This window comes from Methylobacterium sp. GXS13, assembly GCF_001455965.1.
In the GTDB taxonomy this organism is placed as follows: Bacteria; Pseudomonadota; Alphaproteobacteria; order Rhizobiales; family Beijerinckiaceae; genus Methylobacterium.
The window spans coordinates 55,847-113,517 of record NZ_LKKO01000102.1; the positions used below are offsets into that span (position 1 = coordinate 55,847).

The following is a 57,671-nucleotide window of genomic DNA, read 5'->3' on the forward strand; positions in this document are numbered from 1 at the left end:
CAGCGGGTTGCCGTTGCGGGCCTGGACCAGCACCCGGTCGCCCTTGGTGACGCCGCGCGCCGCCAGCGCCGCCGCCATGGCGTCAACCCGGGCGTCGAGGGCGCCCCAGCTCCAACTCCGGTCGCCCCAGGCGAGGCCGATCGCGTCGGGCCAGCGGCGGGCCGCCCGGCGCAGAAAATGGGTGAGATTCATCACCCGCCGGGAATAGGGCGCGACGCCGCCGCGCGGCGCCGGCCCCGCCCGGCCGCTCATGCGAGCTTCCCGCAAGCCTTCTCCAGGAGGGACCACCCCTCCTCGCCGTACCGGCCTTTCCATTCGGCGTAGAAGCCGGCCTTGCGCAGCTTCTCGCGAAAGGGCTCCGGATCGGGCTTGTTGAACACGAGGCCGCCCTTGGTCAGGTCCTCCTGGAGGCTGGCATTGAGCTTGGCGACGTCGGCCCGCTCCTTCATCCCGGCCGCGTTGATGTGGCGGGCGACCATCGTGCGCAGGTCCTCGGGGATGCGCTCCCAGGCGCGGCGGTTCGCCAGGAACCAGTAGCCGTCCCACATGTGGTTGGTGAGCGAGCAGTATTTCTGCACCTCGTAGAACTTGGTCGTGGCGATCACCGCGAGCGGGTTCTCCTGGCCCTCGACGATCTTGGTCTGGAGGGCCGAGTAGGTCTCGTTCAGGTTGATCGAGGCGGGGGCGGCCTCGAACGCCCGGAACATCGAGGTCCAGAGCGGCGAGACCGGCACGCGGATCCGGAAGCCCTTGAAGTCGTCCGGTCTGGCGATCGCCCGGGTCGAGGAGGTGGTCTGGCGGTAGCCGTTGTCCCAGATCTTCTCCATGGCCACGAGGTTGGCCTTGGCGATCTGCTGGCGGACCCAGGCCCCCAGCTCTCCGTCCATCGCCGGCCAGACCGCGTAGTAATCTGGGAAGGCGTAGCCGATGCCGTTGATCGAGGCGTTGGGCACAAGCGTCGAGAGGATCAGCGGCGACATTGTGAAGAACTCGACGCTGCCGGAGCGCAGCTGGCTCAGCGTGTCGGTATCCGAGCCCAGCTGGCTCGTGGGGAAGATCTTGAGATCGAACCGGCCACCGCTCTCGACGCGCAACGCATCCGCCATCTCGCGGGCGCGGATGTTCATCGGGTGCGTGTCGGGCAGGTTGTTCGCGTATTTATAGGTGAAGTCGGCCCGTTGCGCCCGGGCCACGTGCGGGCTGGCCACCGTCCCGGCGAGGAGCGCCGTGGAACTCGCGGACAGGAACCGGCGACGGGACAGGTGGAATGGCGACGACATGGGCGGCCCTCTTGGTATGGGCCCGCGGGCCCTGCGTTTCCTCAGGGTCCACGTTCGTGCGCGGACTCTCTGCGTATTGAGGCTTCGATAGCCGCTGGCCGAAACCAGTCAACGGGGCGGTTTCGGCTCGGCTATCGGAGTGAGCGACTTGTCAGGGCGAGCGGGGTTGTCGAGCCAAGTGGAAGCGGCCGCCGGCGCGGCTGATCCCACCCCTGCGCAAGCGGGCTTCGCGTCGAGCGGGCCAAGCAACGGTTCGAGTTCGACAGATCGGCGGGCGAGGGTTCAGACTCAACTGGTGGGCTTGGTGGCCCCAGAGGCTAACGAACGCGCACTCGCCACCGCGCGGAGGAGCATAAAGCCAGGTCCTGGAACCACGCCTACCGTGACGTTCCGCGGTCGTCTGCGAGCCAATGTCCGTCCTGGGAAGGTCCGCTTCCCGGCTGTCGACGCAGCAGAGATCTACGACTGGGTTGGGTGGATTTATGCCAGCCCGCTTCCGGGATGAACCAACGGAAGCGCGGACGATCGACATGTGCCGGGAACTGATCATCCGCTCCCGATCGGTCGGATCGAGGGTGATCGAGACGCACGTTGCGGTCAGGCACTTCGATCACCCCGTTGCATCCGACGTTCGTTGGGCGTGGCCAAACGTCATGGAGCGACTGTGTCGATGTGCGTGATGTCGGATGCCGGGATCGAGACGCGCGACAGCACAGGCGGAGGCGTCGGACCGGGCGGAAAGGCAGTCTCCCACCCCCCGCCCAGAGCCTTGGACAGGGCAACGAAGTCCGTGGAGATCGCCGCCGTCGCCTGGACGAGGCTGGTCTCGGCCTGCAGCACGGTCTGCGAGGCTTGGAGGACCGTGGTGAAGATCTCGACGCCTTGCGTGTAGCGCGCCCGAGACAGGGACAGCGCCTGTCGCGCGTCAGCCACCTGCCTAGCGAGGCGCGCCCGCCTCGCTTCGTCTCCCTTGAGCGACGCGAGCGCGTTGACGACGTCGTGCCAGCCCTGGAGGACCGCCTTCTGATAGGCGATCGCCGCCTCCTGCTGTCTGGCACGCTGAAGCACGAGGTTCGATCGCAACCGGCCGCCCTCGAACAACGGGATCGAGATCGACGGGCCCACGTTCATGTATTGCAGGGACGAACCGCGGAAGATCTTGCCCGGATCGACCGCGTTCACGGTCGGGCTCGCACTCAGCGTCACGGTCGGGAAGAACTGCGCTTCGGCGACCCCGATCTCGGCGACGGCGGAATGGAGATTCGCTTCCGCCCGCCGAATGTCGGGTCGACGCAGGACCAGGCTCGACGGCAACCCCACCGGCACGCGCGGCGGTACTGGCGGGATCGACCGACCGGTCACAAGCTCCTGCGACAGGGCGAGCGGTGGCTCGCCCAGCAGCAGCGAGATCGCGTTGATCTGCTGGATCTCCTGTTGCTGGAGCTGTGGCAACTGCGCCTTGATCGCCTCGACCTGCTGGGCCGCGTTGGCCGTGTCGAGGCCGCTGACGAGGCCCTTCTGCTGGCGGATCCGAACCACGTCGAGAATTTGCTCGTTGACCTGGATGTTCGCCAGATCGATCCGGATCTGCTCCTGGGTGCCGCGGAGCTGCACGTAGTCACGCGCCAGTTCGGCCTGACTGGAGACCAGCGCGTCGCGTCGCTGCTCCGCCGACGCGTCGGCCTGTGCCTGTGCGGATTCGACGGATCGGCGGACGCGGCCCCAGAGATCGAGTTCCCAGGACGCATCGAAGCCGAGGGTGTAGCTCTCGAACCCGTTCGTCAGCGGCGCGGTCAGGCTGCCGCTGGACGTGGCTGAGGTTCCGCTCCCGGAGGCGCCGCCGAGGGAACTCGACAGCAGCCCGATCGTGCCGTTCTTGCTGAACTGCTGCCGGTAGGCATTGCCCTGACCGTTGAGCATCGGCAGCCCGGCGGCGGCCGCGGTGCCGAGCTGTGCCCTGCTCTCGAACAGGCGCGCCGTGGCGGTCTGCACATCGAGGTTCTGCGACGCGACGCGGTCTTCGAGCTGCGCCAGGATCGGATCGCGGAAGGCGAGCCACCACGCCACCGCCGGCTCCGCCTCGCTGGTGCGCGCCAGGAGCGGGAGCGGCGTCCGAGTTTCAAGGCCGGTGTCGAGGTAGTCGCTCGACTCCGTGATCGTCGGGGCGGGGGGCATGAAATCCGGACCGACCGTGCAACCGGCCAGCCCGAGTCCGACGGTCGCGAGGGCCGCGCAGCCACGTTGCCGATGGTGTCGACGGAGAGCCATGTCAGTGTCCTCCGCCGCCGCCTTGCGCGGTCTTGGCCGAGATCAGGAAGCAGAGCGGCACGACGAGGAAGGCTATCACCGCCGTGTATTGAAAGACGTTGCCGTACGCCAGGATCTGCGCCTGCTTCATGTAGGTCTGGTAGGTGTGGGCGATGGCCTGCTGGTGCACGACGGACGCGGCGCGGCCCAGCGACCGGAGGGTGTGCTCGCTCTCCTGGATCAGCGTGTTGTAGCCCTGCCGGAGCGGCGTCATGAAACCCGACAGGTGAGCTTGGTCGGATTGCGTCCGCTCCGTTACGGCAGCCGTGGACAGCGAAATCCCCAGCGATCCGAACACGTTGCGGAACATCGAGAAGAGCGCCGCGCCGTCGCTTCGGTATTTCTGGGGCAGGGTCAGGTAGGCGATGGTCGAGATCGGCACGAACAGGAAGCCCAGCGCGGCCGTCTGCAAGGAACGCATGAGCACCAGCGTCCTGAAGTCGATGTCGGGGGAAAGCTTGCTCGAATACATGAGCGCAGTCCCCATCAGGGCGAAGCCGAACATGACGATGTAGCGGGTCTGCACGACCTTCATGAGTTGTCCGACGATCGGGATCAGGATGATCACCACGACCCCGCCCGGCGAGAGGATCAGGCCGGACTGCAGGGCCGGGTAGCCGAGCACGTTTTGGGCGAACTGTGGGATGATGACCGCGCTCGCGTACAGGGCGAACCCCATGGCACCGATGAGGACGCAGCCCATGGCGAAGTTCTTGTCCTTGAAGACCTCCAGGTCGATGATCGGCTTCCGGGCGGTCAGCAGCCAGCAGATCGCCCCGAAGGTGCCGAGGAAGCCCAGGACCCCCATGGTGCGTATGAACGGCGAACCGAACCAGCCATCGTCCTCGCCGCGGTCGATCATGATCTGCATGCAACCGATGCCGATCACGATGAGGGATAGACCGATATAGTCGATGCCGCGCTTGGTCTTGCGCTTCTCCGTCTCCGAGGGCGGGTCCTGCACCAGGACGCCATTGGCGATGACCGCCACGATCCCGACGGGCACGTTGACGAAGAAGATCCAGCGCCAGTCGAGGTGCTCCACGAGGTAGCCACCGAGCGTCGGCCCGAGGACGGGGGCCACGATGGTGGCCACAGCAGTGACCCCGAAAGCCGCCCCACGCTTGGACGGCGGGAACGTGTCGAGGATGATCGCCTGCTGGCTCGGCTGCAGTCCGCCTCCGAAGAAGCCCTGCATCAGGCGGAAGACGATGATCTGCCCGAGGCTCTGCGAGATGCCGCATAGGAACGACGACACCGTGAACATCCCGATGCAGATCAGGAAATAGCGCTTGCGCCCGATCGTGTCCGAGAGCCAGCCCGCGATGGTCAGCACGATGCCGTTTGCGACGAGGTAGGCGGTGAGCGTGTAGGTCGCCTCGTCGCTCGATGCGGCGAGCGAGCCGGCGATGTACGGTAGGGCGACGTTGACGATGGTGGTGTCCAGGATCTCCATGAACGCCGCCAACGTGACCGCGATGGCGATCAGCCAGGGGTTGTAGGCCGGCTTCCAGCCTTGGTTCTGGTCCTGGCTCATTTGAGCAGCACCGTCGGCTCGACGCTGATGCCCAAGGGTAGCGGCTCGTCCTTCCTGAGTCCGGAATCGATCACGATCTTCACTGGCACCCGCTGGACGATCTTGATGAAGTTGCCGGTGGCGTTCTCGGCCGGGAAGGCCGAGAACTTCGAGCCGGAGCCGCGCTGGATCGAGTCGACATGGCCGTGCAGGTCGAGGTCGGGATAGGCGTCCACCGTGATGGTGACCTGCTGACCGGGCCGCATGCCGTCGAGTTCGGTCTCCTTGTAGTTGGCCGTGATCCAGGCATCCGTGGTGACCAGGGACATGACCTGCTGGCCGGCCGTGAGGTAGTCGCCGACATTGACGTTGCGCTTCGTGACCCAGCCATCCTGGGGCGCGCGAACTACGCTCCACTCGACATTGAGGATGGCTTGGTCGAGCTGGCCCTTGGCCTGCTCCGCCTGTCCTTGCAACTGATCGACCTGCTGCTCGGACTGGCCGATGTTCTGCTGGACCGGCATGGCCTGGACGACGCGGGCCTCGGCCTGCTCGACCTGCGCCTTCGCCTGCTGGTAGTTCGACGCCGTGGTGTCCACGTCCTGCTGTGTGGTCGCCAGTTTGGGCAGGCTCTTCTGTCGGTCGTAGTTCGCCTGCTGCAAGGCGAGGTTGGCCCGTGCCGAGGCGAGGTTCGCCTGAGCGAGTTGGAGCGCGGCCGGAAAGTTCTTCCTGGCGATCTCGACGCCAAGTTTTTGGTTGGCGACCTGCGCCTTGTTGGCGTCGAGCTGACCTTGGGCCTGCTCCTGCCGATAGACGTACTGTCGGGGATCGATGCGGAACAGCGGGTCGCCCTTGCGGACGAACTGGTTGTCGGTCACGTCCAGGGCGACCACCTGCCCGGCGACTTGCGGCGCGACCGTGACGATATTGCCATCGGTATAGGCATCATCGGTCGTGGCCTTGCCGCGGGTAGACAGCCAGAAGTAGAGCCCGCCGCCGATCATCAGCAGAACCACGAGAGCGGCGATGCCGATCACCAGCGGTCGCCGCTTTTTGCGCTTGTTGGCGTCCTGATCCTCGCCGGCATCCCGCTTGTTAGAGCCTTGCTCCGGTGTATCGTCCCGCCGCTTCGGTTTCCTGTCTCGACCGCGCTCTCCGTTGCGCTCGTGCCGATCCGAGCCGTCGTACTCGGAGCGGTCGTCGCCCGAGGAGGTCCGACGCCTTCGGTCCTCGGCAGGATCGTCGTACTCGATGTCCCGATAGCCATCGGAACGAGGCTGCCGATCGTCCGGAGCCGAGCGCTCACTTCGGTCGGTGTCCCGACGTCCGCCGGCATCGGGCGCGCCGGACCGTGAGCGCCCCCGGTCGTCAGCTCCGGACCCGACATCGAGATAATCGCGCCGGCTGCGTGAGCGGTCATACGGGCGGGAACGGCTATCCGCGTCGTCGGTCATGGATGGAGCTTGGAACCTTATCGACGGCGTGGTCTGGCGGAACACTAGGTCGCGCGACCGGCTTGCCTTATGGATGGCCGGCACAACCGAACCCGGCGGTTCGGATAAGCGCGGGTGAACCGATCGATGTCAAGCGCCGCGGTTGTCGACCAAAAGATGCCGCGCGGGCCCATCCCACGCGGCGCGCGGCGACGTGGGGAGATCGCTCGGGCCGCCGAGCAGGTATTCCTGCAGTATGGCTTTGCCGACACGACCATGAAGATGGTCGCTCTAGCCGCAGGTGCATCCAAGGAGACGCTCTATCGCCACTTCGGCAGCAAGGAAGATCTGTTTTTAGAAATCGTGAACAACCGAAATAACGAGGTCAGACAGACACTCGATGCGGAGCTTGAGAGCGATCGACCCATTCCGATCATCTTGCGATCCGTGGGTATCTCGCTGCTGGAATGCATGTGCAGCCCCACGGTCGTAGCACTCGCTCGCATCATCGTGAACGAGACACCCCGGTATCCGGCACTCGGGGATGCCTTCTACGCGATGGCCCCCGGTCGCACGCTTCAGAAGCTCACCCGTTATCTCACGGACGCCAAAGCCCGGGGGGAGTTCGTCGGCGACGCACCGGGGTTGGCTGCAGAGATCTACACCGGGAGCGTCGTGGGCAAGTTCGTCCCGCTGATGCTGTTCACTCCGCACTCCTTCGCCATCGATCGAGCGCAGATCGAAGCACATGTCGACGAGGTGGTGCGAACATTCTCGAAGTCGTACGTCGCCCGGCGTCGAACGCGGTCATCCGGATGAAGGTCGCCTTCCTCGCCGAACGGTGCGGTAGGGAGCGATCCGACGTCCGAAGTTCCCCGCACCGAAATGGGCTGGCAGCGTCTGGCAAGACGCCTGCCCGCGTTCTGCGGCGGGATACTACGTGATCAGTAAGGTGGGCAGCGTCCGGTTTCGGAGTATGCCGCAATGGCCAAAGAGCAACCGATACGGGTCCCGAGCGAACGCTCCGAACGCGGACCGGGAGGTGAGGATGCTCCCTCCGCCTCGAGACGACCTGACCGTCTTCCGTCCGCCGGAGGCGGATCTCAGCGGCGGGCGCGTGCAGCCATCGCATGGACGGGCTCGCCGTCTCCGCCTGTGCCGCCGCGGTAGACCTCGGCCTGCGTGTCGACCACGAAGGCCAGGACCACCGCATCCTCGACCGCCTGAACCGGGATGCGACCGGCCCCCGTCGCCAGCCTGCTTCCGGCATCGCCGAAGCTCTGGCCATCGGCCATGACGCATCCTTCGAACACGAAGAAGTAGGTCCTCCGGCCGGGCTCCGTCGGCAGGATCGTGGTCTCCCCCGCCGCGATGCGGATGTCGCGGCAATGAACGGCATTGCGGACATGGAAGTGGGCCCCGCTTCCGGCCGGCCCGAACACGTCACGCCATATGTTTGCACGCGGCACCGGAAGCCAGCCGTGCTGGCTACAGAGCTCCAAATCTTTGGCAGGCGGCCGGATGAAGATTTACAGCATGCGCCGCGGCGGGTCGTCGTTGCGGACGCGCTCTTCGCGCCGAAGACCCCAGCCGGCGTTCATGACCATGAGATGATCCGCGTCGGGCGTGAGATGGCCGTCCTCGGGGGCGTCGTGGCGCATCACACCGGTCGGGACCCATAAGACGATCTCGTCGGCGACATGCTCGTGGAGCTTGATGTGCGTCCCCGGCGCGAGGAATGATTCCATGATCGTCGCGAGCGGTCCACGACCATGGTCGGTGTCTTCCGGCTCGAGGTGACCCGGTAGATAGGCCCGGGCGACGAACCCGTCGCCATCGATGGCATTCTCGGTCGTGCGCGTCGCCCTGTAAATCCTCGTCGAATCGACCTCCCGGCTCGTTGCGCCGGAGAACGTACGGGTCACCGGCCAACGTTCCCGGCCCGTCCACGTGCCATCCTGCATCCTTCCCGTTGATAGAACCCCCGAGCCCCGAAGCCCCGCTCGACCGAAGAACAGTATCCAAGGCATGCGCGGGCCCGCCTACGAGGGTCGCAAGCGTCGGATCGGTGAGGTCGAATTCCCCGGCCCGTGCGGCACGGTACTGGCCCAGCGCGCTCTCGACGACGGACGCCAGGATGCCCTACGCCCGCATCTCGGCCATCGACGACGCGTCGGCGACAAACTCGTACCGGATCGGCCGGCCGTGGATCCCTGCCAGACCTTTCCCGACCCAGCCGATCGGGATGGCCACGCGAGCCTCCCGTCGATGGGGCGGAATGTGGATGCAAGGGGACTGGCGGGATATGCCCGTCAGGCCGCCTCGGGCATCCGGTCCAGGAGCTTGTCGAGGGTGATCGGGTAATCCCGTACCCGGATGCCGGTCGCGTTGTAGACGGCGTTCGCTACCGCCGCTCCGACCCCGCAGATACCGAGTTCGCCGACGCCCTTGGCCTTCATCGGTGAGGAGATCGGATCGACCTCGTCCAGGAAGATCACCTCCTGGTGCGGGATGTCCGCGTGGACCGGCACCTCGTATCCGGCGAGGTCGTGGTTGGCGAAGAAGCCACGCTTGGTGTCGACCGCGAGTTCCTCCATCAGCGCTGCGCCGGTGCCCATGGTCATCCCGCCGATGACTTGGTTGCGAGCCGATTTGGGGTTGAGGATGCGCCCGGCGGCGCACACTGCCAGCATGCGCCGGACGCGGATCTCGGCCGTGTGCACGTCCACCCCGACCTCGACGAAATGGGCGCCGAAGGTCGAGAGTTGGTACTGCTTCGACAGATCTCCGAACTCGATGGCGTCCTCGGCCGTGAGATCCCCCTCCGCCGCGGCTTCGCCGAGTGGGACCGCGCGGTTGCCGGAACGGACCTCGCCGTCTGCGAACACGGCGTCGGCGGAATTGATGCCGAGCCGCTGCGCCACGGCCTCCCGCAGCTTCACGCAGGCTGCGTAGACACCCGATGTCGAGGAGTTCGCTCCGAATTGGCCCCCCGATCCGGAGGAGACCGGGAAGTCGGAGTCGCCGAGGCGGACGACGACATTGTCCAGGGGCAAACCCATCATCTCGGCGGCCGTCTGCGCGATGATGGTGTAGCTGCCAGTCCCGACGTCCGTCATGTCGGTCTCGACCGTGACCATTCCTCGACCGTCCAAGCGAACCCGAGCTCCGGACTTCAACGACATGTTGTCCCGGTAGGCCGAGGCCATGCCGACCCCGACGAGCCACTGCCCGTCTCGGACCCTGCCTGGGGTGGGGTTGCGCTTGGCCCAACCGAACTTCTTCGATCCCAGGTTTAGGCAACCTACGAGGTCGCGATGCGAGAAGCGCCGGTCCGGCTTGTTGGGGTCGACCTGAGTGTCGTTGCGCAAGCGGAACTCCACCGGATCCATCCCGAGCTTCTCCGCCATCTCGTCCATGGCCACCTCAAGCACCATCAGGCCGGGGGCCTCGCCGGGTGCACGCATGGCGTTGCCTTCGGGAAGATCAAGTTGGGCAAGTTTCATGGCCGTGAGGCGGTTGGCACCGGCGTAGAGCATCCTGGTCTGGTTCACCGCCGTCTCGGGACTGCCGTCGGGAAGGTTGCCCGAGGTGCTCTCGTGAGCAATCGCCGTGATCGTGCCGTCCTTCGTCGCACCAATGCGCACGCGCTGGATCGTGGCGGGCCGGTGGGTGGTGTTGTTGGCGATGAGGGGGCGGGTCAGAGCCACCTTCACCGGTCGCCCGGCCGCCTTGGCGCCGAGGGCGGCGAGCACGGCGTCGGCGCGCACGAACAGCTTGCCACCGAACCCTCCGCCGACGAAGGGCGCGTCGAGCCGGACGTTCTCCTTCGGGACACCGAGGATCTTGGCGAGGCTGCCATGGCCCCAGGCGATCATCTGGTTCGACGTCCAGAGCGTGACCTTGTCGCCGTCCCAAGCCGCGATGGTCGCGTGCGGCTCCATCATGGCGTGGCTCTCGTCGGCGGTGCTGTAGGTCTCGTCCAACGTCACCGGGGCCTCGGCGAACGCGCCTTCGAAATCGCCGACCCGCTCTTCGCCGGCACCGCCGCTTCCCTCTTGGCTGTCGGCCGGGACGGGCTTGGCGGCTGACGCCTCGGCCGCAAGATCGTATTTGCCGTCCTCGGGCAGGTAGTCGACCCGGACGAGGAAAGCCGCCGCACGAGCCTGCTCGAAGGTCTCCGCCACCACGACGGCGACGGCTTGGTGGTAGTGCTGCACCCGGTCGCCACCGAACAGATAGGCGGTGTTCATCTTGCCCCGTTCGAGCCGAGGCGTTTCGAGTGTGGTCACGACGGCGAGTACGCCAGGTGCGGCCTTCGCCTCGTCGACATGCATGGCACCGATGCGGCCCCTCGCGATGCCGGCACCGAGCACGTAGCCGTACGCTTGATTCGCCACGACGTCGTGGCGCTCGTAGGCATAGGCGGCCGTGCCGGTGGTCTTGTACTTGCCGTCGATGCGGTCGGTCGCTTTGCCCACGACCTTGAGCTGATCGATCGGGTTCTGGCCGGCTGGCTGATCGAACTTCATGGCTCAGGCCCTCGCTTGGTTGATTGCCGCCGTGAGCGCGCGCTCGGCGAGCTTCAGCTTATAGGCGTTGTCCCGCGTCGGATTGGCCTCGGCAAACACCATGTCGGTCACCGCCTTGGCGCCCTTGGGCAGATCGACTTCGGCCGCCTCCACCCGCCAGGGCCGCGGCGCGACTCCGCCGAAGGCGACGCGACCGGTTCCGTCCTTCCCAAGAATGGCGGCCACCGAGACCAGGGCGTAGGCGTAGGAGGCCCGGTCGCGGACTTTGCGGTAGATGTGCATCCCGGCCACAGGTTTGGGCAGCGTCACCGCCGTGATGAGCTCGCCGGTCTTGAGCGTCGTATCGACGTTCGGCGTGTCGCCCGGCAACCGGTGGAACTCGGCCACCGGGATCCTGCGCTCGGTCCCCTTCGCGTCGACGGTCTCGACGGTGGCGTCGAGCACCCTCATGGCCACGGCCATGTCGCCCGGATGCGTGGCGATGCAGGTCTCGCTGGCGCCGATGACGGCGAGCTGGCGCGACACGCCGTCGAGGGCCGAACAGCCGGAGCCGGGCTGCCGTTTGTTGCAGGCCTGCGCCGTGTCGTAGAAGTACGGGCAGCGGGTCCGCTGCAGCAGGTTGCCGGCGGTGGTCGCCTTGTTGCGCAGCTGTCCGGAGGCCCCCGCGAGCAGGGCCCGCGACAGCACCCCGTAATCCGTCCGTACCCTCGGATCGGCGGCGAGGTCGGTGTTGCGCACCAGCGCGCCGATGCGCGCGCAGGCCGGCGGCGTCGGCTCGACCCTGTCGAGCCCGAGCCCGTTCACGTCGACGAGGTGGGTCGGCGTCTCAATCTGCAGCTTCATCAGGTCGAGCAGATTGGTGCCGCCGGCGATGAACTTGGCGTTCGGCTTGGCGGCGACGGCGGCGGCCGCCTCTGCGGGCGTGCCCGGGCGTTCGTAGGTGAAGGACTTCATGCCTGCCTCCCGGCAACCTCGGTCATCGCCTCGACGATGTTGGAATAGGCTCCGCAGCGGCAGATGTTGCCGCTCATGCGCTCACGGATCTCGGCGTCCGTGACCTGCATCGGGGCGTTCAGATCCGCCGTGACGTGGCTCGGAATGCCGGCCTTGATCTCGGCGAGCACGGCGACGCCCGAGCAGATCTGGCCCGGGGTGCAGTAGCCGCACTGGTAGCCGTCGTGCGCGACGAAGGCGGCCTGCATGGGGTGGAGGTCGTCAGGTCCTCCCAGCCCCTCGATGGTGGTAATCTCGGACCCCTGGTGCATGACCGCGAGGGTCAGGCAGGCGTTGATGCGCCGCCCGTCGACGATCATCGTGCAGGCGCCGCATTGACCGTGATCGCAGCCCTTCTTCGAGCCGGTCAGGTGCAGGTGTTCGCGTGCAGCATCGAGCAGGCTTGTGCGGGTATCGAGTTCGAGCTCGCGCCGCTGGCCGTTCACGTTCAGGACGACCTTCGCCATCACCGGCTTGTCCGTCCCGGCCGGAGCGTCGCCGGCGGCTGCCGCCGCCGCCGCCATGGCCGCCGCGGCGGAAGCTCCGATCATCAGGTCTCTCCGATTGAATTCGTGGTCTTCGGGATTAGCCAACTCGGTCTCCGGATGCGCGGCGGGCGGATGATCGACCGGGGGCCGTCCATCGAAGGCATGCCGGACACAACACGGGCACCCTGGATTGGCTCCAAGCTACGGCTCTTGGCCGCAACGCCCGGGAGCCGATCGATCGCCGGCCCGTGGGCGTTCCTTTCGGAACGGGGCCCCCGTGCCGCCGGGGACGCAACGGTGTCGCCGTTCGGTCGATCGCGATCCGATGGAGGCGGCCGGGGCCAGCCGTTCAAAGGAACGCCTGCCCGAAGCACGGCCTCGACCTCGTCGGCGGCCCTCCGTCCACTGTCGTGGGCCCCGTGGGCGGTCGTGAAATCGCAGGGGTGCGTCGCCTCGCCCGCGAAGAAGCGCCGGTCCTCGAATGGTCGCGCCAGCGTTGCCCGCGCCAGCCTTGCCCGCGCCAGCCTTGCCCGCGCCTGGGATTGCCCCGGAAGGGCGCAGCTGTACGCGCCGCCGATGGCCGCCATCCGGCTCCAGGACGTCGCCGCGAGCGGACGCATCGCCGAGGCCGCATCGCTGCCGAACAGGGCGGCCAGCTCCGCCGAAACGTGGGTCAATCCTGCCGCCGGCCCTTACTCCTCCACGATCCGTGCGCCGTGGCTCCCGAGGAACGCCTCGATCACCGGCCATCCGTTGGGGCGGATGGAATAGGCGGCCGATTTCGTGTCGTGCAGGTTGCCGTGGGCATGGCTGTCCGGCTCGAAGGCGCTCTCGCGCAGACCCGGAGGAAGAGCTTCTCGTTGCGGCCGAGAGGCAGGACGGCGGCGGCCTCGCGCCATGGATCGGCGCCGGCGGGAAGGCGGATCGCATCGCCGGCCAGGACCGCCGTCTAGACCGTCAGGATGGCCGCGCCGGCCCGGACGGTGCCGGCGCAAGTGGTGACTGCGACGCCGTCCGAGGTGAGGTCGATCTGCTCGGCTGGAATGGCCAGTTCCAGCTCAGTTGTGGGCGCCAGGCTCGCTGCGATCAGCTTGCCGTACGCAAGCTTGAGCCTATGCTTGAAAAGCGGCAGGTCATTCCCGATGCAGTCGAGTGGGGCCAAGCTTCGCGCATCGGAAACACTGACGATCGCCGCCGGGCATCAAAGGGCTCCCATCGAGGCATCTCATCCATCGTGGGAGATCGTCATCGTGAAAGGCTGAAACGGCTCAAGTTTTCAAGGTTATACCTGAGCCGCTCCGAAGTCGTGAACATTGGTTCGACTATTGGCGCGTCACGAGAGTCTCGCGTGCCGTCACCAGGGCCTCGATGAGCCGGGTCAGGCGTCGGATCGAACCGCCCCGCCATCCCCGCCGGATCAGCGAAACCGCGTCGCCGTCGAGGGCCGGCAGAAAGGCGGGGTCGAGCCCGCGATCGGCCGCGATCTGCGCCAGGATCGGCGCGAGGAGGGCCTCGAGATGCACTGCGCTGGGCGCGGACATCTCTAGAATTCGCAAGCGGTCGAGCAGCGGACCGGGCAAACCTTTCACGCTGTTGCACGTGGCAAGCCACGACACGTGGCTCAGGTCGACCTCGACTTGGAAGGCCGGGTCTTGGTAGGTCCGGGCGGTCTCCGGCTCGAGCATCGGCAACAATGCGTTCCAGAGTCGACCATTGTCGGTCCGGGTCGCAGCCTTCTCAAGTTCGTCGACCAGCATGAGCGGGTTGGCGCAGCCGGCCCTGGCCACTGCCATGACCGCGTGCGCCGGCTCCGACGTCGCCCAGCGCCGATCGAGTCCGCCGATAGACGCCCCCGAATCCCGCGTCGCATCCACCCGCCAGAGCACCAGCCCGAGATGATGGGCCAACCGGGTCCCGAGCCGGCTCTTACCGGCGCCGGGCGGGCCGACCAAGAGCGTCGGACGCAGCGTCGCATGCGTCCGACCGACCAGATCGGCGAGCAGCCGGTCGACGGTGCCGCGGGCGTACGGGAACTCGAACAGCAACGCCGCACGCACCGCTGCGAGATCCGGAACCGGCGTCAGCGGCAACGGCTTGCCGATGATATGCTCGTAGCCGCGGGTGACGCCCTTGCCGCGATCGGTCCCGGTCTCTTGGACCGCCGGGACGACCATGACGTGCCCATCAGGCGAGAGTTCGGATTTGAGAGCGTCATCCGGCGCCTCCGCCCGACCCGGGGTCGCCTTGTCGCGGTGGCGCGCCTCGCCGCGGGCCAGCGAGGCCTCGACGGCTTTTCGCTTGCGCCGCTCTTGCGTCGCCGCGTGATCCGCCAGCGGCTGCATCATGCGCTGCCCGACCGGCACGAGCGCGCGGACCAACGGTACTCCGTCGGCGAACGGATCGTGGGCGCCGGCGGCCAGCGCCGCCGCCGCCGCGGCCGCGGTGCTGGCTTCACCCGAGAGTTCCAGCAGGGCGTCCGCGAACGCATCGCTCCAAGCCGTTTGCAGGGCGGTTGCGAGATCGGTGGCGCCGATCATTTCGGCGTCCGGGTCGGCATCGGGTTCGGAGGACCGGCCGAGCGAGAGACGCGTCTGCGCCTCCGCGAGGCCGGAGAGTTGCAGGCTGAGGCCTGAGATCGCGTCGCATTCGAGCCAGAGCGGCCGAGCCAGACGCGCGGCAGCCTCGCGATCATCGCCGCCGCAGGAGAGCAGCATCACGATATCCGCGAGCGCCCGCGCCGCCGGTTGGTCGCGCTCGACCGCCCACGCGTCGAGAAATCCGGTCAGAGCGCATCGGGGTGCGATCCACCGATGATCGTGCCACAGGTCGCCACCCGATGCGGCGATCGCCGCGCTCCAGGCTTGGACCGGCACCTCGGCCTCGGGGGCGAGGGCGGTGATCTCGACGGCGAGGCCGATGCAGGCGGCGGGAATGCGCAGGGTAGGGTCGAGGCAGGCCCGCAGGCGCCGCGGCAACATGGGCTGCAGCAGGCGCCGTGCCGCCTTGGGATCGACCTGCAGGATCGGCGGTTTTGACGAGAAAGCCATCCTTTGCCCCCTTCAGCGCTCGGAGACAGCGGTGACGCGGTCGGGGCCGCGTCGCGCGGCGGAGCGCCAAGCCCTGGCGAGCCATAGGGCCCCGAGGTCGGCCCGACGCCGCGCCCGCCGCCCGAGCACGTGTGCGAGCAGGTCGATGCACGCAGGGTCCCCCAGCGCCGCGCACAACAGGATCGCCGACATCGCCGGGTCCAGACGCTCCGGCAGGATCGTGCCTTCGGCGAGAACATTGATTGCGACGCCGATCGCTGCGGTCGGATCGGCTTTGCAGGCGGCCCCCCAGTCGGAGGAGGGCAGCGGCGGCGTATCCAGGAGAGCGGCCCGTAGACGGCGTTGCGCGTCCAGGTCGAGTACCATGGGGGCGAGGACGCGCCACCACGTCAGAGGGGGCACGGGCTCGACGGGCGTACGGGGTCTGCCGGCATCAGGGGAGGCAGTTGAGTTCATCAAGATAGACCTAGAGAGCGCACCGGCGCACAGGCGCACGGCACGGCGGTGATCGGAGGGGTGAAAGGCGCGCCGGGCCATCGGCCGGCGCCAAGGCATGCGATCAGCGCGCGGGCGGCTCGGGGCGACGGGGGAGCGCGTCGTCCTCGCCGATGCCGAGGCTCGCCAGCGCGACCGTGAGCAGGTCCGGGACGGCGCCGCGCAGGCGGCGCTGAAGCACCGCCGTCACGGCCTCGACCGCGGCCGTGACCGGCACCGCGAACAAGCCGTCGATTGCGGGACCTGAGATCGTCAGATCATCGCTGTAGCCGGCACGTCCGTAGACATCGATCAGCACAGCGCGCGCGGACGCGACCTCGAAGCCCAGACTGGCCAGAAAGGCCCGGCCCTGGACCTGAGCGCAGCGCAAAATCCACTCGACCTGATGGACTTTTCTGGCCTCGTTCTTGCCGGAACCCCGTTTGACCTCGGCGATGATGGCACGGCTCTCGTGCCGATCGACCACGACGAGGTCGAGGAACACGGTCTGGGCCACGGGTCCTGAGAGCGCGATCGACATGTCGCCGAGCTGCGCGACGGTGCTTGCGCGCACCAGTTCCTGGGTGGGATTTGTGATGGGCATCGCGACACCCCGGAGCACGATGTAGCGGCCGCTGCGCTCGAGGGCGTCCGTCATGGCCATCTCGATCAGGCCGCCATGGCGTTTGACCACGGAGGCCAGAACCGACCCGAGCTGCGACAGGCCGGGCCCGAGCAGAGGATCGGGCACGAAGGTCGCCCTGAGAGCGCCGTCGACCGCCGCCTCGGCGGCCGTGAGCAACTCGCTCCCGCAAGCCCGCGGGATCACGGCGTGGGTGAAGCCGCAGCCGGCGGCAGCCGCGCTGCCGAGCGGGACGGTGATGCGTGTGTGATGCTCCGGACTGGGGGCGGGCTGGCCGCGCGCAGATATCCGATGCCGGACGCCGCGGTGGGCGGCCGGGTGGGAAACGACGATGGGCATAAGGGGGGTCCGTCCACGTGACGCCCGCCCGCCTGCGTCCCCCGCGATGCGACAGGACGACAGGCAGGGTCGTGCCGCGGGCCGTGGCCCCCCGGCATCGAGCGGGCGTCTAGGTTGCAGGAAAGCGAGACAGGGCGCGTCCGCACCGGGCAGGTGCGTTGGGCGAGCCTCAGGCGATCATGCGTTTTGTCGGGACGGGCAGGGAATGGAGCCCGAATTTCGTGCCCCGGGGCGGTTTCGCGGACGGGACAACGCCGGTAGGAAAGGTCTCAGCCATGGGTCGGTATCCTTCATCGATACGGATCGTGGTCAGGCCGACGCCGGTGCTGCTAACACCGGTGCCGGCCGCCCTCTGCTAAAGGGCGGCTCGGCACATGCGGCGGTTCTGCCGTCGATGAACCTGGCCTGGTCCAAGGCCGTTGGGAAGCGCCGCGGTGCAGAAATCCCCGGCCGGGCAAGCCGTATCCGGCAAAAGCGTTAACGGAGGCCTGGCCGCGCTTGGAGGGAGGCCGCTTGTGTCTGCGGTACGCCGCGTCAGGAACCGCGCATCCGGAACGCCTCGGCGAGCATGTCGAAACGGCGCCGCGACCGAACGCACGCGATGACGATGGGCGATCTCAGCGCGTTCCGCCGACGCGCATCCTCACCGGGATTGCTCGCACGCCACAGCACGCGGTCCGCCGCCTCACGCTTGCCGACAAATCAGGCGCACGGAGAACACCTTGGACGAGCTCGTCGATGAAGAGGGGGCTGCCAGGCGCTCATCTAGACTTCAACAACATGGAAATTGTTAATATAAGATAGCTCACTATTTAACGATGTGCAATACATGACATCTGCGTTGGAATCATCTCATCAAGAACTTATACAACACTGATTCGGCCTCGATAGGGTCGATATCTGTGTCGGAACGATGCGATTTCGGTGTTGCGCAAGCAGCTGAGATATAGAAAACGACGAACGATCTGATCGGTCGAGACGACGACATGACCTCACCGACGCGTGAGACGGCTGATCGAGGTGCTGTTCAAGATCTATGGCGACAGATTCGTGTCGAGAGGTCCCGCGACCGACGTCACGAAAACTGAGCGCATTTGGAGATTTTTGGCTCATTTCAAAATCCAGTTTCGGCGCTCGGTCGTCATCATGGCCAAGTCGACGACATAAACCCCGATCACGCCCCCTGGATCGAAATTTTCAAAGGCGGGCTGGATTTTATATATTAGTGGCCGCTTCTTCGGCCAAGCTGGCGGTGAGTATCGAAACATTCGAAGGCTCGGCCGGACTATGTTTGTGATAACAAGGAGGTTAACGATCTCATGAGGCGGCGCAAGAAATTTCGTCGATCTAAAATTCACTTTACTCTTGTGGCGGGCACAAGGTCTTCGCGCGAAGCGTCCCGGCGCAATTCATGCGAAGCTGAGACCGAGAGGATCCGGGCCTTGGAGCGGATCCTCGAAGGTATCTTACAGTTGCCGGGGCACCCGATGCAGCCCGAGCCCGAATGCGAGGAGGATGAGCGGGCGATGGAGGCCTTTGCCCTCCGCAGGGCGGCGGCTGCAGCGATGCCAAACCTGAACCCGCCGCCGGCCGCCAACGACGACCCTATGACGATCGCTCATTTAGTGATGGAGTATGCGCTGGTGGACGCGGCTTACCTGCGCTGATTGCGTTCGCGAGAATTGAGGGCGGCAATGTCGCCGACGCGGACCCATCATCTCTGCGCTCCGAGGCAACCGACCGTCTCACCCGGCGAACAGTGGGATGGCAATCTGGTGCGCGCGTGAGGGGTGAACCGATCTGCGCATCCGGTTCCCCACTGCCCTTAGGCGTTGTGAAGGCGTGCGATTCGCGGCATCAGTCGTCGGAGCACATCCCAGCGCCGGAGCAGATGGAAACGCCGTGAGCAGCTTGAAATTCGGTACGAGTGGCTTGCGGGGCCTTGTGACGGATCTCGTCGGCTGGCCGAGCTACGCCTACGCCGCCGCGTTCTTCCGATCCGTCTCGGCGGACGGAGACCGCCGAGAGGTCGTGATCGGGCGCGACCTGCGCGACAGCAGTCCGGGCATCGCCGCGACGGTGGCAAGCGCCGCTGCGGCATCCGGCTTCACGGCGATCGACTGCGGCGCCCTTCCGACACCTGCCCTCGCGCTCGAGGCGATGCGGCGCAGCGCCTACGCCGTGATGGTCACGGGCAGCCATATTCCCGAGGACCGTAACGGTCTTAAATTCTACCGGCCCGACGGCGAGATCACCAAGAGGGATGAGATCGCCATCCTGGAAGCTCTGGGGGACGTCACGGCGGTCGGCCAAGTGCCGACGCCGGTCCCTGCCATCCCAGAGCCCGATGCCGTCGAACGCTACCATCGACGCTACAGCGACGCCTTCTCGTCCGAGATCCTGAAGGGCGTGCGCATCGCGGTCTATCAACAGAGCTCGGTCGCGCGCGACCTTCTGACCGATCTGCTCGCGAGCTTCGGTGCGAGCGCCGTATCGATCGGCCGATCGAACACGTTCGTTCCAATCGATACCGAGGCGCACCGACCCGAAGACATCGCTTTCATCGCCGAGGTCATGGCGTCCGGCGATTATGACGCGTTGGTGACGTCCGACGGCGATGCGGATCGACCCCTAGTGGCCGATGGGGCGGGGCGGATCGTGCGTGGCGACGTTCTCGGCCTCATCACGGCCCGCTACCTCGGCATCGATACGGTCGTGGTGCCGGTCACCGCCGGCTCGGCGCTCGAGCAGTCCGGTGGCTTCAGCCGGGTCGTGCGTACCAAGGTGGGCTCGCCCTTCGTCATCGCCGGCATGGAGCGGGCAAAGGCTGAGGGGGCGGGAGCCGTTGCGGGCTTCGAGGCGAATGGCGGCTTCCTGCTCGGATCGGACATCACCATCGCTGGACGGATCCTGCCCGCCCTGCCCACGCGGGACGCGATGCTGCCCATCCTGGCCACGCTCGCGGCAGCGCGCGCAGCCGGTGCGACGTTGGCCGATCTCGTGACCTCGCTCGACGCGGGAGAGATGGCGAGCGACCGCCTCCCCAATACCCCTTCCGAACGGAGCAGCGCATTTCTCGCACGGCTTGGAGATGAGATCTTCAGAGCCGAGTTCCTCCAGCCGATCGGGTCGTCGCGCACGGTGGATCAGCAGGATGGTGTCCGGATCGGTCTCGACGGCGGACGATCGATTCATTTTCGGGCGTCGGGCAACGCCCCGGAACTGCGATGCTACGCGGAGGCTAAGACGGCGCGGGACGCCCAGGATCTCGTTCGTTGGGGGCTGACGGCGGCGGCAGCCGTCATGGCGGAACAGGCCAGTCGATCCTGATCGCCAGCATCGGCTGGCTCGCGGAGGGATGGTTCGCGGAGGCGGCAACACGAGGCGGCCTCCAATCGCCGTGAACCCAAGCCGTCACCGACGCCGAGCCCCGTCTCAGACCGGGCAACCCAACCGGGCCTTCCACCACCCATCGAGTTGCTCATACGCTCTGCAATGGCCGCGACATCGCGGGGAGCCCAGGGACCGGTAGGGTCGTCGTCGACGGTCGTTCGCCTGGTCAGCATGTCAGGTTACCCTCGTCGTGGCGGACGACAGTTTGTTGCCCGAAGCGAAGATGCCCGGGACCATCCGTCTGGTTGCGCCTCCGATCGAGTCAGAGGCCAAGCATTACACGGCGCGGCTGCTGCCCACCGGCGGGCGCAGTCTGTGAGCTCGGACGCGTTGGGTTCAGTCAGCTTGCCATCGTTTTGCGGGCGAACATCGCGGCAGCGAACAGAACGGCAGATCCTGCGGCGACCAAGCTTACCATCAAGATGCGACGGGGTTCCGTGGCAGATCCTGCCTTTACCGGTTCGGTGATCATATTGAAGAACTGGGGCTGGCGAGCGACCAGGATGCGTGCTCGATCGGACGCCTTCCGAACCTCTTCCGCGTATTTGACCGCCTCCTTCCGTTCGTGTTCGAGAGCCTCGAAGCGCGTCAGCGCGCTCGCGAGCTGACGCTTCTGGTTCGGATCCTGACCTGTGGCTTGCCGCTCGATCCGACTGATGTTGTCGTCGAGATCCTTGATCTGCTGCTTGATATCTATGATCCGACGAGATTCCGGTCCTAGATCCCGCTGGCCGATCGAGAGCTGAACGGCCAGGTTGATGCGGGCACCTCGCAGCTCCGAGACGAGCTTCAGGTTGGCCTCGTTGGATTTCTGAGCGTCGAGCAGACCTTCGCGATTGCGCAGATCTGTCTGTGCGATCTCAAGCTTGGAGACGCGATCCTCGGCGATCTTCAACTCGCGCGTGCTTTGGACCAGGGCATCCTCGCGCGCCCTCATGCTGAGGTTGTCCAGCATATGCTCGGCGTCGTTCAAAATCGCTTGCGTGATCGCCAGCGATTCGTCGGGATCAAAGGCTTCTACCGTGAGACCCATGATGCCCGAGGCCGATTCGACATCGATGGACACCCGCCGCTTCCAGTAGCGGAGGGCTTTCTCGATCGGCTTCTCGGGATCGAGGCGGGACGCGAAATCGATGCTGTCGCGGCCGAACCACTCGCGGATCGGGAGTTGCGCCTCGATCTCCTCAAGCATCGGTCGGCTCAGGACGTACTCCTGGGTGATCAGCGTATCTTGCGCGATCGTCGAACTCACCACGCCGGCGCTGGTCCCAACCGCATCGGGTGCCGCCTTATCGGCCGTGCCGACCGACGGCCGGATGGCGAACTTCACCTCGGTCACGTATCGATCCGATGCGATGATCCCATAATACAGAGCACCAGCCAGCGTCGGCACCACGAAGCAGACCACGAACAGGATCAGGATCCAGGGGTCGCTTTTGACGTGGCTCTGGTAGGATGTGACGCCCTTCTTCCGGTCCCGGAAGCTGGGAACACTGGGCAACTGCCGCAGGACCTTCGCGATCGCCATTTGATTCTGAGCCGAGGCGATGGGCCGTCCGCCGACCTTCCGAATTTCCATGTTCATGGATCAGTCCCTGGCGCCGGCGGACCGCGAGGTTTCGAGAGTCGGCCGGGTAGCGGCGACCTCAGTACGGTTGCGTGCCTTTGCACTTACATCCGCTCGCGGCAAAAGCATGTCGACCCGAGCTTCATGGGGACTGTTCCGATCGCGACGGGGCTGCTGATATCCGGGACTGTCGGGCATGCGACCGTGGGCATAGCCGGACATGCCAGAGTGGCAGATCGCTCCGTTCACGCGAACGTCGACGGTCGGCGACTCAACTGCAAACCGTCGGCGCCGCGTACAGATTTCTACAAGACTTGCCCGCCACATTGGACCCGATACGGACGGCGATGCGCCGGGTCAGCGCACCGTCTCGACCGCGCGCATTCTTCGAGAGTTCATGCCCTATTCCGGCTTTCCGCCCGTCCTCGTCGTCGATGATGTTCCGATGATCATCGAGGTCGTACGCGCCGTGCTCGGCCAGCTCGGCTTTCGCGACATCGATACGGCGGCCGATGGCACGGCCGCACTCGAACGGTTGCGCCAGCGGCGCTACGGCTTGGTGCTGTCCGACTGGAACATGCTGCCGATGACCGGGTACGAGCTGTTGCGCCGCGTGCGCACCGATCCGGCTCTGCGCGAGACGCCGTTCGTGATGATGACGACGCAGGCGCAAGCCGATTGCTTCCCGGCAGCACGCCGGGCCGGCGTGAACGCCTGTCTGATCAAACCGTTCGCGCCCTCGAAGCTGCGTGAGACGATCATCGCGGTGTGCGGCAACGTGCGGCCGGATGGTGCCGTCTAGGCGCGCCGATCTGCGGCTCCGCACGAGCCTCATCTCAACCTTCATCGACTGTCTGCCCCCAAGGATCCCGGCAGCGCCCCGGCTCAACCCGAACGCCGATGGAGCAGCGTGGCCCCCTCCCCCGGAATTGTGCGGCCTTGTCGGCGTCGTCGCGTGAGGGCCCGTCTCTTCGACCTGCGAGTGCGGGGCTTCTGCGTTCAGACCATCGATCGACCGATGGCGGCCTGCATCAGTGCGTCCACCCGCCCCTCGTTCAGCCGCTCGGCCACGTAGGCCAGCCCCGCCTCTCCGCAGGCTCTGTTCAATTTCTCGTCGCCGTGTACCGCCGCGATCGCGTGCGCCAACCCCGCCGGTGTATCCGACACCAATCCCGCAAGCGGTTCAGGCAGACCCAGCCCCTCGGCAGCGGCCGGCGTGCACACGCACGGCACCCCCGCAGCAAGGCTGTCGAGCACCTTGCCCTTCACCCCCGCCCCGTAGGCCAGCGGCGCCACCGTCAGCCGCACCCGGTCGAACACGGACGCGAGCTCCGGCACATGTCCGACCGCTTCGACCCCGGGTCGCACCGCGGCCAAGGCCCGCACGCTGTCGGACATGCCGCTGCCGACCATCAGGCACGGGATCCGCGGGTCGAGCGTCGCCACCGCGGGCATTACGGCCTCGATCAGGAACAGGGCCGCATCGACGTTGGGCCGGTGCCGGTAGCTACCGATGAAGGCCAGCCCACGCCGCTCCGCGAACGGTACGGCGGTCGGGCGCGATGTCACCGCCCAGGGTACGACGTGCACCCGCTCAGCGGGAACACGCCGGCGCAGCAGCGCTGCCTCGACCGCAGAGTGCGTGATCACCGCATCCGCGGCCTCAGCGGCCGTCAATTCCAGAAAGCGCAGGTGCCCGGCATAGGCTGCCAGATCGACGCGGCCCTCGACCTCGGCCTGTCGGGCGGTACGCAGGTGGTGCAGGTCGGCGACGCTGTAGACCAGTCGCGCGCCGCGCTGCGTATCGCGCGCGAGCTGGCTATAGCGCCCGGCGGTGTCGATCCGGTGCAGGTACACCAGCGCGAAGGCGCCGGCGTTCCTGCGCAGCACCTCTTCGACCGTGGCGTACCACGGATGCAGGCAACAGGTGATGCCCTCAGCCTCGAGAGCCGCACCATCGGCCCAAAGATCTGTCGGCACGAAGGTGACGGCATACCCAAGCCGCCGCAGCGAGCGCATGTGCGACAGGATCGCGTTCGAGCCCGCGTCGCGCTCGGCCGAGGGCATCACGCTATCGATGACCAGGGCCCGGGGCCGGGACTGTCGCTCGGTCCCCTCGCCGTGCGGCTCGGCGCGAGCCCGGCGCAGCCGCTGCGTCGGGTCGAGCAGGAAGGCCAAGCGTCGATCCAACTCGGTTTCATCGACAGGCTCGGCCAGCGCGCATGCCAGCCGTTCCTGAAGGTCCTCATCGAACACTGCGACCGGATCGAGGGATCTGGGCGAGCCAGGCAGCATGGCGCCATCGCCCTCACGGCGCACCGCGATCGTGCAGCGGGCGAGCGCGGGCAGCGCGCCGGCGGGAAACGCGAAATCGAAGCCATACCGCCCGTGGCCGATGCCTGCGCGCACGAGATCCTCGCGGGGCCGGTCGGCGAGGCAGCGGCCCACCACCCGGCCATCGACCGAGACGAACACGCTCACGGGGGTGTCGGGAGCGGCGGTGTCCTGCGCCCAACCGATCATCTGCAGGCGCGAGAGCCGGTCGAGGTGTCCGCGCAGCGCCATCAATCGTCCTCAGAGCTGCGCGGGATCGGATCGACTCAGGCGGCTGCGGCGATCGCGGCCTGGATCCGCAGCCTACCGGTCACCGCACCGTCGGTCGACCGACGGACCTCGACCGTGTGGACGGCCTCGGGTGCCCGCGGCAGCTTCAGGTCGAAGGCGTGGCAGCCGTAGCCGATGCCGGCGGCCTTCAGGTCGGCGCGAGGGCGCGGCACCCGCACCGTTCATGCCCAAACATCAGCCGGGGCGAAACGGAAGGATGACTGGCGGATCACGTCCAGCGTTTTGCAGGTACCTGCTTCGTGCGGCCGCAGGCGCGGCTGAACTTCAGCGTATGGCCCGCCCACGACCGCTTCGACGAATGGTCACGGCGTGGCTTCTGTCGCTACCGCGACGCGCCCGCGCAGATCCGTGGACAAGCAGGAAAACATTCGGGCCTCCTTCTTTGAAAGCCACGCGTCGAATTATTGGCGCCCTACCCGTTGAGATCTCGAACACCTCAACACGGTCGGACCCCGCTTCCGCTGCGGTTGCGATCCCGGATGATGCTTGCAGGATTCGGTGCAGCACACGAAGGGTGAAGACGGCTCCTCGACCAGAAAATCGGGACGTGGTGGAGCCCCCCAATCCCGCGCACCCAAATTGGGTGCGCTTTGCGAAGGTCGGCCGTAACCTTGCTGTGTCCCGGAAGGGGACGTCGAGAGCTATAAGATGTCGATCGTCGCACCGAACGAACCGCCCACCGCTTTTACACCGGACGCCTGGGCCCTGGCGATCATACGCAACCGGGACGTGAAGAGATCAGCCGAGCATGTCGCCTGGTTGCTTTCGTCGGATGTCGCCTTCTCGACGGAGGGGTGCACAGCTGATGACGCAGATATCGGCGCTCGGCTCTGTCTGGCTCCCAATAGCATCAAGAACGCGCTTCTTATTCTGCGCGTGCACGGCTTCATCACGTGGTCGCGCTGCAAAGTCGACGGCGCTCGCGTTCGTACGATCCGCCCCGCTTTTCCCCAATCGGAAACCGGTCTTGCTGGGACCAAGCCTCTGGATGGCGCTCCGGCCCCGATAGCTGTCGCCGCGCCTTCGCCTGTCGGGGACACGCCTCGGCGTCGACCTCGTCGATCCGATACGGCCGTCTGCCCGATGCCTGAACAGCTATCGGCTCAGACGGACGTGCCCGCCTCGCCTGATCACATCGCCCAGGAAATCGCCTGCACTCTCGCGGATTGCACCCAGAATGGATGCGATGCCGACCCGTCCCCCGGGGAACCTGAACCGAACGAAGATGCCGCCGACAGCACGATCGAATACGACATCTTGCGTGCGTTTCCTGATCCGCCGTCGTCGAACGGCACCCACGATGGGTGCGATGCCGGGGTGGTTCCGCAAATGGCCACCCTGCGTGGATCGAGGAAGCGCTACGACCGAAGCGTTCCTCTCTGGGTGCAAGCCACCGATGTCCAGCATGCCCGCGCCGCGTTCCATGCCGAGCGCCTGCCCTGGGATCCTCGTTGCGAGCACGATAGCTGCAGGTCGCCGTGGATCGCCTCGATCTGCGCTGAATCCGGGGCCGTATTCTGCGCCCAGCATACCGGGTACGCGGACCTTCCGGTTGCGCTAGCGCGATTTGGTCTCGATCGGCGGCGGTAGCCGAGCGTTTTTCGTCAACCTCTGCCAGCCTCGTCCAAGGCGGATCTGAAACGACCGCCATTGCTGGCAGCCGTTACTGCCAGTCGCAGTAACGTGGGGGATGACCAAAATGATCGGTGAAAACCAGACCCGTACGCCGGAGACGGAACGGGATTTTCTCAAACGTGCCGATAATCTCGCGAGGACGGCGGCGGTGGAGCTCGGACTGCCAGGCGAGTACACTCCGTTCGATAAAGTCGTCGAATGGTTTCAAGGTTCGGATTTCAGATGGAAACCGTCGACGATCCGGGTGTATCGAGCCGCCATCCGTTGTGCTTTGGAGAATGCCTGCAAAAACCCGGATGCCTACGAGGGGGCAGGCGCGGCTTTGGCACGATTGAACGCCGAACCGGCGCGTCCCATGCCTGCCAAGGGCGCGAAACGCAGAACGAGTGCGCGGAAGCGGAAGTCGGCCAGCATCGCCGAGATGAGGGAGATCTCTAATGTGTTGCTGCAATCGCAGCACCGGTATGCTCGTCTAGCCAGCCACATGCTTTGTCTCGGTACCGAACTCGGCTTGCGTCCGACTGAATGGTCGACCGCCCGCCTGGAGGGAACCACTCTGGTGGTGACGAACGCCAAGGCCACCAATTCGCGTGCGAACGGCGAGGTCCGCCACCTCGAGTTGAGCGATCTCACGCCCAATCACGCCACCATGGTCAAAGAGCTGCTCGCGATGATCGAGGCGGCTCTGGAGACCAGCACTTGGGTCAAGATCGCCGCGGGCATCCGGCATTTGTGCTCGTGGGCATCCGCGAAAGCAGCCATTGCGGTGCCGTCGTTGCGGGGGGCGAAGATCAGCCCCTATACGACCCGCCACATCGCCGCTGCACGCGCCAAGGTTGTGATGGATGAGGCCGGCGTCGCCGCGTTTCTCGGACACAACTCGACGCGAACCGCTCAATCCCACTACGCCCGCAAGCGCACAGCGACGGGTTGGGCGCCTACGAGGGTCGGAGTCGATCCCTCTCAAGTTAAGACGGTCCGGCGGACGTACCGGGCAAGGGGCGAGAAGCTCACATCCACCTCACCCAAGCCGCCCAAGATCTGACGCGAGCGACACCGGCCCGGACAGATCGATGCCATAGCAGCCTTGCGAATTTCAAGCTCAGGGCGAAGCGATCCTCCCAGTCTCTCCCCGGATCTCGCAGACCGGCCATCGATCTGGCGCCGCGACGCTTCCTACGAGCGTCGCGGCGCCAGATCTCTTTTCGCTGGCAGCTCATACAAGTCGCTACGGCTGTTGGCCGGCTCCGAGCGGATCGGGTGGTCTGCGAGCCGAAGCGATGGGCGATCCCGGACCCAGGCGTCCGCAGCCGTACTCGATCGCGGACACAGGGATGCAGACGTCCTGCGCGAAGCGGTGCAGGACCATGCGCTGGAGGCCCCAGCTGACCCGGACGCGGTTCCGGTTCTCTCCAGGCCGCGAGATGGGGTAACTTCGTTGGCGTCCGTTCCCTAGCGTTCGCGCCATGCCTTGGCGATTTGATCCGAGAGCGGTTTGATCAGGTAGCTCAGCGCCGAGCGCTCGCCGCTTTGGATATAGGCGTCCGCCGGCATCCCGGGGACGAGCCGCACCCCGCCCAGGCGTGCCAGATCGGCCGCGGTGAGGGCGATGCGTACCGTGTAGAAGCTCGCGCCTGTCTTGGCATCCTGGCTGATATCGGCGGAAACGCGGGTGAGCTCGCCGTCGATCTCCGGGGTTGTACGCGCGTTGAAAGCGGGAAAGCGAACCAAGACCCGCTGACCGAGATGGACGCTGTCGATGTCATGCGGCTGGATGCGGGCTTCGACCAGCAGCCGATCGGCGTCGGGAACGATCAACATGGCGGGCTCGCTCGGCGTCACCAAGCCGCCGACCGTATGGACACTCATCTGGTGTACGGTTCCGTCCTGCGGTGCCCGCAGCTCGATGCGTTTGAGCAGATCCTCGGCGGCGACGCGCTTCTCGACGAGTTCCGACCATTTCGCCCGGATCTCGCCCAGATCCTTGCCGACCTCGGTACGCATGTCGCCGTCGATCTGTAGGATCTGCAACTCGGTCTCGGCGATCCGCCCGCGGGCCGACGCGGTGGAGGCCGTGAGCTGGCCCCGCTCCCCTTCCAAGCGTGTCGCGTCCCGTTCAAGCGCCGTGACGCGCGACAGGGGGACGAGATTCTTTGCGTAGAGGTTGCGAACGCCTGCAAGCTCGTCTTTGATAAGCGCGATCTCACGCGTCTTGGCGGCAGCCTGCTCGATCAGCCCAGCGATCTCTTCCTGGAGCTGATTGACGCGCTCCCGCATCTGAGCGCGTTGCCCTTCGCGGCCAGCCAAGCGGGCCTTGTACAACCGCGTCTCACCCTCGAGTAGATGGGCTACATCAGGTTCGCTCGCCGCCCGCGCGCCGCTGCCGGGCGGGATGGCGAGCGACGGCGCGCCGTCGCGTTCGGCTTCGTCGCGCGCCCGACGCACCGTGAGCTCGTCCAACGCCTTGAGCACGATATCCAGGTTGGCGCGTGTCTGCGTTTCGTCGAGGCGCACGAGCACGTCGCCGGCCTTCACGTGCGAGCCGTCCTGGACATAGAGCGCGCCGACGACCCCACCGGTCGGGTGCTGGACCTTCTTCACATCCGTTTCGACCACCACTTGGCCCGGCGCGATCACCGCGCCGGCGATCTGAGTGACGGAAGCCCAGCCGCCGATCCCGAGGACGAGAGCCAGCGACAGACCGATGCCGAGGAGAAGATGGGCCCGGATCGAGCGGGCGGTGACGTCGACCGGTTCGGGTGGTGCCCCGAGATGGATGTCGGGTGCGAGGATGGATCCCAAGCTCATCAAGCGACCTCCCGGAGCGGCGTTGTCTCGTCGGGAGCCGGACCCTGATGCAGGACGCGCGCGAGCACTTGATCCTTGGGCCCGAACGCCCGTACGCGTCCGTCGGCTACCGCGAGCACCATGTCGACGCCGGCCAGCGCCGAGGGGCGATGGGCGACGACGATGCAGATTCCGCCGCGCAGGCGCACCCCGAGGATGGCCCGGGTCAGCGCGAGCTCTCCCTCGGCGTCGAGATTGGCGTTGGGTTCGTCGAGGACCACCAGAAACGGGTCGCGGTAGAGCGCCCGCGCCAAGCCGATGCGCTGGCGTTGTCCGGCCGACAGACCCGCCCCCCCCTCCCCGAGCGCGGTATCGTAGCCGCGCGGGAGGCGTAGGATCAGATCGTGGACACCGCCTGCACGCGCGGCAGCGACCACCGCCTCTGGCGACGCATCCGGCTCGAACCGGGCGATGTTCTCGGCGATCGTACCTGCAAACAACGCGATCTCCTGAGAGAGATAGCCGAGGTGCTGCCCGAGGCTTGCGCTCGTCCATTGATCCAGACTCGCACCGTCGAGCCGGACGGCTCCGCGCATCGGCGGCCAGACGCCGACGAGGGCCCGTGCCAGCGACGACTTGCCGGACGCGGACGGACCGATGATGCCCAAGCCCTGTCCCGCCCCCACCGAAAAGGTCGCGCCCTGGATCACACAGCGCCCGTTTCCGGGCAGTACGAGGCTCACGTCCTCGACGGACAGGCTGGCCGCTGGGGCGGGCAGACGGTGCGGAAGAGCCTCCGGGGGAACGCGGGCCAATCCGGCGGCGAGCCGTCCCCAGGCTTGCCGAGCCGCGACGAAGCCCTTCCAGTTGGCGATCGTGAGTTCTGCCGGGGCCAGCGCTCGTGAAACGAGGATCGAGGCGGCGACGATGATCCCGCCGGTCGCCTCTCCGCGGATGACGAGCCAAGCGCCGATCGCCAGAACGCCCGATTGCAAGGCCGTGCGAAGCGTCCGTGCGACGTTGCTGAGGAGGCCGGTCGTATCGGAGGTCGCCAGCACCGTATCGCCGTAACCCCTATTGGCGGAGCACCACCGGACTATGAGACGCTCCCGCATTCCGAGCGCGGCCACAGCTTCGGCGTTTCTCCGCGCGGCTTCGGCGAGTCCGAGGCGGGTGGCACCGTGCGCGGTCGAGGCCCGGAGAGGATCGCGGGTCGCGTGCTCCGACAGCACGGCGATGGCGGCGAGCGCCGCACTCATCGCCAGCGCTGCAGCGCCGATCAGGGGATGGAACAGGAAACAGATGGCGAGGTACACCGGTATCCACGGGAGATCGAACAGGGCGCCGGGACCCGATCCGCTCAGGAAGGCGCGCAGCGTATCGAGATCGCGCAGCGGCAGGAGGCCTTCCCCGAGCGTCGACGCGTCCGCTGGGGCCGCGCCCGGCGGTGACCTGAGGGGCGCGCGGAGAATGAGTTCGAGGATGCGCCGCCCCAGAGCTTGATCGAGCAACGCACCGGTACGAGCCAGGATGCGGCCGCGCAGGATCTCCAACCCGCCCTGGAACGCATAGAGGAGCAAGGCGAGCGCGATCAGACCAACCAGTGTCGGCAGCGAACGGCTCGGCAGCACCCGATCGTAGACTTCCAACATGAAGAAGGAGCCGGTCAGCATGAGCAGATTGATGAGACCGCTCAGCAGCGCGACGCCGAGGAAGCCCGCGCGACAGCGCCTGAGCGCTCCGGAGACTTCACAGGCGACATGCGATTTAGACACCGGCCCACCTCGAAATTCGGCCCGCCGACGACCCTCGTCGACCCGTTCCGGTGGTGGGTAACAAAGATCAAGGGACTATTAACCGTGTTGTGAAAATCTCGGTTCAGGGACGAAATAGGGTCCTATCTCGATGAACCGGCTCCATGTTCCGTATTCCATTCCCACGAGCGACGGCGTTGCTCACCGTCTTCGCCCTCACCGCGTTCCTCGGTAACAAGGTCGGGTGGTGCGCGAGTGCCATCGAGCGCGCAGGGCTCACGGAGGCAAATCGAGCCGCCCAGGCGCGGATGGATGCGTTCCAGGCGCGCCAGCAGGTTTCCGCCGAGCGAATCATCCGCTCGATCTGCATCGGTTGCCTGCCCGTCGTTCACGTCACCATTCCACGGACGGTCGATCGGTCGGGTGCCGGGGGCGGCACAGAGGCTGCGACGGCGACATCCGATGCCGCCAAGCCTCGCAAGCATCCTCGACAGATGGTCGCCGGCTCACAGCATCGGCGCATCGGACTGCGGTCCCTGCAACGGATCCTGCTCGCCGGCCTGATCGTCCCGGACGAGGACTAAGGCGATCGTGCGCGTCGGATGATCCTCGCCCATCCAGGCGAATGATCACTCCGCCTGGGCCAAACGATCCCATATCATCGACGGTGCCAGGGATGCCGCAACGACTCTTTTCCAAAGTTCGCCTCTGGTCGGGCGGAGGACCCGGGATCCGGCGGATGTCGCCGCTGCTCGCCGCGCTGGCGGTGACGTTCGCCGTACTTGGAGCACGCGCCGCCTATCCGACCCCGTTTCTCCGGTTGCAGGCGCTGGCCTTCGACACGCTCCAGAGGGGAGCCGGTCGCCCGCTCTCCGATGGCGGCCGGGACGACGTCGTCGTGATCGACATCGATGACGCGTCGCTGGCTCAGATCGGTCAATGGCCGTGGCCGCGCGATACCGTGGCGGAACTGATCGAGGTCCTGCAGGACAGCGACGCCCGTGCGATCGGGCTCGACATCGTCTTCTCGGAGGCCGATCGCACATCCCCCCGTCGCCTCGCGGCGGACTGGACCTCCCGGCTCGGTCTCGCCGTGGTGCGGTCCGACGGCGCGACCGGTCGACCGCTGCCGGACAACGACGACGTTCTGGCCCGTGTGTTCGCCCGCGGTCGCGTCGTCGCCGGCTTCGGTCTGATCCGGGACCCGAACGGAGCCGGGCGACCGAAGGCAGGTGGCCTCCTCCGTCAGGACGCGGCCCAACTCGAGGCGCTCCCGCCGTATCGCGGCGCGATCCGGAACCTGCCGGCGCTCGAGCAGGCGGCCGCCGACCAGGGGAGCTTCATGGTCGCCGGGGAGACCGACGAGATCATCCGGCGCATGCCGCTCGTCCTCAAGCTGGAGGATGCGCCGATACCCTCGCTGGTGTTGTCCGTCCTTCGCCTCGCCCATGCGCAATCGCCCCTGGTCCTATTGAGGGGCGTGCGATCCGCCGGCATGAGCGGTGCGATCGTCGGTTATGATCTCGAGTTCGCGGGCCGAAGGATCCCGTTGGAAGCCGACGGCTCGATGCGACTACGCTTTTCCGAGCGGGGCGAGCGCTCGACCGTGTCGGCCGCGCAGGTCCTTGCAGCGAAGCACGACCCGGAAAAGCGGGAGGCGCTGCGCCAACGGATCGCCGGACGGATCGTCCTCGTCGGGGCGAGCGCCCTGGGTCTGGTCGATCGGCGTGCGACGCCGTTCGACGGCTTCGAACCGGGGGTAAACATCCACGCGGGTGCCATCGAGCAGATCCTGCGCGGAGACATCCTGGTTCGTCCGTACTGGGCGGGGTCGGTCGAGACGTTCCTCGCGGTCGCGATCGCCGTGGCGGCGGCGACCCTCGTCGCGGTCGCGCGCCTGCGCTGGTCCGTCGGCCTCCTCACCGCAGTTGTCCTGGGAGCGGCCAGCTTCGCGTGGGTCGCGTATCGATGCGGTGTGCTCGTCGATGCCAGCCTCATGCTGGGTTTGCCCCCCCTGGCCTTCGTGACCGCCGCCCTGACCCGTCACTACGTCGCGGAGCGCGAGGCGCGCGCGTTGCGGACGGCCTTCAAGCAATACTTGTCCCCCGACCTCGTAGAGACCCTGGCGCGCGACCCCTCCGGGCTACGACTGGGTGGGGAGGAGCGGGAGATGACGTTCCTGTTCACCGACGTCGAAGGGTTCACGAGCTTTACCGAGCGCTCCGAGCCGTCCGAACTGGTGGGAGCCCTGAACGCGTATCTCGACGGTGTGTGTGCCGTCGCCTTTCGTCACGGTGGCACGATCGACAAGATCGTGGGCGACGCCGTCCACGTGATGTTCAACGCGCCGCTCGATCAACCCGACCACGCGTCCCGGGCGGTCGCGTGCGCCCTCGAGATCGATGCGTTCGCGCGCGGCTTCGCGGCGCAGCACACGAGCGGCTTCGGCGTGACGCGGATCGGCGTGAACACCGGCCCGGCGGTAGTGGGCAACTTCGGGGGCGCTCGCCGCTTCGACTACACGGCCCATGGTGATGCCATCAATACGGCGGCACGGCTGGAAGCGATCAACAAGCGCTTCGGCACGTCGATCTGCGTCTCTCAAGCGACCGTCGAGCGAACCGGTGAGGTCACCGGCCTGCGCTTCCGCGCGGTCGGCGGGATCATCCTGAAGGGCAAGGCTGCGGCGACCGAGATCTATACCGTGGTCGTCCCAACCGCTGCGAATACCGCCCATTTCGATCGGTACGATGCTGCGTTCGAGGCGCTCGCACGCCGGGATCCCGGTGCATCCGACCAGATGCGCCGAGTTCACGCCGACGATCCCCAGGATCCGTTGGCGGCGTTCCACGCCGGCCGGTTGGACGCCGGCGACAGCGACTTGGTCCTGAACCGAGCGGCTTGAATCGAGCCGAAATCCCGAAGACCCGCCTCGAGATTCGCCTGCACCGTCACCGGATCCTTAAGCAGCGCGAGGCAGAGTGCCATGCGGCGGCCATTCCCGTCGCCGAAGTTCCGAGGCGTCGATGCTGCCGACACACGATCCGACCGATCTATCCCGATCGTCCGGAGCCTTCGGTCTGGTCAGCGTCGTCGAGCACCCCGCTGGCGGCGGTTCGGACATCGTGGTCGATGCCGAACTCCTGTTTCAAGGGCACTATGCGCGTGTCCAATCGGATCTCGTCGTGTCGGACGCACACCACCGCGTCGTGATCCACGACTACTTCGACGCCACCACTCGTCCCGTGTTGCGCTCTCCGGACGGCGCTCTGCTCCCGGACGCGCTGATCGCCTCCCTCGTCGGCGCCCAGGAGGCTCGGGTGGCCGCCGAGAACGCCCCGGAGGCGCCGCGGGCGATCGGCCGGGTCGAGAGTGCCAGCGGCGGCGCCTCCGCGCTACGCAACGGCGTCACGGTTGTGCTGCACCCGGGCGACCCGATCTTCAAGGGCGACGTCGTCCAGACGGATGACGGCGGCAAGCTGGGGCTCATCTTCGTCGATGGGACCGCGTTCAACCTCGACGGCGAATCCCGGATGGTCGTCGATGGCATGACCTTCCAGCCTGGCGCGACCGGAAACAACGCCCTGTTCAGCCTTGTCCAAGGCATCATCACCTTCGTCGCCGGTCAGACCGCGAAGTCGGGCGACATGAAGGTTGCCACCCCGTCCGCCACGATGGGCATTCGCGGGACGGCGGTGCACGTCGAGATCGCCAGCGATCATGGGGCGGTCAAGTTCTCGGTCATGACGGAGCCCGACGGGCATACCGGGCGCTACGATGTCTTCGACCGCGACGATCCCAATCACGTCCTGTTCACCGTCTCGGATCCCGCCACGGTCACAACCGTGACCTCGAACGGGCAGGGTCAGATCGCGATCAACACCGCCGCGAAGACCGCGGTCGAGACCGATCACGAGACCGGGTTTCTGAAGGGCGTCTTCGCGACCGTCGCAAGCGGGGTCCAGAACCCCGTCGTCCCCGCGCCGAGCCCGACCTCGACCCCGACGCAGACCCACGCCCCGGCCGCAGGGTCGTCGAGTCCCCCGAACCTCGTCGCGCCCCCGACGACTACGCCGCTTCCAGCCGCGCCCGCACCGCAGGGATCGCCCGGCGACCATTCTCAAGCCGCGCCTCCGACTGCGACATCTGTCCTCGCTTCCGCGGACGCGCAGAGCGCGAGGGCCCAGGATGCGGCTGTGCCAACAAGCGTCACGACCCTGCAAGAAGCCGCGATACATTCGACGGCCGCCGTCGTTCAGGTACCGATGCAGCCGGCGCCGGACCCCCATACCTCCACGCACGCCGGTGGCCCCGGCGCCGGCAATGAAGCGGTCGGGTCTTCACAGATCGAGGCTCCGGCGGCGGCGGTCGTTCCAGCCCTGGAGCGGACGCCGCTCGCGGTCCCGGAGTCGCAAGCGGTCGTCCAAGTTCGATCCGTGATACAACCGCTGCCGGCGGAGGCCCACACCCCCTCCTCCGGCTCGACACCATCGTCGAACGGCGACGCGGTCCCATCGGGGGCTGCCACGTCGGTCGTGGGGTCGGAGCCATCCGATCCGTCCGTCACCGGTTCGGTGCCGGTGGGGACGGCTGGCGGCTCGGGTCTCGGATCATCGGTCCCAGCCCCGATCCCCGATCATCCACTCTCCGTGGCCGACGTCACGGGCGCGGTGATCGCCGCCGCGCGGTTGAACACCGATACCGCGCACGGCCTTCTGGCCAACGTCCCGGGGGCCTCGGTGGCTTCAGTCGGCCTCGTCGGCGGGGCCATCGTGGCGATGGCGTCGGGTCCGCTGACCCTCGCCGGCCAGTACGGCACCCTGACGGTGTTGGGCGACGGCAGCTACAGCTATCGCGCCGATCATGCCGCCGGGTTGGCGGCCGGCGGGACCGGGGTCGACAGCTTCGCCTACACGGCCCGAGACCCGCTCGGGCATGCCGCCAAGGCCACGCTCGCCCTGACCGTGACCGGGGTGAACGATGCCCCGGTGTTCGATGGGGTGGCGACGCCCGGAGCCTCCTTGAGCCTGAAGACCCCGACGGGATCCGGCGTCGAGCACGCCTCGGGCAGCCTGCACTTCACCGACCCCGACCTCACGGATCGTCCGACGGCCTCGGTCCTGGCGCGGACGATCAGCGCGCTCGATGCCTCGGGCCACGCCCTGAACCTCACAGCCGCGCAAACCGCGGTGCTGGAGCGCGGCTTCAGTATCGGGGCGTCCGGCCCGATCGCGAACGCGGGCTCGATCTCTTGGAGCTACGATCTCGCGGACGCCGCGTTCGCCTTCCTCGGCGCCGGTCAGACGGCCGTTGTAACCGCGACGATCGGGGTTGACGACCACCATGGCGGCGTCGCCACACAAGATGTGGTCATCCGTTTGGCCAGCGCCGACGCGGCGCCACCGGATCCGCCCGCGACCGGTTCAGTACCGGTGGGGACCGGACCGAGTGGTGGTGCCGGCTCGTCGGTCCCAGCTCCGGTCCATGATCACCCGCTCTCCGTGACCGACGCCGCGGGCGCGGTGATCGCCGCCGCGCGGCTGAACGCCGATCCAGCCCACGGCCTTCTGGCCAACGTCCCGGGGGCCTCGGTGGCCTCCGCCGGCCCAGTCGGTGGGGCTATCGTCGCGATGGCGTCCGGGCAACTGAGCGTCCTAGGCCAGTACGGCACCCTGACCGTGCACGGGGACGGCAGCTACAGTTACAGCGCCGATCACGCCGTTGCGTTGGCGGCCGGCGGGACCGGGGTCGACAGCTTCGCCTACACGGCCCGAGATCCGCTCGGGCACACCGCTACGGCCACGCTCGCCCTGACCGTGACCGGGGTGAACGATGCCCCGGTGTTCGACGGGGTGGCGACGTCTGGAGCCTCCTTGAGCCTGAGGACCCCGACGGGATCCGGGGTCGAGCACGCCTCGGGCAGCCTGCACTTCACCGACCCCGACCTCACGGATCGTCCGACGGCCTCGGTCTTGGCGCAGACGATCAGCGCCCTCGATGCCTCGGGCCACGCCCTGAACCTCACCGCCGCGCAAACCGCGGTGCTGGAGCACGCCTTCAGTATCGGGGCGTCCGGCCCGATCGCGAATGCGGGTTCGGTCGCTTGGAGCTACGATCTCGCGGACGCTGCGTTCGCCTTCCTCGGCGCCGGTCAGACGGCCGTTGTGACCTCGACGATCGGGGTCGACGACCACCATGGCGGCGTCGCCACCCAGGATGTGGTCATCCAATTGGCCGGGGCTGCGGCGCCCGCATCGCCGGCTCCGTTCGCCCTGGCCGACATCGGCGGTGTCGCCAAGGGGGGAGCCATCACGGTGGATGCGCAGCACGGTGTTCTTGCCAACGACACGGGCAACGGCTCCAGTGCAAGCCTACACATGATTTCCGTCGCGAGCGTGAACACCGGGCTAGCGGTTCCCGTAATCGGTCCCCTCGCTATTCCCGTGGTGGGCGATTACGGCATCCTGACGCTGTCCGCCGACGGCAGCTATAGTTATCACGCCTATCCGGGGGGGCTGCCGTCAGACACGGTCGCACAGGACGTCTTCAACTACCTCGTCACCGACCAGCAGGGGCGCAGTTCGAGCGCCAGCCTGACGATCACCGTCGGTAATCCGAGTGTGACTTACGTGAACGCGACAGGGATGAATGACGGGCCCGGCCAAATCTTGTCCGGATCGAACGGTCCGACGGTGCTGGACGGCGGCAACGGCGACGATCACCTCACCGCGGGCAACGGGCCGACCGCGCTGATCGGCGGGCCCGGTGATGATGACATGACCGGCGGCGCAGGGCCTGACACCTTCGTGTTCAGCGGACAGTTCGGGCATGATACCGTCCACGGCTTCGATGTCGTCAAGGACGTCCTCCAGTTCGACCACACCGTGTTCAACTCCGTCAGCGCCGTCTTGGCGGCGGCCCACGATGGTGTCGGCGGCGTCGTCATCACTGACCTCCTCGGTCACAGCCTCACCCTTCTGAATGTCACGAAGCAGGCGCTGACGGCGCATGCCGATGATCTCCACATCGTCTGATCGCGTCCGCGACGTGTCTGCGACGATTAGGGGCTTCTTGACCATCTTCGTACACAGCTTGGCACCTCGATCCCCCGGGGCGCCAAGCTGTGCGACTGTTTGAGACCGACGGCTCCGTCCTGACGATGGGCGCCCTCCTGATCGCGATGGCGGTCAAGCATTTCATCGCAGACTTCCTGGTCCAAACCGAGTGGATGGCGCGCGGCAAGGAGCGGCTGCGTGGTTGGGGCCCTCCGCTCGCCGCCCATGCCGGGGTACACGCACTCGGCACCTTGACGATCGTGGCCGTATTTCGACCAAGCCTATGGTGGTTGAGCGGGGTCGATCTGGTCGTGCACTGGCTGATCGACCGCGGCAAGACGCTCTGTGCGCATAGGTTTCAGTTTCCGATCACGGATGTGCGGTTCTGGTGGTTGATCGGCTTCGATCAATTCCTGCACCAAGCTACAAATGTCGTCCTGTCGGTATCGATGGTGGCTCTCTGACCGCATCGGTCGCCGCCATGTCAAATCGAGCCCGATGCCGTTTCTCAACGACATGCCTCTTGACTGACAGGCGGCGCGTCAATTTTTTGTGGCATCTGGGGTTATCGAATATACGCCTTGATCAGCCGAGGGGCGGAGCCACGAACATGCAGATCTGCCCCACCGGCGCGCCCGACTGGATCTGGCAAATCGCGCCCACGTATGAAAGCAATCGAAGGCTATAGCCGTCCACTTGCTGCGGATTTCGGTATCGATCGTCAACAAGGCTACCTCGGATCGTGCCGTAGGATGGTTCCTTTAGGGATTTCTGTGAGGCTTTCCACGCCCTAGGTTGGTCGATCTCTAGCCGCGAGTCATCGTGCCCGTCGTGTCACCGCCGTCATTGCATCGCGTGCAGCTCTGCGCCGGTGTCACTCTCTTCAACGAGGGTGATGCGGGCGATGCCGCCTACCTCATCGAGGAGGGGCGCCTTGAAATATTTGCGACGCGCTCGGATGGCGATCTCGTGTTGGCGTGCCGCGGGCCAGGCGAGGTCGTCGGCGAGATGGCGATCCTGGATGGAGGAAAACGCTCGGCCACCGTCCGAGCGCTGGCAGACAGCGTCTTGATCGTCATCACGCGCGAGCAACTGGCGCGGCGAATTTCCGGAACGGACCCCATCCTCCGCATGTGCTTGAGCGTCGTGCTCGAGCGCTACCGGGCAACGGTTGCGCGGCTCGAGGGCGCCGGCGGTCGACCGGCCGCTCCGCTTCCATCCGAGCCACACAACCCATCTCCATACTTTCGCGAAGCCATCGAAACGCTGCGGCTCGAGCAGGAAATTCAGTCCGGCATAGATCGGGCTGAGTTCTTCATGGTGTTTCAACCGATCGTGAGACTTGATACAGCCTATACCGTCGGGTTCGAAGCGCTGATGCGATGGCAGCATCCGGAAAGAGGCTTACTCCCGCCTTCACAATTCATCCCGGTGGCGGAATCGTCGGGACTGATATCCCGACTGACCCTGGTCGCCTTGAAGATCGTCGCCGAGCTGATCCCTCGGTTGCCCGATTGCAATGGGCGCGACGGGCCTGGGCCTGGGAAGCTGTTTCTGAATCTGAATATCGCCGCACAGGATCTCTTTGAGAGCGATTTTCTCGATTTGGTCGAGAGTTTGGTCCGGGATGGGAGATTTGAAACCAGCTCGCTGCGCTTTGAGGTTACGGAGAGCGGTCTGATAAAAGACCCCGATCGTTCAATCGCAACGCTCCACAAGCTCCGTGAGTACGGATTTGGAGTCGCTATCGACGATTTTGGGACGGGATATTCCTCGTTGAATTACCTGAGCACGCTGCCTGCCACGGCTATCAAGATCGATCGCGGCTTCGTCCGATCGATGATGGACGATCCCAAAAGCTTCAAGATCATACAGATGATCGTTCGACTCGCCGACGAGCTTGGACTACCGGTCGTGGCGGAGGGCATCGAGCGGCCAGAGCAGGCCGTAGCGCTGAACGGAATGGGATGCGTGTATGGGCAGGGCTACCTTTACGGTAGGCCCATGCAGTTTATGGAGGCTTTGAGTTCGGTTGTAGATCTGCCGCGGTAAGATGCTGATTTATTTTTGCAAAAAATTAATTTTCTGAACTTGGCCGGTTTTATACACGGATGTCGACGACCCGCCGCTGTCCGCCGAGAAGTCCTTTATCGGGGTGATCCTGAAGCCCGGTCACGATCGATCGAGATATTTCGATCAGAACCCACTGACGTTCGTGTCGACACTCGAGCGCTGCAGCAGCGCGCGCCGATTGAATGATCTCTGTAGCGCGCACGACGCCGACCGTGTTGATCGAGGCGGTGATGGTCATGGGTCCGGCCTCCTCGGACGAGAGGGGACCATGCGACCCATGAGGGGCGCGTTTAGCGGATTCGATCAATGCGATGGATCTGCAGGGAGTCGTGGCTGCACAGCCCGTTGGTCTGCAGCATCGGCGGAAATCAATCCAACAGCGCCGCCAAGGTCACGCTTTATCCGCGAGTGATGTATGCGCGCGCGATCGACTGGCCAGCTTGAATACGCCGCGCGAATTGCCGAAGGAGGTGAGCCAGGGCGGTGCTCCGAAAATCTGGAAGCGAAGGTCGATTTCCAAGGTCGGACGCCGACGCATCACCCGACAGGCTGGCCGAGTTCGCTGGGTTGGCGACCGCGCTGGTCGAACGCATGCTCGAACAGCGCGTCGCGGGCATGATGATTCAGCCAAAGCAATCCCATATGCTCGCGACAGCCACCCAGATGCTCCAGGCCAACGGTGTAGTGTGGCCATCGTCCTTCGAGCTGGTCTTGACAAAGATCGCCCGGCGCGCCGGGCTGGTCCCGGAGATCACGGAGGTTGCGTCCCACGGCGATGATGTCGTGGTGCATATGTCCCAGTTTCTAAGTGACGTTGAGCGCACCCAAGGCAGCCGGTGGTGGACGACGAGGACCGCGATTTCGAGCACTCCACTTTATCCGGACCATACATCCGCGAGGGTGAGACGGTCGATGTGGAGATTTTTCGGTTCGCGGGTACGCAGGATCCTTGGCGGCTGACCGTCGTCCACATGTCCAGCGGTGCCACCGAATGGCGGGAGCGCTTTGCGACGGAGCTGGACGCCTACCGCGCTTTCATGAAGGCCGTCGAGCGGGACGGTCTCGCGTCGTTTGGCGCCGCCGTCAGCCGGATAGTGCATTGATCCGGACCGGCGCCCGAGGGGATGAGCGTCGAGCGTGATGGCCAGTGCACCTGCATACCGGCTCCGTCGATGATCCTCCATCGCCCGCGGTTCGCGCCTCGCACGAACGCCTGACGGCTTCAGCGCTTTCGATTGGCTCGCTGTCGTAGCGCACCATCGGATAGGATCACCGGTCCAGCTGATTGCAAGCTCCGGTGCTGTAACCCTGCCGCCACGGCGCCTCATAAACGGCAGCCTGCCCCAGCCGCCCCGGGTATTCCTAGGTATCAAGTGGTGGTGGTGTCATCGGTCCGTCACGAAAATTCTATGCCAGATAAACGCAATTCTCATTCTGTATAATTCGCAGGCGTGTAGCTAGCGATCGGTCCAGAGAAGGTAAAGGAATCCGAGTCGATGCCTCAAAAGATTCCGTCCGGCGCGCAATCGACTCCTTTTACGATCACGGCCCCCGATACCTACACCTTGGACGCCGGTACGACGCGGACACAGACCGCCGGAATCGGCGTGTCGGTGACGGCGGCGGCCGGACCTGTCACGGTCGATATCGAGGGCTCGCTCAACGACACCGCATCAGGCCAGCGCGCGATCAACGTCGCGAATAACCCGATCGCCGGCACGATCGCCATCGGTGCGAATGGCCGCGTGCAATCCCTCAACCAGGACGCCATCCGCAGCCAGTCGGTGAACGGCAAGATCGATCTGACCAACCTCGGCCAGATCGTCGCCAGCAGCGCGAACTTCACGCCGGGCGTTGGCGGGACCAACCCGGGGACCGAGTTCGCGATCACCTACAACGCCGCCCTCGGCGCCGCGGGGGCGCCGACCACCGACTTCATCAGCGGTGGGACCCTCACCAACGGCGCTCCCGGCAACACCGCGGCGCTCATTCAGAGCGATAACGGCGACGCGATCCGGCTGGGCTCACACCAGACCCTCGTCAATTACGGCACGATCAACGGCAACGGACCGGTCAACGACGCCGCGACCAACAACAGCCTCAACCCGGTCGGTGGCAGCACCTCGACCGCGACGACCTACGATGTCTCCCGCGGCGTCCGGATCAATCAGGACAATGCCACGAGCGATCGGATCGATAATTTCGGTACGATCACCGGCGCCCAGCACGGCGTCGACGTCGGCGTGACCGGGGCGACGAACATCCGCGTCGTCAACGAGGCCGGCGGGCAGATCATCGGGCGCAACGGTTCGGGCGTCGGAGCCGACACGACGGGGGCGTCGGCCACCACGGTGCAGGTGACGAATTCCGGTCTGATCCGCGGCGCCTACGCCCCGCAATACGATCGAGCGGGCTACCGAACCGTAGACGGCGACGGCGACGGGGTCGACATCGACGGTGGCGCCACGATTCTCAACCGCGCCGGCGGCACCATTGAGGGGACGGGAGCGGGCGGCTACGACAGCAACGGGCGCCTCAACAACAGCGAAGGCATTTCGATCGGCGGCGGCAGCGTCAGCAACAGCGGCACGATCCGCGGCGCGGCCTACGGCATCGTCGTCAACAACGATTCGAACACCGCCGGCAGCCGCAGCGGCGTCGCGGCTACGCAGATCACCAACAACGCTTCGGGCACGATCACCGGGCAGAGCGGCTACGCCATCCGCTTGGAGAACAAGACCGGGACGGCCGCCGACAACGACACGATCACCAACTTCGGGACGATCACGGGGAACGGCGGGGTGCCGTCCGGGACGGTTTTGCGTCAGGACGGCGCGCCGGATCCAGGCACCGTCGGGACGCTCGACGGCCGGACTTACACCGCGGCCGACGCGGGATCGGTCCGGTTCATCCGCGGGGACGGCTCGGCGATCCAGACCGGCGAGGGCAACGATACACTCTCCAACTACGGCGTGATTACCGGCAATTCCGGCCGCGCCATAAACCTGGAGGGCGGCGATGATACACTGAATCTCTATACGGGATCGTCCGTCGTCGGGCGTATCGATGGCGGTGCCGGGAGGGACACGCTCAACCTGCGCCTCGACGATAGAACTGGTGTGGACGCCGCGCTCGGCGCCAACAGCGGTGCGACGACAGGCAGCCTAAGCAACGTCGTCAACGTTGAGGTGCTGGCCGTTCAGAACGGCACGTGGACCGTCCAGGATGCTCAGACGTACACGTCTGGCATCACGGTCAATCGCGGAGCCGGTCTGACGGTCGGTGCCAACGGTTCGCTGACGGGCGATGTGGCCAATGCCGGCACGCTGACTTTCGCGCATATGGGCGATCTCACGAACGCGGGTGCGATTTCCGGCGGCGGCTCTGTCGTGCAGGCGGGGACCGGTACTTTCGCATTGTCGGGCGCCAACACCTACTCGGGTGGCACGACGATCCAGTCCGGAACTCTGAACCTCGGGTCCGCGGCCTCAGCGGGCACAGGTGCGATCACATTCGCCAACCTATCCGGCAACGCCACCGCTCGGCTGGGACTCGACGTTGCGGCCCAGCCAGCCACCAACGGCACCTTCACCAACACATTGACCAATTTTGGCTCCGGCAACGAGCTCGCCCTCGCCGGTCTGACCAACTCCAGCGTCAGCTACAACAGCTCCAACAGCTCGATCACCGTCATCGGCACCCGCACCGGCGGCGGACAGGTGAGCGAGAATTTCGTGCTGTCGGCCCCGCGCACGACCAGCTTCACGGCGACGGTGGACGGCCAGGGCAACACGATCGTCCGCGCCGCGACGCCGACCAACTCTACGAACCCGACCCCGCCAGCCAACAACGCCCCGTGTTACTGCACCGGCACCCGCATCCTGACGGACAGTGGCGAGGTCGCCGTCGAGGCGCTGGGGATCGGCGATGTGGTCGTGACCGCCTTTGGCCAGCACCGTCCCATCCGCTGGATCGGCACCCGCAGCTATATCGGTCGCTTCGCCAACACCAACCCCGCCGTCCTGCCGGTGTGTGTGAAGGCCGGGGCGCTGGCCGATGGCATCCCGACCCGCGACCTGTGGGTCTCGCCCGATCATGCGCTGTACCTCGACGGCGCGCTGATCCCGGCCGAGCACCTTGTCAACGGCGTCACCATCGTCAAGGCCGAGCGTGTCGAGGGCGTCACCTACTGGCACATCGAACTCGACAGCCACGACGTGCTGCTCGCCGAGGGGGCGCCGGCCGAGAGCTTCGTCGACGACGGCGGCCGGGCGATCTTCCACAACGCTGCGAGCTACCGCGCCCAGTACCCGCATCAGCCGGCATGGCCGGTCGCCGCGATCTACTGCGCCCCGCGGGTCACGGACGGCTATGCCCTAGAGGCGGTCCGCCGCAGCCTCGCCCTCCGCGCCGGCCTGCCAACGCCGCCCGCGCGGGTCCTCGGCGAACTGCTCGGCCACCTCGACCTGTGCGACGGGGCCCGCATCGCCGGATGGGCGCAGGATCTCGCTCATCCGGACGGACCGGTGTGCCTCGACATCGTGGTCGATGGAGCCGTGGTCGCCATGGCCTGCGCCGAGATCTACCGCGCCGATCTGGAGGCCGCCGGCATCGGCGACGGCTGCCACGCCTTCGACCTGAAGCTGCCCCTAGCGCCCGAGGCCGCACACACGGTCGAGGCCCGTCGGTCGACCGATGGTGCGGCGATCGGTACGCTGCGGATCCAGGCCGCGATCGCCGCAGCCGCCCGAGTCGATCCGATCCCGCGCAGCTCTGAGGACGATCCATGGCTCTGCGCGGACACCCCGACCAGCTCTCGCGCCGGCAGATGATCGGTTGGGCGCGGGACACCGCCGCCCCCGACACTCCCGTGAGCGTGTTCGTCTCGGTCGATGGCCGGGTGGTGGGCCGCTGCCTCGCCGACCGGCCGCGCGCGGATCTCGTGCGCGCGGGCATCGGCCACGGGCGGTATGGCTTCGATTTCGCGTTTCCCGACGGTGCGCTGCCCGCGCTCGCCCGCTGCACGATCGCGGTGCGCCGTGAGGGCGATGGCGCCATGCTGCCGGGCTCGCCCAGATCCCTCGATCCGATCGCCGCGTTCGATGAGGACCTTCAGGAACGGCTGGCATGCGCGCTGGCCGAGCCTGTCGATGAGATCGAACTGGATCGACAGTTGGCCTTCCTGCTCGACCAGGCGCAACAGCTGCGCCGGGCTCGCGTCGAGCCGCATGGCGAGGGGACCGAGCGACAGTCCCGGCCCCGGGCCCTGGTAATCGATAGCGTGATGCCCTCGGCCGAGCGCGATGACCGGACCGGTCTGCTGGCCGGTCTAGGCAGGCGATTGTCTTGCCGGGTCAACAAACTCATCCCAATGCTACTTAAGCGTTAAGCTTGCTGACAACGTGCTTGACAAGCAGCAAACCAATGCTGGCGGCTGTCAGGCCGAACATAATGACGTACAGATAGTCAACTTGAATGCCTGCATATGGATAGTAGGCTGATCGGACCCATTCTGCGCATTGCAGAGCCGGATTAAATTTCATCCAATAATAGACCTTATCGGGCATGAAACTCGGCAGGAACATAACTCCGCTCGACACGTACATAAGAATACTGAAGAGCGCATAGCCGATCATCCATCCGGGAAAAAACCCGATGATTGCGACATTGATTGTCCCGATTCCAATGCCCAAGATAATCGCGGCCACGTAGCCGGAAACGGCTACAATCGGATTTGCCGGTATAGGATTGGTGCCTAAAGCAATTAAAACTGAAACTACAACCAGCAATGCAAGAAAGCCAGTGACGATCTCGACAAGTATGCGGGAGAAAACCAAGTCGAAGAGTTTGACTTGAGGATAATATGTCAATGGACGATTCATGATGACTGATTTCATCACTTCGCGCGATATGTATTGAAAGACCAGTACTGGGACAGCGCCTGTGGCGAAAAATAGCGGCCTGCTATCGCCCAGGGGCGCTGCCAGCTTCTGGAAAGTGTAGATCGCGATCAACATAAAAACGTGGACGCAGGGCCACAGAACCACCACGCCGTAGCCCCATATCGAGGCTCCGAAGCGTGTGCGCATGTCCCGCAAAATCAGGGCGTGCAGGACGTGCAGGTAGGACTCGACCGGGCTTTTTTGTGATTGAGCCGTCAGGAGAGCGGACATCGGGGTGGCCTCTGCGTTTCTCCGTCTGCTTCCACGAAAAACTGGGCTAAAGTGCGTTGCCTGGATGTGCCGGAGGGGCCTGCCTCACGGTGTTGAGGGCGTAGTAGTCGCGCATCAGGTCCCCGTACTCCGCCTCCGGAGCCGGAACGGAGAACGGTCCATCAACCGTGATGTCGATCGCCATCAGTTGGTCGTTCAGTGTCGCTGGGTCGCTGGCAAGAGCGTGGGGCAGGACGTGGCCGTTGGGATAGGCGCGTAAGCGATTACTCCGGGCGCCGAGGTCGAAGGCCACCACCGGCAGGTCGGTTCGCAGAGCCAGGGCCATGGCGTAGGAGTAGGTCTCGGGCCAGATCACCGGTAGCAGGATCAGGTCGGCAGAAACCTTCAGCAGGATGTCGAGGATCTCCTCATCCTCCCAGTGTTGCCCGGTCTCGGCGATCTGCAGGGCAGCCCGGGCGACCCGATCAAGCGTCGGGTCGTCGGAGGAGTAGGATCCCGTCTCAGTAACGCCGGCCCGCTTCAGGCCGCCGGTCAGCGCCGGATCTGAGAAGCCCACAATCGAAAACTGTAGCGCGAGGTCTCGCTTGCGGGCGTCGGTTGCCAAGGCCTGAAGCAGCAACCCGCCTTCGGGCATACTGATTCCACCCAGCACCGCGACCCGGCGTACGCGTCCTTTGCGCCGCAGGGCGGTGGAGCGCACGCTGCGCTCGTGCTCGACATGCGGCCGCACCGTGATCGCCAGATCCGGATATACCGCCCCGATCCGCCCCGCGGTGTCGGCGGACGGCGCGAACACCCGCGCCGCCCCGGCCAGGAACCGCCCGAACGCAGCACGGCGCTCCTTCGGGTCCGGCTCCTCGTAGCCGTTCGCGTCCGCGGCCAGGCAGTCCCGGCACAGGGGCACCGGCGCCAGGCCGCAATAGCGCCCGTCCGGCATCACCAGGTGGTTGCGGTGGCACACCGGCGAGAAGTCGTGCAGCGTCCACGCATAGGGCCGCCCCGCGCCGGACACGAGGTCCATCAGCGCGCGGGCCGCGTTCCAGCGCAGCCCCGCCAGCGAGTGCACGTGGATCAGGCGCGGCGCCAGCTGGTCCACGAACGCGGCTACCGCATCGGCGTCGCGGGGCAGGTACAGGCTGTCCAGGCTCGGCAGGTACACGAACTCGCGGCTGCGGTACGAGACGTTGACCTGGATGTTCCGGGCCCGGTCGACCGAGAGCAGCACCACGGCGGTGCCCTCGGCTTTGAGCCGGGCGATCATGTCGTCGATGTGCCGCTGGATGCCCCCGCCCCAGCTGTGGGTCACGAACAGCACCGCCCGGCCGCGGAAGTGCCGGGCGAGCCGGTACAGGTCGAGCCGCGCCCGGCCGCGCCGGCCCGGATCGGCCTGGACGAACTGGCCGACCAGCGCCGGGTAGTCCGGGTGCTTGGCGAGCAAGGCCGCCTGGCCCTGGTCGTACTCGCCGCCCGGGTCGAGCCCGAACGAGATCTGCCCGGCATGGTAGACGTACACGTCCTCGGCCAGCAGGTTGGAGAACCCCGCCTTGCGGGCGCGCATGCACCAGTCGTTCTCCTCGCCGTAGCCCTTGCCGAAGGCGATTTCGTCGAGGGTGCCGACCGCGTCGAGCGCCTCTGCTGTCATGTACATGCAGAAGCCGACCCCGGTGGGCACTTCAACCGAGCGGCCGCGGTTGAGCGTGCTCGCCGCCTGGTCGAGCTCGGTCCGGGGGATCTCGAGCGCCATGGTGTTGTTGGCGTTGAAGCGCGGGTAGCTGCAGATCGTGGCATTGTTCGAGAGTGGCGTGACGCTGCCCACCGGCGCGGGGCCTTCCGCCTCGGCACTCTCGGCATGGGCGACGAGCCGGTCGAGCCAGTCGTCGAACACCTGGGCGTCAGAGTTGAGCAGGACCACGGCCCGGCCCTGGCGCAGGGACAGGCCGCGGTTGACCGAGCGGACGAAGCCGAGATTTTCCCGGTTCTCGACGAGGTGGAACAGGCCGCGGCCGGCGAAGTCCCTCAGGTCCGCGGAGAGCCGCAGGTCGGGGGACCGATCGTTGACCGCGAGCAGGGTGAACGGGGTTTTCTGCGGGGCGGCGAGGCAGGCGTGGATGGCGCGCAGGGTCTCGCCGCGGCCCTTGTAGACCGGCATGATCACGACGACCCGGGCCTGGGCGAGGGTCAGGGCACGGGGCAGGCCGTCCCAGTCCTGCGGTTCGGGGGCCTCCATGGCCGGCCAGCTGCTGAGATCCTCGGGGCAGCCCATCAGCCCGGCGGCGCGGCCGGTGCGCACGTAGTGCAGGAACGGCGTCTCGCCCGGCGCGAACAGGTGGCCGTAGGCCCGGCGATAGAAGCGGGTCGAGAAGGCCTTGCTCGGGTCGCGATCCTCCTCCTGGCCGTGGGACAGGAAGTGGATGGCCGGCCCGTTCTCGAAACCGCGCGTGTCGGGATAGCGCTTGAGGTACCAGGCTGCGTCGAAGTACGGATCGATCAGCCGGGCCTGCTCCAGCAGCTCTGCATCCTCAGCCGCGGGCGGCGTGCCGTAGCCCGGATTGAAGGCGTCACCCGAGAGATCGGTGCCGCGCAGCAGCGCGGTGGCGAGGTGGTGGACGAACGGGGCGATACCCGTCGCCTCGACGTAGGGATGATGGGCGCGGTAGGCCCAGCCGTTGAAGTCGGCGCGCGGGTTGCGGCCCCGGCGCCAGCCGGTGGTGCAATAGTCCCGGACCGCGTCCACGTCCTCTGCTAGGCCGTAGCGCTGCCGGTAGAAGGCGTGGTCGAAATGCAGCGCCGCCAGACCGGCCTGAAGGTCCAGGGATGCTGCCCGGTCCAGGGACACGCCCCCGATCTCGCCGAGCCAGCCTCTGTCCTCCGCGGGCGGACGCGCTGGGCGCATGCCGCAGACCCGCAGCAGTGCGTCGAGGGTCGAGCGGCCCCGGCCCGGATCGCGCAGCTCTTGCCAGCCAGCCCGTGAGAAATGCACGTAGGGCGCCAATCCCTGCGCGTCCGGGTAGGTCGCCCGGTACCAGGCCTCGTCGACGGCGGGAAACTTAGGCTGGTCCTCGCCGGAGAACGGCGTGCCGCCGGAGAGCTGCGTCTCGGCGATGGCGCGGAAGAACGGGTCGCCGATCACCGCCCGGCTGCCGGCGCGCGCCTGCACGAAGCCGGCCGGGTCGAAATCCTGGCGCGGGCTGCGCATCTTCCGCCAGCCGCTGCTCACATAGGTGCGAAGCAGCTCCGCGTCGGAGACCTCCTCCGGTCCGTCCAGCCCTTGGCGAAAATACGCGACGTCGAAATAGGGCGCGAGCGTCTCGGCCTGGAGCGCCGAGAGCTCCTCTGGCTCGGGTCGGGCCGGGCCGCCGTGCAGGACGTAGTGCACCAGCGGATTCTGGGTCGTGTAGGAGATGTTTCGGGTCAGACAGTAGGCCAGGGTGTCGAAATGCGGCGACGGCTCGCGACCCTCGCGCCAGCCCGAGGCCATGTAGTGGGCCGCCGGGTCGACGCCGGCGGCCTGCAGGTCGGGGTTGTGGGCGAGGTAGTACGCGCCGTCCACGCGGCGGCGCGCCAGGCGCTCGGCCTGTTTGGTGTCAGGCTTGGACAGGCCCTCCCCATTTGCGCGCTGCGCCGTCACCCAATGCAGGAACGGGTTGATGCCGGCCCGGGCGAGATAGGGCCGCGCGGCGAGGTAGTCGGCGGTGCAAAAATCCGGTCGCGGATCCCGGCCTTCGCGCCAGCCGATGGCGAGGTAGTCGCGCACCGGGTCGCGGGTGATGCCGTACCAGCTCGCGTAGAAGGCGGCATCGACATACGGCTCCAGCGTCGCGATCTGCTCTTCCGCCGAGGCGATATCGTTCGCCGGGGGAAGGCCGCCGCTGGCCGCGAGCCGGATCAGCGGATTGCGGCTCGAACGCGCTCCGGCGGAGCCCGCCCAGCTGTAATACAGGCCGTAGAGGGTCTTCAACGCGTGGTTCTCACGGTGCCACCTAATGCGCTCGATCCGGCATGCGGTCTCCTCCGGCGGCTGTGTTGAGGCCTGTAGCGCGGACGAGCATGTCTTCGCAGCAGCTATGTCGAGGGCGGATCATCGCGCCGTGCACGCGTTTCGCCGGCGGCTCTCGCCCTATCGGAACAGGCGCGCCCGGTAAATATCAAGCTCCAGCCTTCGGTCCTTTGCCCCGTCGTCTCGGCACTGGCCGTCAGATCAGGTCCGACCGCCAGGTCACATCCTCGCGCACGATGCGCGCGGGATTGCCGGCGGCCACGCAATGGGGCGGCACGAATCCGGTGACCACCGCGTGCGCGCCGATGATCGCATTGTCGCCGATGGTGGCCCCTTTAAGTAGCGTCGCTTGGTTAGCGATCCAGACATGGTTGCCCACGCGGACGGACTTTGCTGGGTTCAACCGCTTGCCCCCGCTTCGGCTAACGATCGAGTGGAAATCGCTCGTGGTCATCCAGACCCCGGATGCGATCGAGCAATCCGTCCCGATCTCGATCGCCTTTGCCTCGACCGGGTTGAGGTGGACCAGACCGGTGAAGCCGGTTCTGTCGCCGACGCGGAGCATCGAGCCCGGACCGATATAGATATTGGCCATCCCCAAGCGAACATCCTCGCCGATATCAAATTTGCAATTCGATTCGATGACGATGTGCATATCTTTATCGGAGACGCAGCCGCGCCCTATCCGGATATAATTGTTATCGCCGTTGATATAGATTTTTCCGGCTTGGGCGTGCTGGTCGCGGGCGTCGATGTCGATGACATTGTTCTCTCCCTTATCGACGATATTCAATGGCATAGGTGGCTCTACGAATTCAGCTTCAGATCGATCCGTGCGCGACCCGGCTGCTGGCGCGATCCGCCGGATGCGCTGCCGCACCGCGGGCGAGAAGTCTGCTAGGGGCGGAGGGAATCTGTCGGACGACGGTGAGAATCATTGATATTCGGCGCCTCCGCGAAGGCCGGCTCGGTCCAGCGGAAACGTTTCCAATGTCTCTAGGCCAGACGCCCTGCCTCTCACAACTCGGCCCCCGCCTGAACCGTCATCGGATGAATCCGACGGGAGTGCGGTCCAGTGTTGACGCTCGGAGGGTCCTATGACCTATGGCCGCTCCCGGATGCGTGTATGCGGTGAGGCCAGCCGATGGCTGAAGACAATACCCTGACGAAGGCACTGGTCGACGTGCGGGCGCGGAAGGCCGCGCTCCAGAGCGACTACGATCGGATCGCGGCGGAACTGACCAAGCTGCGCGCGGCCGAAGCTGCGTTGATGGCGATCGTGGAAGGCGTGCCCTTGAAGGATTCGTCACTCCTTCACGCGTCCGACGCATCGGGGGCGTCCGGCGAGGATCGCGCCTCCTCGGCCCGGGTCGGACGACGCGGGGCCCGGGGTCCGCGGGCGAACTCGGCCAAGGGGCGGCTGAAGGCCCTGCTCGCGAGCGCTGGACCGCAGGGGCTGTCGCATGCCGAGATCGCCGACCGGCTGCCCGATGTCGCTCCGAACACCCTCAACACCTATCTCAGCATGATGGTGACGGGCGGCGAGGCGCTCCGGAAGGGAGATTTCTTCACCGTCGCCGAAGGGTCACAGGACGAGGCCGACGACGCCCAGGACGAGGCCGATCAGGACGACGAGGCGCCCGAGGACGAGGAGACGGATCACGAAACCGCGCCGGCACACTGAGCCGGTCTGCCGACCGGCCATGTTGTGAGCGTATCGCGGTCTCAGTGCTCCGCCTCGGACACGATCTCGTTCGAGGCTCGAAGGCGGATCGCCCCTTCGGCTTCATCACAGGCCGACGCCACGGCTCGCGACCGTGGCGTCGGCCTGCTACCATCATCCCGCCTCCTCCATCGGGGCGGCGTCACCAAGGGCAGCGCGCCATGCGGTCGATCCTCTTGCTCTGCTCCCTGCTGCTCCTGCCCTCACAGGCTTGGGCGGCCTGCCGGTGCGCCTGCGTCAGGGGCGTGATGCGGCCGATCTGCCAGCAGACCGATCTGGTCGAGCCGATCTGTACGGGGTTGTGCACGGATTCCGTGCGTCCCGAGACCGTCGTCAAGCCGCTCTTCGGCGGCCAGCAGGTCTTCAATCCGGTCGAGCCCTTCGACCCCGCGCCCCCCGGTCTGGTCCAGAGGGATCTGAACCTGAGCACCGATACGCGCGGGAATCCCTTGGGCACCGCCGGCGTCCAGGGCGGCAGCGATGCGTTCTCAAGCTCGGCCGCCGGAGGGGCGGCCTGGCGCTGAACGCCAAGCTCGGAAATCGCTGCTCTGCGGCCGGCTTCTCTTAGGCTTCCGACGACAGGCGCCGGATGATCGGCAGCATCAGCGCGCCGGGCGGTGCCGCCGGCACGGGAAAGATCGTGGCGGTCTGATCGGTCTTCACCCGGGGCAGCCGCTCGATCACAATCTGCAGGTTCGGGATCGTCCGGGCCAGGGTCGTCGCGAGGGTCTCGCCGGCCGTCTTCGCCATCACGTATTCCAGGGTATCGCGCGGCGCCTCGTCGATGGCGGTGGTCGACGGATAGAAGGCTGCCAGCCGGTCGCGCCGTTCGAGGCAGAACAGGCTCAGATCGTAGAACGCGTAATTGTAGACCCGCATCATCTCCTCGAAGCAGGCCGGCTCGAACGGCGCTCGCTTCTGGCGAAAGATGCGCGGCGTCGCGAAGTGATAGAGCTGGGACGGTCGCATCGCGAGGGATTCAAACTGCGGCCCGACCGGCTGGGCGGCGGCGCAGCGCACGACCTGGCAGCGTCCGCCGCCGTCCCGGATCTCGCGGGCCACCGCCTCCGCCTCGGAGGCGCCAGACGCATAGGTGATGCAGACAGCGCCGCCGCCGGCCGCCAGCAGCTTGGCCGTCGCCGCGCCCAGGCCGCGGCCGCCGCCGACGATGAGGGCGGACACGTCGGCGAACTCACCTGGGCTGACCAGGGCCGCAAGGTCCGCCCAGCTCTCCTGCTCGACCGGGCGTGGGCGCACGAAGCTCTCGACCCGCGCGTCGAGGCCCGGCCCGCTGGCCTGGGTCGTCACCGACTGGAGCATCGGCTGGAATCGCTTCACCGTGTAGGCGAGGCTCGATCCGTCGGCCTCGTCCGTGAACGTGACGTCGATCTTCGAGAGGATCGAGTGCAGGCCGGGCACGAACATCCCGACCAGGGTGGAGAGTCCGCCGAGGGCCGCCACCCGGGCAGGACCGATGGCTCGCGCCAGCCGCGGCGCCAGCGCGGCGATGGCGGCCGCGCCGGGGAGCCGGAAGGCGCCCGTCGCGCTGCCGATCGTCCCGGGGGCGACGGCGACCGGCCCGGACGGGATCGCCGCAACCGCAGCCGCGACGGGCTGGGCTCGCGGTCGCTCTCCTCCCAACACCGCCTGGATCGTCGCCACGCGCACGCCGTCCACCACCAGGGAGAGACGCATCTGCCCCGCATCCGCCTCGTGCACCACGAGCGCGCTGCAGTCCCCGACCAGAACGAAGCGCTCGAACCGCATCTGCAACGCGCTCAGCCGCGCGAGCGGATAGGCGTCGGCGCAGGCATCGAGCGCCCACAACGCCGCGTGAACCCCATGGACCGCCTGCCCCCCGGCGAGCGTCCGCCGCGCCGCCTGGCCATCCATGTGCATCGGATTGACGTCGCCGGTGGCCTGGGCGAACGCGATCTGGTGCTCCTGCGACCAGATTCGTGATGCCAGGGGAGCGTTGCTTGAGCCGGCTCCGTCCATCGCAACGCTCCTCTTCGACTGACGCGCCCGAGTCCGCCCGCCCGGGCGACGCGGGGGCCGGATCCCGACACGGCCGGCCCCCTTGCTTTATGATATCGGATCTCGCAAGAGGGCGACGCTCGCACATAAGGTATGGGGCCGGTCGATCGCCGGAGGGCAGGCATTCGTTGGAATGTCGCAAGGACCGGTATCGAGGATGAACACGGCTCGCGTCCTGTCGCTCGGCTTCGTCGGAAACGTGGTCACCAACCCGTTCGGGAAGGTGACGGGCCGCCTCGCGGATCTTGCCGAGGTCGCGTGCGAGCATTTCCCGATCGGTCAGATCGAGCAGGTTCTGGCGGGCCCGGCCTCCGTCGACACGCTCATCGTCCATCTCGATCATCGCTGGTTCTTCGATGTCGCCCCGGACGAGGCGGCGATCGGACGTGCCCGGGCTCTGGCCGAGCTGGTCTCGGGCCGACTCGCACGGGCCTCCGGGACGATCATCCTCAACACGGTGCCGTTCGTGCCGGTCTCGTCGGTGGAGAGCGACCTCCACGGGCAGCTGGAGGCTTTGGCGCGCATCAACGCGGTGCTGTTCGATCTCGCGCGCGCCAATGAGCGGGTCAGCGTCATCGACGCGGCGGGAGCCCTGGCGCAGCTCGGCTTCGCCAACGCGCTGCGCGAGCGCAACCGGTACATGTACCAAATGCCCTATGCGCCAGCCGCCGTGGACGCGCTGGTCGAGCGCTATGCCGACGCCGTCGCGGCCCGACTGCGGGCCCGCCGGAAGGTCGTGGTGGTCGATGCCGACAACACCCTCTGGGGCGGCGTCGTCGGCGAGGACGGCGTCGAGAACCTCGAGGTCGACAGCGATTATCCCGGGATCGTCCACACCCAGCTCCAGCGGCAGCTGCTGCGCCTCAAAAGCCTCGGCATCCTGCTCTGCGCGGTGACGAAGAACAACGATGCGGATTTCCGCTCGGTGTTCGAGCAGCGCGCGATGCCCCTGCGCCTCGACGACTTCGTGGCCTATCGCAGCAACTGGTCCGAGAAGAGCGACAACATCCGCGAGCTCGCCGAGACGCTCAATCTCGGCCTCGATAGCTTCGTCTTCCTCGACGATAACCCGTTCGAGATCGAGGAGGTCCGCGCCCGGCTGCCCGGCGTCGAGTGCCACCTGTTCGACCGGACCCGCCCCGAGCAGGCGCTGACCCTGCTTGACGGGATCGCGTCCCTGCGGGCCCGGAACGTCACCGCGGAAGACCTATCGAAGACCGAGCAGTATCGCGGCGAGGCGCAGCGGCAGGAATTGCAGCGCTCGGCCGCCTCCATGGACGAGTACCTCGCTTCCTTGGACATCCGCCTGCACGTCACCCGCAACAATGCCGGTGCCCTCCGGCGCGTGGCGCAGCTCATCAACAAGACCAACCAGTTCAACCTCACCACCCGGCGCTACACCGAGGACGAGGTCGCCACCGCGATGCGCGAGGGCAGCGTCTACGCGGCCCGGGTGGTCGACCGCTTCGGCGACATGGGCGTCGTTGGCGTCGCCATCGTCCGCGGCGGCGAACTCGAGACCTTCCTGATGAGCTGCCGGGCGCTCGGGCGCCGCATTGAGAGCCAAGTCCTGCGCTACGTCTGCCAGGAAGAGGCCGACCCAGCGCTGCGGGCACGCTATCGCCCCAGCGCCAAGAACCGGATGGTCGAGACCTTCCTGGACGAGAACGGGTTCGCGCTCATCGGCTCTGGCTCCGAGGGCAAGGACTATCGACTGACCCGAGGACCGGATGACACTGCCTACGTCCACATCGTCGCCGAGTGAGCACGCCGCCGCGACGGCCGCCCGCACCACGCTAGACCGCCTGGTCGAGACCTGGGGCCGGCCGGAGCTGAGCGGCCTCGGCCCCGAGGACGACCTCTACGAGCGGATCGACTCCTTCGCGGTGGTCGAGCTGCTGCTGGAGACCGAGTCCGAGGTCGAGAAGGCGGTCGGGCGCTACGTCCCGCTGGCCGACGAGAGCATCCTCGACAGCACCCGCTCGCCCCTGCGTCGGCTCCAGGGCTGGTTCGACTACGTCGCGCAGGCCGTGGCCCGTGGCTGAGCTGCGCTTCCGGCATGCGGGCATCGCCGGCCTGGTCACCACGGTCGGCGGCCGGGCGCTCGCCTTCGACGCCGAGGCGGCGGATCTTGGGATGTCCCCCGAGGAGGCCGAGCGCCTGAAGCGCGCGATGGGCTTCACCACCCGCCACGTCGTCGTGCGCGACGACACCACCACCGCCGACCTCTGCCTCAACTCAGCCCGAGAGCTCCTGCGCGGCCTCGACCTGCAGCCGTCGGATCTCGACGGTCTGATCCTGGTCACCCAGACCCCGGATTACAGCTCGCCCTCGACCGCGATCGGCATGCAGCACCGGCTGGGCATGCGCACCGACACGCTCTGCTTCGATATGCGGCTGGGCTGCAGCGGCTTCGTGTACGGGCTCTCGGTCGCCTACAGCCTCGTCGAATCCGGGCTGAGCCGCGTGCTCATCTGCGTCGGCGACGTCGCGAGCCGCATGGTCGCCACGAACGACCGCTCCATCACCCCGATCATGGGCGATGCCGGCGCCGCTGTCCTGATCGAGCGGCGTGAGACCGAGAGCGTCTTCCAGCTGCACAGCGACGGCTCCGGCGAGAAGGCGCTGTTCATCCCGCATAGCGGCCTGCGCGCGGATCCCGAGGATGCGGACAAGCCGGCCTCCATGCACATGGACGGCGCGCAGGTGTTCAATTTCTCCCTGAAGCGCGTGCCGTCGTTGATCACCGACATCCTCGCGGCCGCCGGGATGGGGCCGGAGGAGCCGGACTTCTACGTCCTGCACCAGCCGAACAAGTACATTCTCAAGAACCTGCAGCGGCGCCTGGGGCTCGACGACGGCAAGCTTCCCTCGGGCACGCAATCCGTCTACGGGAACCAGAACTCCGCCTCGATCCCCGGAACGATCTCGGGCTTCCTGGCGGAGGATTTCGCGCACCGGCCCCTGCGCGCGGTGCTGGCTGGGTTCGGCGTCGGTCTGAGCTGGGGCGCGTGCGCGCTCAGCACCGATCGGATCTACGCCCCGTCGGTTTTGAAGTTCGAGGAGATGGCGTGATGACCGAGGCTGGGTTCCTGGACGAGCTCGGCGCGATCCTGGATCAGCCGGGGCCGCTCGCGCGCGGCCAGAAGCTCGGTGAGATCGAGACCTTCGACTCCCTCGGCATCCTCAACATCATGGCCCTGTTCGACACGCTGGGTCTCGAGGTGGAGCCGTCCCGGATCGCGGAGGCCGCGACCACCGACGATCTGCTCGGCATCGCCGGCGCGGAGCTGGAAGCCTGAGGCCGGGCGATGGCGGAGCCCGCGGGACACATCCTCGTCGTCGGAGCCAGCAGCGGCATCGGCCGGGCCGTCGCCGAGCGCTTCGCCGCGCAAGGGGCCGTGACCGCCCTCGCCCGCCGGGCGGACCGCTTGGCCGAACTGACCGAGGCTGGGATCGCCACCATCGCCGCGGACGTAACCGACCTCGCCGCCATCGCCGGGACCCTGCAGGCCGCGGTCGCCGAACGCGGCCTGCTGACCGGCCTCGTCTATTGCGCCGGCGTCCAGGTCATCAAGCCGATGCGCAGCCTGAGCGTGGAGGAGGTCCAGCGCCTCTACACCACGAACCTCGTCGCCCCGACTTTGTTCGCCGCATCCTTCGGCAACGCCCGGATCTCGACGCGTGACGCGGTGTTCTGCGCCGTCTCCTCGGTGGCCGCCCAGCGGCCGGAGCCGGCCATCGTCCCCTACGCCGCCTCGAAGGCGGGGCTCGACGCGCTGATCCGCGGCCTCGCCCGG

At 66.7% G+C, this 57,671-nt stretch carries 48 protein-coding genes (2 of these 48 running past the window's edge); 22 read left to right on the forward strand and 26 right to left on the reverse strand.

Features of this window, described 5'->3' with window-relative positions:
- The 5 genes from AO398_RS26765 to AO398_RS26785 form a co-directional block, all read right to left on the reverse strand.
- Nucleotides 1-252, reverse strand: the 5' portion of a protein-coding gene (locus AO398_RS26765; RefSeq protein ID WP_058195289.1) for an acyl-CoA synthetase. It extends 1,389 nt beyond the left edge of the window; 252 of the gene's 1,641 nt are visible here — the first part of the coding sequence; its start codon is at nt 250-252; its stop codon lies off the left edge, out of view.
- Nucleotides 249-1,280, reverse strand: coding sequence for a TRAP transporter substrate-binding protein (locus AO398_RS26770; protein ID WP_058195291.1), 1,032 nt, complete (start codon nt 1,278-1,280; stop codon nt 249-251). Before AO398_RS26770 ends, AO398_RS26765 begins: the two co-directional genes overlap by 4 nt.
- 651 nt (nt 1,281-1,931) lie before the next feature.
- Nucleotides 1,932-3,548, reverse strand: a complete 1,617-nt coding sequence (locus AO398_RS26775) for an efflux transporter outer membrane subunit (RefSeq protein WP_058195293.1) — start codon at nt 3,546-3,548, stop codon at nt 1,932-1,934.
- A 1-nt stretch (nt 3,549) separates the two neighbouring features.
- Nucleotides 3,550-5,124, reverse strand: a complete 1,575-nt coding sequence (locus AO398_RS26780; RefSeq protein ID WP_058195295.1) for a DHA2 family efflux MFS transporter permease subunit — start codon at nt 5,122-5,124, stop codon at nt 3,550-3,552.
- The gene (locus AO398_RS26785) at nt 5,121-6,557 is read right to left on the reverse strand and encodes an HlyD family secretion protein (RefSeq protein ID WP_244498903.1); all 1,437 of its coding nucleotides are present in this window, start codon (nt 6,555-6,557) and stop codon (nt 5,121-5,123) included. Before AO398_RS26785 ends, AO398_RS26780 begins: the two co-directional genes overlap by 4 nt.
- A gap of 114 nt (nt 6,558-6,671) precedes the next feature.
- On the opposite strand from AO398_RS26785, the gene AO398_RS26790 reads away from it, so the two are divergent.
- Nucleotides 6,672-7,355 (forward strand): TetR/AcrR family transcriptional regulator, encoded by a 684-nt coding sequence (locus AO398_RS26790; RefSeq protein ID WP_152997675.1) that lies wholly within the window; start codon nt 6,672-6,674, stop codon nt 7,353-7,355.
- Between the two features lie 284 nt (nt 7,356-7,639).
- Here the strand turns inward: AO398_RS26790 and AO398_RS26795 are convergent, their stop codons facing one another.
- The 6 genes from AO398_RS26795 to AO398_RS29605 all read right to left on the reverse strand — a co-directional run bounded on the left by AO398_RS26795 (nt 7,640) and on the right by AO398_RS29605 (nt 13,169).
- The gene (locus tag AO398_RS26795) at nt 7,640-7,978 is read right to left on the reverse strand and encodes a hypothetical protein (RefSeq protein WP_058195299.1); all 339 of its coding nucleotides are present in this window, start codon (nt 7,976-7,978) and stop codon (nt 7,640-7,642) included.
- Between the two features lie 87 nt (nt 7,979-8,065).
- Nucleotides 8,066-8,461, reverse strand: a complete 396-nt coding sequence (locus tag AO398_RS26800) for a hypothetical protein (RefSeq protein WP_058195300.1) — start codon at nt 8,459-8,461, stop codon at nt 8,066-8,068.
- A gap of 387 nt (nt 8,462-8,848) precedes the next feature.
- The gene (paoC, locus tag AO398_RS26805; protein WP_058195302.1) at nt 8,849-11,068 is read right to left on the reverse strand and encodes an aldehyde oxidoreductase molybdenum-binding subunit PaoC; all 2,220 of its coding nucleotides are present in this window, start codon (nt 11,066-11,068) and stop codon (nt 8,849-8,851) included.
- Between the two features lie 3 nt (nt 11,069-11,071).
- A complete protein-coding gene (locus tag AO398_RS26810) occupies nt 11,072-12,022 on the reverse strand; it encodes a xanthine dehydrogenase family protein subunit M (RefSeq protein ID WP_058195303.1) in 951 nt (316 codons plus the stop codon).
- Nucleotides 12,019-12,612 (reverse strand): aldehyde dehydrogenase iron-sulfur subunit PaoA, encoded by a 594-nt coding sequence (gene paoA, locus AO398_RS26815; RefSeq protein WP_058195305.1) that lies wholly within the window; start codon nt 12,610-12,612, stop codon nt 12,019-12,021. The genes AO398_RS26810 and paoA overlap by 4 nt, the downstream gene beginning before the upstream one ends.
- Nucleotides 12,612-13,169 (reverse strand): FAD-dependent oxidoreductase, encoded by a 558-nt coding sequence (locus AO398_RS29605; RefSeq protein WP_244498908.1) that lies wholly within the window; start codon nt 13,167-13,169, stop codon nt 12,612-12,614. Before AO398_RS29605 ends, paoA begins: the two co-directional genes overlap by 1 nt.
- Here AO398_RS29605 and AO398_RS29610 point away from each other — a divergent pair.
- Complete coding sequence (locus AO398_RS29610; protein ID WP_244498909.1) at nt 13,126-13,320, forward strand: hypothetical protein; 195 nt, start codon at nt 13,126-13,128, stop codon at nt 13,318-13,320. The genes AO398_RS29605 and AO398_RS29610 overlap by 44 nt on opposite strands.
- 178 nt (nt 13,321-13,498) lie before the next feature.
- Here the strand turns inward: AO398_RS29610 and AO398_RS29615 are convergent, their stop codons facing one another.
- The 4 genes from AO398_RS29615 to AO398_RS26835 all read right to left on the reverse strand — a co-directional run bounded on the left by AO398_RS29615 (nt 13,499) and on the right by AO398_RS26835 (nt 17,052).
- The gene (locus AO398_RS29615; RefSeq protein ID WP_244498904.1) at nt 13,499-13,711 is read right to left on the reverse strand and encodes a hypothetical protein; all 213 of its coding nucleotides are present in this window, start codon (nt 13,709-13,711) and stop codon (nt 13,499-13,501) included.
- A 160-nt stretch (nt 13,712-13,871) separates the two neighbouring features.
- On the reverse strand, nt 13,872-15,596 hold the full coding sequence (locus tag AO398_RS29620) for an AAA family ATPase (protein ID WP_244498905.1): 1,725 nt from the start codon (nt 15,594-15,596) through the stop codon (nt 13,872-13,874).
- A 12-nt stretch (nt 15,597-15,608) separates the two neighbouring features.
- On the reverse strand, nt 15,609-15,998 hold the full coding sequence (locus tag AO398_RS26830; protein ID WP_058195307.1) for a hypothetical protein: 390 nt from the start codon (nt 15,996-15,998) through the stop codon (nt 15,609-15,611).
- Nucleotides 15,999-16,155: 157 nt separating this feature from the next.
- A complete protein-coding gene (locus AO398_RS26835) occupies nt 16,156-17,052 on the reverse strand; it encodes a hypothetical protein (protein ID WP_058195309.1) in 897 nt (298 codons plus the stop codon).
- A gap of 1,442 nt (nt 17,053-18,494) precedes the next feature.
- Between AO398_RS26835 and AO398_RS26840 the strand changes: the two genes are divergently transcribed.
- Complete coding sequence (locus AO398_RS26840; protein ID WP_058195311.1) at nt 18,495-18,719, forward strand: hypothetical protein; 225 nt, start codon at nt 18,495-18,497, stop codon at nt 18,717-18,719.
- A gap of 235 nt (nt 18,720-18,954) precedes the next feature.
- Nucleotides 18,955-20,382, forward strand: a complete 1,428-nt coding sequence (locus AO398_RS26845; RefSeq protein ID WP_058195313.1) for a phosphomannomutase — start codon at nt 18,955-18,957, stop codon at nt 20,380-20,382.
- Between the two features lie 403 nt (nt 20,383-20,785).
- On the opposite strand, the gene AO398_RS26850 is transcribed toward AO398_RS26845, so the two are convergent.
- Entirely contained in the window at nt 20,786-22,030 is a 1,245-nt protein-coding gene (locus AO398_RS26850; protein ID WP_058195315.1) for a hypothetical protein, read from the reverse strand.
- A gap of 379 nt (nt 22,031-22,409) precedes the next feature.
- Here AO398_RS26850 and AO398_RS26855 point away from each other — a divergent pair, with 379 nt between their 5' ends.
- Nucleotides 22,410-22,814 carry a response regulator gene (locus AO398_RS26855; RefSeq protein WP_058195317.1) on the forward strand — a complete coding sequence of 135 codons (405 nt, stop codon included), beginning with the start codon at nt 22,410-22,412 and terminating at the stop codon, nt 22,812-22,814.
- A gap of 197 nt (nt 22,815-23,011) precedes the next feature.
- Here the strand turns inward: AO398_RS26855 and AO398_RS26860 are convergent, their stop codons facing one another.
- Entirely contained in the window at nt 23,012-24,577 is a 1,566-nt protein-coding gene (locus tag AO398_RS26860; protein WP_058195319.1) for a glycosyltransferase, read from the reverse strand.
- A 35-nt stretch (nt 24,578-24,612) separates the two neighbouring features.
- Entirely contained in the window at nt 24,613-24,789 is a 177-nt protein-coding gene (locus tag AO398_RS28900; protein WP_160329365.1) for a hypothetical protein, read from the reverse strand.
- 496 nt (nt 24,790-25,285) lie between these two features.
- Between AO398_RS28900 and AO398_RS28685 the strand changes: the two genes are divergently transcribed.
- Together AO398_RS28685 and AO398_RS26865 are read left to right on the forward strand one after the other, a co-directional pair.
- Nucleotides 25,286-26,227: a hypothetical protein gene (locus AO398_RS28685; protein ID WP_152997677.1), complete on the forward strand. Its 942-nt coding sequence runs from the start codon at nt 25,286-25,288 to the stop codon at nt 26,225-26,227.
- A 109-nt stretch (nt 26,228-26,336) separates the two neighbouring features.
- Nucleotides 26,337-27,317 carry a hypothetical protein gene (locus AO398_RS26865; protein ID WP_152997678.1) on the forward strand — a complete coding sequence of 327 codons (981 nt, stop codon included), beginning with the start codon at nt 26,337-26,339 and terminating at the stop codon, nt 27,315-27,317.
- A 407-nt stretch (nt 27,318-27,724) separates the two neighbouring features.
- Here AO398_RS26865 and AO398_RS26870 read toward each other — a convergent pair whose 3' ends face one another.
- Both AO398_RS26870 and AO398_RS26875 read right to left on the reverse strand, forming a co-directional pair.
- A complete protein-coding gene (locus tag AO398_RS26870) occupies nt 27,725-29,080 on the reverse strand; it encodes an HlyD family type I secretion periplasmic adaptor subunit (RefSeq protein ID WP_152997679.1) in 1,356 nt (451 codons plus the stop codon).
- Nucleotides 29,080-30,834, reverse strand: a complete 1,755-nt coding sequence (locus AO398_RS26875) for a type I secretion system permease/ATPase (RefSeq protein ID WP_058195323.1) — start codon at nt 30,832-30,834, stop codon at nt 29,080-29,082. Before AO398_RS26875 ends, AO398_RS26870 begins: the two co-directional genes overlap by 1 nt.
- A 176-nt stretch (nt 30,835-31,010) precedes the next feature.
- Between AO398_RS26875 and AO398_RS28905 the strand changes: the two genes are divergently transcribed.
- The 5 genes from AO398_RS28905 to AO398_RS26900 all read left to right on the forward strand — a co-directional run bounded on the left by AO398_RS28905 (nt 31,011) and on the right by AO398_RS26900 (nt 39,920).
- Nucleotides 31,011-31,397, forward strand: coding sequence for a hypothetical protein (locus AO398_RS28905; protein WP_058195325.1), 387 nt, complete (start codon nt 31,011-31,013; stop codon nt 31,395-31,397).
- A 155-nt stretch (nt 31,398-31,552) separates the two neighbouring features.
- Nucleotides 31,553-33,718 (forward strand): adenylate/guanylate cyclase domain-containing protein, encoded by a 2,166-nt coding sequence (locus AO398_RS26885; RefSeq protein WP_058195327.1) that lies wholly within the window; start codon nt 31,553-31,555, stop codon nt 33,716-33,718.
- Between the two features lie 121 nt (nt 33,719-33,839).
- The gene (locus AO398_RS26890) at nt 33,840-37,847 is read left to right on the forward strand and encodes a VCBS domain-containing protein (protein ID WP_058195329.1); all 4,008 of its coding nucleotides are present in this window, start codon (nt 33,840-33,842) and stop codon (nt 37,845-37,847) included.
- Nucleotides 37,848-37,972: 125 nt separating this feature from the next.
- Nucleotides 37,973-38,332: a DUF3307 domain-containing protein gene (locus tag AO398_RS26895; protein ID WP_058195395.1), complete on the forward strand. Its 360-nt coding sequence runs from the start codon at nt 37,973-37,975 to the stop codon at nt 38,330-38,332.
- A 358-nt stretch (nt 38,333-38,690) separates the two neighbouring features.
- A complete protein-coding gene (locus tag AO398_RS26900; protein WP_082643473.1) occupies nt 38,691-39,920 on the forward strand; it encodes an EAL domain-containing protein in 1,230 nt (409 codons plus the stop codon).
- Nucleotides 39,921-39,969: 49 nt separating this feature from the next.
- On the opposite strand, the gene AO398_RS28695 is transcribed toward AO398_RS26900, so the two are convergent.
- Both AO398_RS28695 and AO398_RS26905 read right to left on the reverse strand, forming a co-directional pair.
- Nucleotides 39,970-40,179: a hypothetical protein gene (locus AO398_RS28695; protein WP_152997680.1), complete on the reverse strand. Its 210-nt coding sequence runs from the start codon at nt 40,177-40,179 to the stop codon at nt 39,970-39,972.
- A gap of 299 nt (nt 40,180-40,478) precedes the next feature.
- Nucleotides 40,479-40,733, reverse strand: a complete 255-nt coding sequence (locus tag AO398_RS26905; RefSeq protein ID WP_058195332.1) for a hypothetical protein — start codon at nt 40,731-40,733, stop codon at nt 40,479-40,481.
- Between the two features lie 47 nt (nt 40,734-40,780).
- Between AO398_RS26905 and AO398_RS26910 the strand changes: the two genes are divergently transcribed.
- From AO398_RS26910 to AO398_RS26920, 3 genes are all read left to right on the forward strand, one after another.
- Nucleotides 40,781-41,044, forward strand: coding sequence for a hypothetical protein (locus AO398_RS26910; RefSeq protein ID WP_082643481.1), 264 nt, complete (start codon nt 40,781-40,783; stop codon nt 41,042-41,044).
- 393 nt (nt 41,045-41,437) lie between these two features.
- Entirely contained in the window at nt 41,438-44,773 is a 3,336-nt protein-coding gene (locus AO398_RS26915) for a Hint domain-containing protein (RefSeq protein WP_082643474.1), read from the forward strand.
- A gap of 38 nt (nt 44,774-44,811) precedes the next feature.
- Nucleotides 44,812-45,330, forward strand: coding sequence for a hypothetical protein (locus AO398_RS26920; protein ID WP_152997681.1), 519 nt, complete (start codon nt 44,812-44,814; stop codon nt 45,328-45,330).
- On the opposite strand, the gene AO398_RS26925 is transcribed toward AO398_RS26920, so the two are convergent.
- The 3 genes from AO398_RS26925 to AO398_RS26935 all read right to left on the reverse strand — a co-directional run bounded on the left by AO398_RS26925 (nt 45,320) and on the right by AO398_RS26935 (nt 50,910).
- Nucleotides 45,320-46,114, reverse strand: a complete 795-nt coding sequence (locus tag AO398_RS26925; protein ID WP_058195341.1) for an ABC transporter permease — start codon at nt 46,112-46,114, stop codon at nt 45,320-45,322. The genes AO398_RS26920 and AO398_RS26925 overlap by 11 nt on opposite strands.
- Nucleotides 46,115-46,160: 46 nt before the next feature.
- On the reverse strand, nt 46,161-50,072 hold the full coding sequence (locus tag AO398_RS26930; protein WP_058195343.1) for a glycosyltransferase: 3,912 nt from the start codon (nt 50,070-50,072) through the stop codon (nt 46,161-46,163).
- A 235-nt stretch (nt 50,073-50,307) separates the two neighbouring features.
- Complete coding sequence (locus tag AO398_RS26935) at nt 50,308-50,910, reverse strand: acyltransferase (RefSeq protein ID WP_058195345.1); 603 nt, start codon at nt 50,908-50,910, stop codon at nt 50,308-50,310.
- Between the two features lie 345 nt (nt 50,911-51,255).
- Here AO398_RS26935 and AO398_RS26940 point away from each other — a divergent pair, with 345 nt between their 5' ends.
- Together AO398_RS26940 and AO398_RS26945 are read left to right on the forward strand one after the other, a co-directional pair.
- Nucleotides 51,256-51,795, forward strand: coding sequence for a hypothetical protein (locus AO398_RS26940; protein ID WP_058195347.1), 540 nt, complete (start codon nt 51,256-51,258; stop codon nt 51,793-51,795).
- Nucleotides 51,796-51,995: 200 nt separating this feature from the next.
- The gene (locus tag AO398_RS26945; RefSeq protein WP_201025843.1) at nt 51,996-52,358 is read left to right on the forward strand and encodes a hypothetical protein; all 363 of its coding nucleotides are present in this window, start codon (nt 51,996-51,998) and stop codon (nt 52,356-52,358) included.
- Nucleotides 52,359-52,398: 40 nt separating this feature from the next.
- Here the strand turns inward: AO398_RS26945 and AO398_RS26950 are convergent, their stop codons facing one another.
- On the reverse strand, nt 52,399-53,832 hold the full coding sequence (locus AO398_RS26950) for a MaoC/PaaZ C-terminal domain-containing protein (RefSeq protein WP_058195349.1): 1,434 nt from the start codon (nt 53,830-53,832) through the stop codon (nt 52,399-52,401).
- A 196-nt stretch (nt 53,833-54,028) separates the two neighbouring features.
- Here AO398_RS26950 and AO398_RS26955 point away from each other — a divergent pair, with 196 nt between their 5' ends.
- The 5 genes in view from AO398_RS26955 to AO398_RS26975 are tightly spaced (at most 9 nt apart) and all read left to right on the forward strand, a layout consistent with a single transcriptional unit that may run on beyond the window.
- Entirely contained in the window at nt 54,029-55,636 is a 1,608-nt protein-coding gene (locus AO398_RS26955) for an HAD-IIIC family phosphatase (protein WP_058195351.1), read from the forward strand.
- The gene (locus AO398_RS26960; RefSeq protein WP_058195353.1) at nt 55,602-55,916 is read left to right on the forward strand and encodes a hypothetical protein; all 315 of its coding nucleotides are present in this window, start codon (nt 55,602-55,604) and stop codon (nt 55,914-55,916) included. The genes AO398_RS26955 and AO398_RS26960 overlap by 35 nt, the downstream gene beginning before the upstream one ends.
- Nucleotides 55,909-56,946: a ketoacyl-ACP synthase III gene (locus AO398_RS26965; protein ID WP_058195355.1), complete on the forward strand. Its 1,038-nt coding sequence runs from the start codon at nt 55,909-55,911 to the stop codon at nt 56,944-56,946. The genes AO398_RS26960 and AO398_RS26965 overlap by 8 nt, the downstream gene beginning before the upstream one ends.
- Entirely contained in the window at nt 56,946-57,173 is a 228-nt protein-coding gene (locus tag AO398_RS26970) for a hypothetical protein (RefSeq protein ID WP_058195357.1), read from the forward strand. Before AO398_RS26965 ends, AO398_RS26970 begins: the two co-directional genes overlap by 1 nt.
- Nucleotides 57,174-57,182: 9 nt before the next feature.
- A protein-coding gene (locus AO398_RS26975) for an SDR family oxidoreductase (protein WP_058195359.1) crosses the window boundary here: on the forward strand, nt 57,183-57,671 show its 5' portion. The gene runs 234 nt beyond the window's last position; the window shows 489 of its 723 coding nt (coding positions 1-489); it begins with the start codon at nt 57,183-57,185; its stop codon lies off the right edge, out of view.

Coding starts and splice junctions, on each gene's coding strand:
- AO398_RS26870 (WP_152997679.1), bottom strand. CDS start 29,080: ATGAGCTTGGGATCCATCCTCGCACCCGACATCCATCTCGGGGCACCA.
- AO398_RS28685 (WP_152997677.1), top strand. CDS start 25,286: ATGTCGATCGTCGCACCGAACGAACCGCCCACCGCTTTTACACCGGAC.
- AO398_RS26955 (WP_058195351.1), top strand. CDS start 54,029: ATGAACACGGCTCGCGTCCTGTCGCTCGGCTTCGTCGGAAACGTGGTC.
- AO398_RS26770 (WP_058195291.1), bottom strand. CDS start 1,280: ATGTCGTCGCCATTCCACCTGTCCCGTCGCCGGTTCCTGTCCGCGAGT.
- AO398_RS26935 (WP_058195345.1), bottom strand. CDS start 50,910: ATGCCATTGAATATCGTCGATAAGGGAGAGAACAATGTCATCGACATC.
- AO398_RS26915 (WP_082643474.1), top strand. CDS start 41,438: ATGCCTCAAAAGATTCCGTCCGGCGCGCAATCGACTCCTTTTACGATC.
- AO398_RS26810 (WP_058195303.1), bottom strand. CDS start 12,022: ATGAAGTCCTTCACCTACGAACGCCCGGGCACGCCCGCAGAGGCGGCC.
- AO398_RS26925 (WP_058195341.1), bottom strand. CDS start 46,114: ATGTCCGCTCTCCTGACGGCTCAATCACAAAAAAGCCCGGTCGAGTCC.
- AO398_RS29620 (WP_244498905.1), bottom strand. CDS start 15,596: ATGGCTTTCTCGTCAAAACCGCCGATCCTGCAGGTCGATCCCAAGGCG.
- AO398_RS28695 (WP_152997680.1), bottom strand. CDS start 40,179: ATGACCATCACCGCCTCGATCAACACGGTCGGCGTCGTGCGCGCTACA.
- AO398_RS26960 (WP_058195353.1), top strand. CDS start 55,602: ATGACACTGCCTACGTCCACATCGTCGCCGAGTGAGCACGCCGCCGCG.
- paoA (WP_058195305.1), bottom strand. CDS start 12,612: ATGATCGGAGCTTCCGCCGCGGCGGCCATGGCGGCGGCGGCGGCAGCC.
- AO398_RS26905 (WP_058195332.1), bottom strand. CDS start 40,733: ATGCACCACGACATCATCGCCGTGGGACGCAACCTCCGTGATCTCCGG.
- paoC (WP_058195302.1), bottom strand. CDS start 11,068: ATGAAGTTCGATCAGCCAGCCGGCCAGAACCCGATCGATCAGCTCAAG.
- AO398_RS26895 (WP_058195395.1), top strand. CDS start 37,973: ATGGGCGCCCTCCTGATCGCGATGGCGGTCAAGCATTTCATCGCAGAC.
- AO398_RS26885 (WP_058195327.1), top strand. CDS start 31,553: ATGTCGCCGCTGCTCGCCGCGCTGGCGGTGACGTTCGCCGTACTTGGA.
- AO398_RS26970 (WP_058195357.1), top strand. CDS start 56,946: ATGACCGAGGCTGGGTTCCTGGACGAGCTCGGCGCGATCCTGGATCAG.
- AO398_RS29610 (WP_244498909.1), top strand. CDS start 13,126: ATGGCCGCCATCCGGCTCCAGGACGTCGCCGCGAGCGGACGCATCGCC.
- AO398_RS29605 (WP_244498908.1), bottom strand. CDS start 13,169: ATGCGTCCGCTCGCGGCGACGTCCTGGAGCCGGATGGCGGCCATCGGC.
- AO398_RS26780 (WP_058195295.1), bottom strand. CDS start 5,124: ATGAGCCAGGACCAGAACCAAGGCTGGAAGCCGGCCTACAACCCCTGG.
- AO398_RS26945 (WP_201025843.1), top strand. CDS start 51,996: ATGCGGTCGATCCTCTTGCTCTGCTCCCTGCTGCTCCTGCCCTCACAG.
- AO398_RS26940 (WP_058195347.1), top strand. CDS start 51,256: ATGGCTGAAGACAATACCCTGACGAAGGCACTGGTCGACGTGCGGGCG.
- AO398_RS26850 (WP_058195315.1), bottom strand. CDS start 22,030: ATGAACATGGAAATTCGGAAGGTCGGCGGACGGCCCATCGCCTCGGCT.
- AO398_RS26775 (WP_058195293.1), bottom strand. CDS start 3,548: ATGGCTCTCCGTCGACACCATCGGCAACGTGGCTGCGCGGCCCTCGCG.
- AO398_RS26950 (WP_058195349.1), bottom strand. CDS start 53,832: ATGGACGGAGCCGGCTCAAGCAACGCTCCCCTGGCATCACGAATCTGG.
- AO398_RS26865 (WP_152997678.1), top strand. CDS start 26,337: ATGATCGGTGAAAACCAGACCCGTACGCCGGAGACGGAACGGGATTTT.
- AO398_RS26855 (WP_058195317.1), top strand. CDS start 22,410: ATGCCCTATTCCGGCTTTCCGCCCGTCCTCGTCGTCGATGATGTTCCG.
- AO398_RS26785 (WP_244498903.1), bottom strand. CDS start 6,557: ATGACCGACGACGCGGATAGCCGTTCCCGCCCGTATGACCGCTCACGC.
- AO398_RS26890 (WP_058195329.1), top strand. CDS start 33,840: ATGCTGCCGACACACGATCCGACCGATCTATCCCGATCGTCCGGAGCC.
- AO398_RS26835 (WP_058195309.1), bottom strand. CDS start 17,052: ATGCCCATCGTCGTTTCCCACCCGGCCGCCCACCGCGGCGTCCGGCAT.
- AO398_RS26860 (WP_058195319.1), bottom strand. CDS start 24,577: ATGGCGCTGCGCGGACACCTCGACCGGCTCTCGCGCCTGCAGATGATC.